The 55,553-nt window shown below is 67.2% G+C and carries 55 protein-coding genes and 4 pseudogenes (1 of these 59 running past the window's edge); 40 read left to right on the forward strand and 19 right to left on the reverse strand.

The features are described 5' to 3' along the window. Positions 1-310: 310 nt before the first annotated feature. From SB786_RS17830 to SB786_RS17845, 4 genes and pseudogenes are all read left to right on the forward strand, one after another. Positions 311-655, forward strand: coding sequence for a winged helix-turn-helix transcriptional regulator (locus SB786_RS17830; RefSeq protein ID WP_006758715.1), 345 nt, complete (start codon positions 311-313; stop codon positions 653-655). Positions 656-751: 96 nt separating this feature from the next. Then, positions 752-871, forward strand: a pseudogene (locus SB786_RS17835) (transposase); the annotation flags it as partial. 313 nt (positions 872-1,184) lie between these two features. Continuing rightward, positions 1,185-1,490 carry a hypothetical protein gene (locus tag SB786_RS17840; protein ID WP_410728730.1) on the forward strand — a complete coding sequence of 102 codons (306 nt, stop codon included), beginning with the start codon at positions 1,185-1,187 and terminating at the stop codon, positions 1,488-1,490. Next, a pseudogene (locus SB786_RS17845) lies at positions 1,382-1,672 on the forward strand (ExbD/TolR family protein); the annotation flags it as partial. The gene SB786_RS17840 and the pseudogene SB786_RS17845, both read left to right, overlap by 109 nt. A 163-nt stretch (positions 1,673-1,835) precedes the next feature. Here SB786_RS17845 and SB786_RS17850 read toward each other — a convergent pair. Further along, positions 1,836-2,006 (reverse strand): annotated as a pseudogene (locus SB786_RS17850) (IS3 family transposase); the annotation flags it as partial. Between the two features lie 253 nt (positions 2,007-2,259). Here SB786_RS17850 and SB786_RS17855 point away from each other — a divergent pair. From SB786_RS17855 to SB786_RS17895, 9 genes are all read left to right on the forward strand, one after another. After that, positions 2,260-3,531, forward strand: coding sequence for an MFS transporter (locus tag SB786_RS17855; RefSeq protein WP_410728731.1), 1,272 nt, complete (start codon positions 2,260-2,262; stop codon positions 3,529-3,531). A 75-nt stretch (positions 3,532-3,606) separates the two neighbouring features. Beyond that, positions 3,607-4,992: a NarK family nitrate/nitrite MFS transporter gene (locus tag SB786_RS17860; RefSeq protein WP_410728589.1), complete on the forward strand. Its 1,386-nt coding sequence runs from the start codon at positions 3,607-3,609 to the stop codon at positions 4,990-4,992. A gap of 198 nt (positions 4,993-5,190) precedes the next feature. Further along, entirely contained in the window at positions 5,191-8,916 is a 3,726-nt protein-coding gene (locus SB786_RS17865; protein ID WP_410728590.1) for a nitrate reductase subunit alpha, read from the forward strand. Next, positions 8,913-10,466, forward strand: coding sequence for a nitrate reductase subunit beta (gene narH / locus SB786_RS17870; protein ID WP_410728591.1), 1,554 nt, complete (start codon positions 8,913-8,915; stop codon positions 10,464-10,466). Before SB786_RS17865 ends, narH begins: the two co-directional genes overlap by 4 nt. Before the next feature lie 26 nt (positions 10,467-10,492). Then, positions 10,493-11,173 carry a nitrate reductase molybdenum cofactor assembly chaperone gene (narJ, locus tag SB786_RS17875; protein WP_410728592.1) on the forward strand — a complete coding sequence of 227 codons (681 nt, stop codon included), beginning with the start codon at positions 10,493-10,495 and terminating at the stop codon, positions 11,171-11,173. Next, the gene (gene narI, locus SB786_RS17880) at positions 11,170-11,853 is read left to right on the forward strand and encodes a respiratory nitrate reductase subunit gamma (protein WP_410728593.1); all 684 of its coding nucleotides are present in this window, start codon (positions 11,170-11,172) and stop codon (positions 11,851-11,853) included. The genes narJ and narI overlap by 4 nt, the downstream gene beginning before the upstream one ends. Positions 11,854-11,923: 70 nt before the next feature. Beyond that, positions 11,924-12,451, forward strand: coding sequence for a molybdopterin-guanine dinucleotide biosynthesis protein B (gene mobB / locus SB786_RS17885; protein WP_410728594.1), 528 nt, complete (start codon positions 11,924-11,926; stop codon positions 12,449-12,451). A gap of 28 nt (positions 12,452-12,479) precedes the next feature. After that, positions 12,480-14,429, forward strand: coding sequence for a type IV pili methyl-accepting chemotaxis transducer N-terminal domain-containing protein (locus SB786_RS17890; protein WP_410728595.1), 1,950 nt, complete (start codon positions 12,480-12,482; stop codon positions 14,427-14,429). 34 nt (positions 14,430-14,463) lie between these two features. Beyond that, on the forward strand, positions 14,464-15,141 hold the full coding sequence (locus tag SB786_RS17895; protein ID WP_410728596.1) for a response regulator: 678 nt from the start codon (positions 14,464-14,466) through the stop codon (positions 15,139-15,141). Positions 15,142-15,347: 206 nt separating this feature from the next. Here the strand turns inward: SB786_RS17895 and SB786_RS17900 are convergent. Then, a pseudogene (locus SB786_RS17900) lies at positions 15,348-15,488 on the reverse strand (DUF2946 domain-containing protein); the annotation flags it as partial. Between the two features lie 516 nt (positions 15,489-16,004). Here SB786_RS17900 and SB786_RS17905 point away from each other — a divergent pair. The 5 genes from SB786_RS17905 (at position 16,005) to SB786_RS17925 (ending at position 20,142) form a co-directional block, all read left to right on the forward strand. Beyond that, on the forward strand, positions 16,005-16,808 hold the full coding sequence (locus SB786_RS17905) for a transporter substrate-binding domain-containing protein (protein WP_410728597.1): 804 nt from the start codon (positions 16,005-16,007) through the stop codon (positions 16,806-16,808). Positions 16,809-16,812: 4 nt separating this feature from the next. After that, positions 16,813-17,547: an ABC transporter permease gene (locus SB786_RS17910; RefSeq protein ID WP_410728598.1), complete on the forward strand. Its 735-nt coding sequence runs from the start codon at positions 16,813-16,815 to the stop codon at positions 17,545-17,547. Beyond that, entirely contained in the window at positions 17,544-18,311 is a 768-nt protein-coding gene (locus tag SB786_RS17915) for an ABC transporter permease (RefSeq protein ID WP_410728599.1), read from the forward strand. Before SB786_RS17910 ends, SB786_RS17915 begins: the two co-directional genes overlap by 4 nt. Positions 18,312-18,337: 26 nt before the next feature. Next, positions 18,338-19,720 carry an LLM class flavin-dependent oxidoreductase gene (locus tag SB786_RS17920; RefSeq protein ID WP_410728600.1) on the forward strand — a complete coding sequence of 461 codons (1,383 nt, stop codon included), beginning with the start codon at positions 18,338-18,340 and terminating at the stop codon, positions 19,718-19,720. 209 nt (positions 19,721-19,929) lie between these two features. After that, a complete protein-coding gene (locus tag SB786_RS17925; RefSeq protein WP_410728601.1) occupies positions 19,930-20,142 on the forward strand; it encodes a hypothetical protein in 213 nt (70 codons plus the stop codon). 51 nt (positions 20,143-20,193) lie between these two features. Here the strand turns inward: SB786_RS17925 and SB786_RS17930 are convergent, their stop codons facing one another. From SB786_RS17930 to SB786_RS17945, 4 genes are all read right to left on the reverse strand, one after another. Further along, complete coding sequence (locus SB786_RS17930) at positions 20,194-20,496, reverse strand: hypothetical protein (RefSeq protein WP_006758228.1); 303 nt, start codon at positions 20,494-20,496, stop codon at positions 20,194-20,196. 86 nt (positions 20,497-20,582) lie between these two features. Further along, on the reverse strand, positions 20,583-21,005 hold the full coding sequence (locus SB786_RS17935) for an NUDIX hydrolase (protein WP_410728602.1): 423 nt from the start codon (positions 21,003-21,005) through the stop codon (positions 20,583-20,585). 97 nt (positions 21,006-21,102) lie between these two features. Continuing rightward, on the reverse strand, positions 21,103-22,491 hold the full coding sequence (locus tag SB786_RS17940) for a nucleobase:cation symporter-2 family protein (RefSeq protein ID WP_410728603.1): 1,389 nt from the start codon (positions 22,489-22,491) through the stop codon (positions 21,103-21,105). A 204-nt stretch (positions 22,492-22,695) separates the two neighbouring features. Beyond that, positions 22,696-23,673: a LysR family transcriptional regulator gene (locus tag SB786_RS17945; protein WP_410728732.1), complete on the reverse strand. Its 978-nt coding sequence runs from the start codon at positions 23,671-23,673 to the stop codon at positions 22,696-22,698. Positions 23,674-23,806: 133 nt separating this feature from the next. Here SB786_RS17945 and SB786_RS17950 point away from each other — a divergent pair, with 133 nt between their 5' ends. From SB786_RS17950 to SB786_RS17965, 4 genes are all read left to right on the forward strand, one after another. Next, positions 23,807-24,523: an SDR family oxidoreductase gene (locus SB786_RS17950; RefSeq protein WP_410728604.1), complete on the forward strand. Its 717-nt coding sequence runs from the start codon at positions 23,807-23,809 to the stop codon at positions 24,521-24,523. Positions 24,524-24,711: 188 nt separating this feature from the next. Then, a complete protein-coding gene (locus SB786_RS17955; RefSeq protein ID WP_006753558.1) occupies positions 24,712-25,047 on the forward strand; it encodes a putative quinol monooxygenase in 336 nt (111 codons plus the stop codon). Further along, positions 25,044-26,201, forward strand: coding sequence for an iron-containing alcohol dehydrogenase (locus SB786_RS17960; RefSeq protein WP_410728605.1), 1,158 nt, complete (start codon positions 25,044-25,046; stop codon positions 26,199-26,201). The genes SB786_RS17955 and SB786_RS17960 overlap by 4 nt, the downstream gene beginning before the upstream one ends. A 172-nt stretch (positions 26,202-26,373) precedes the next feature. Further along, positions 26,374-26,958, forward strand: coding sequence for a putative glycolipid-binding domain-containing protein (locus SB786_RS17965; RefSeq protein ID WP_410728606.1), 585 nt, complete (start codon positions 26,374-26,376; stop codon positions 26,956-26,958). Between the two features lie 20 nt (positions 26,959-26,978). On the opposite strand, the gene SB786_RS17970 is transcribed toward SB786_RS17965, so the two are convergent. Together SB786_RS17970 and SB786_RS17975 are read right to left on the reverse strand one after the other, a co-directional pair. Next, positions 26,979-27,971 carry a sulfonate ABC transporter substrate-binding protein gene (locus SB786_RS17970; protein WP_410728607.1) on the reverse strand — a complete coding sequence of 331 codons (993 nt, stop codon included), beginning with the start codon at positions 27,969-27,971 and terminating at the stop codon, positions 26,979-26,981. 208 nt (positions 27,972-28,179) lie between these two features. After that, positions 28,180-28,587: a DUF427 domain-containing protein gene (locus SB786_RS17975; RefSeq protein ID WP_006758237.1), complete on the reverse strand. Its 408-nt coding sequence runs from the start codon at positions 28,585-28,587 to the stop codon at positions 28,180-28,182. Positions 28,588-28,947: 360 nt separating this feature from the next. On the opposite strand from SB786_RS17975, the gene SB786_RS17980 reads away from it, so the two are divergent. Next, positions 28,948-30,609, forward strand: a complete 1,662-nt coding sequence (locus SB786_RS17980) for an ABC transporter substrate-binding protein (protein WP_410728608.1) — start codon at positions 28,948-28,950, stop codon at positions 30,607-30,609. Positions 30,610-30,723: 114 nt separating this feature from the next. Here the strand turns inward: SB786_RS17980 and SB786_RS17985 are convergent, their stop codons facing one another. Beyond that, positions 30,724-31,680: a TauD/TfdA dioxygenase family protein gene (locus SB786_RS17985; protein ID WP_410728609.1), complete on the reverse strand. Its 957-nt coding sequence runs from the start codon at positions 31,678-31,680 to the stop codon at positions 30,724-30,726. 82 nt (positions 31,681-31,762) lie between these two features. Then, positions 31,763-31,996 (reverse strand): hypothetical protein, encoded by a 234-nt coding sequence (locus tag SB786_RS17990; protein ID WP_410728610.1) that lies wholly within the window; start codon positions 31,994-31,996, stop codon positions 31,763-31,765. A gap of 402 nt (positions 31,997-32,398) precedes the next feature. Between SB786_RS17990 and SB786_RS17995 the strand changes: the two genes are divergently transcribed. From SB786_RS17995 to SB786_RS18050, 12 genes are all read left to right on the forward strand, one after another. Beyond that, on the forward strand, positions 32,399-32,578 hold the full coding sequence (locus tag SB786_RS17995) for a Flp family type IVb pilin (protein WP_006755398.1): 180 nt from the start codon (positions 32,399-32,401) through the stop codon (positions 32,576-32,578). Positions 32,579-32,666: 88 nt separating this feature from the next. Continuing rightward, entirely contained in the window at positions 32,667-33,146 is a 480-nt protein-coding gene (locus tag SB786_RS18000; RefSeq protein WP_410728611.1) for a prepilin peptidase, read from the forward strand. Positions 33,147-33,166: 20 nt separating this feature from the next. Then, on the forward strand, positions 33,167-34,195 hold the full coding sequence (cpaB, locus tag SB786_RS18005; RefSeq protein ID WP_410728612.1) for a Flp pilus assembly protein CpaB: 1,029 nt from the start codon (positions 33,167-33,169) through the stop codon (positions 34,193-34,195). 54 nt (positions 34,196-34,249) lie between these two features. Continuing rightward, the gene (locus tag SB786_RS18010) at positions 34,250-35,632 is read left to right on the forward strand and encodes a type II and III secretion system protein family protein (protein WP_410728613.1); all 1,383 of its coding nucleotides are present in this window, start codon (positions 34,250-34,252) and stop codon (positions 35,630-35,632) included. Between the two features lie 14 nt (positions 35,633-35,646). After that, a complete protein-coding gene (locus tag SB786_RS18015; RefSeq protein ID WP_410728614.1) occupies positions 35,647-36,027 on the forward strand; it encodes a CpaD family pilus assembly lipoprotein in 381 nt (126 codons plus the stop codon). Between the two features lie 21 nt (positions 36,028-36,048). After that, positions 36,049-37,272, forward strand: coding sequence for a CpaE family protein (locus SB786_RS18020; RefSeq protein ID WP_410728615.1), 1,224 nt, complete (start codon positions 36,049-36,051; stop codon positions 37,270-37,272). Then, the gene (locus SB786_RS18025) at positions 37,269-38,693 is read left to right on the forward strand and encodes a CpaF family protein (protein WP_410728616.1); all 1,425 of its coding nucleotides are present in this window, start codon (positions 37,269-37,271) and stop codon (positions 38,691-38,693) included. Before SB786_RS18020 ends, SB786_RS18025 begins: the two co-directional genes overlap by 4 nt. Further along, positions 38,690-39,667 carry a type II secretion system F family protein gene (locus SB786_RS18030; protein WP_410728617.1) on the forward strand — a complete coding sequence of 326 codons (978 nt, stop codon included), beginning with the start codon at positions 38,690-38,692 and terminating at the stop codon, positions 39,665-39,667. The genes SB786_RS18025 and SB786_RS18030 overlap by 4 nt, the downstream gene beginning before the upstream one ends. Next, complete coding sequence (locus tag SB786_RS18035; RefSeq protein WP_410728618.1) at positions 39,664-40,608, forward strand: type II secretion system F family protein; 945 nt, start codon at positions 39,664-39,666, stop codon at positions 40,606-40,608. The genes SB786_RS18030 and SB786_RS18035 overlap by 4 nt, the downstream gene beginning before the upstream one ends. Next, positions 40,605-41,462: a tetratricopeptide repeat protein gene (locus SB786_RS18040; protein ID WP_410728619.1), complete on the forward strand. Its 858-nt coding sequence runs from the start codon at positions 40,605-40,607 to the stop codon at positions 41,460-41,462. Before SB786_RS18035 ends, SB786_RS18040 begins: the two co-directional genes overlap by 4 nt. After that, positions 41,459-41,887, forward strand: coding sequence for a TadE/TadG family type IV pilus assembly protein (locus tag SB786_RS18045; RefSeq protein ID WP_410728620.1), 429 nt, complete (start codon positions 41,459-41,461; stop codon positions 41,885-41,887). The genes SB786_RS18040 and SB786_RS18045 overlap by 4 nt, the downstream gene beginning before the upstream one ends. Continuing rightward, positions 41,880-42,920: a TadG family pilus assembly protein gene (locus tag SB786_RS18050; protein WP_410728621.1), complete on the forward strand. Its 1,041-nt coding sequence runs from the start codon at positions 41,880-41,882 to the stop codon at positions 42,918-42,920. The genes SB786_RS18045 and SB786_RS18050 overlap by 8 nt, the downstream gene beginning before the upstream one ends. Here the strand turns inward: SB786_RS18050 and SB786_RS18055 are convergent. After that, positions 42,884-44,146 carry a glycosyltransferase family 87 protein gene (locus tag SB786_RS18055; protein WP_410728622.1) on the reverse strand — a complete coding sequence of 421 codons (1,263 nt, stop codon included), beginning with the start codon at positions 44,144-44,146 and terminating at the stop codon, positions 42,884-42,886. The genes SB786_RS18050 and SB786_RS18055 overlap by 37 nt on opposite strands. Positions 44,147-44,161: 15 nt before the next feature. After that, a complete protein-coding gene (locus SB786_RS18060) occupies positions 44,162-45,238 on the reverse strand; it encodes a glycosyltransferase family 2 protein (RefSeq protein WP_410728623.1) in 1,077 nt (358 codons plus the stop codon). 279 nt (positions 45,239-45,517) lie between these two features. On the opposite strand from SB786_RS18060, the gene SB786_RS18065 reads away from it, so the two are divergent. Beyond that, on the forward strand, positions 45,518-45,892 hold the full coding sequence (locus SB786_RS18065) for a phage protein NinX family protein (RefSeq protein ID WP_410728624.1): 375 nt from the start codon (positions 45,518-45,520) through the stop codon (positions 45,890-45,892). A gap of 16 nt (positions 45,893-45,908) precedes the next feature. On the opposite strand, the gene SB786_RS18070 is transcribed toward SB786_RS18065, so the two are convergent. Beyond that, entirely contained in the window at positions 45,909-46,898 is a 990-nt protein-coding gene (locus SB786_RS18070; RefSeq protein ID WP_410728625.1) for an ABC transporter substrate-binding protein, read from the reverse strand. A 140-nt stretch (positions 46,899-47,038) separates the two neighbouring features. Beyond that, on the reverse strand, positions 47,039-47,917 hold the full coding sequence (locus tag SB786_RS18075; RefSeq protein ID WP_410728626.1) for a LysR substrate-binding domain-containing protein: 879 nt from the start codon (positions 47,915-47,917) through the stop codon (positions 47,039-47,041). A gap of 100 nt (positions 47,918-48,017) precedes the next feature. On the opposite strand from SB786_RS18075, the gene SB786_RS18080 reads away from it, so the two are divergent. Then, complete coding sequence (locus SB786_RS18080; protein WP_410728627.1) at positions 48,018-49,574, forward strand: MFS transporter; 1,557 nt, start codon at positions 48,018-48,020, stop codon at positions 49,572-49,574. 136 nt (positions 49,575-49,710) lie between these two features. Here SB786_RS18080 and SB786_RS18085 read toward each other — a convergent pair whose 3' ends face one another. Beyond that, a complete protein-coding gene (locus tag SB786_RS18085; RefSeq protein WP_410728628.1) occupies positions 49,711-50,877 on the reverse strand; it encodes a LysR family transcriptional regulator in 1,167 nt (388 codons plus the stop codon). Positions 50,878-50,901: 24 nt separating this feature from the next. Further along, positions 50,902-51,171 carry a hypothetical protein gene (locus SB786_RS18090; RefSeq protein ID WP_410728629.1) on the reverse strand — a complete coding sequence of 90 codons (270 nt, stop codon included), beginning with the start codon at positions 51,169-51,171 and terminating at the stop codon, positions 50,902-50,904. Between the two features lie 233 nt (positions 51,172-51,404). Between SB786_RS18090 and SB786_RS18095 the strand changes: the two genes are divergently transcribed. Both SB786_RS18095 and SB786_RS18100 read left to right on the forward strand, forming a co-directional pair. After that, positions 51,405-51,674, forward strand: a complete 270-nt coding sequence (locus tag SB786_RS18095) for a hypothetical protein (protein WP_410728630.1) — start codon at positions 51,405-51,407, stop codon at positions 51,672-51,674. 177 nt (positions 51,675-51,851) lie between these two features. Next, the gene (locus SB786_RS18100; protein ID WP_410728631.1) at positions 51,852-52,400 is read left to right on the forward strand and encodes a DUF3005 domain-containing protein; all 549 of its coding nucleotides are present in this window, start codon (positions 51,852-51,854) and stop codon (positions 52,398-52,400) included. Positions 52,401-52,452: 52 nt separating this feature from the next. On the opposite strand, the gene SB786_RS18105 is transcribed toward SB786_RS18100, so the two are convergent. Continuing rightward, a complete protein-coding gene (locus tag SB786_RS18105) occupies positions 52,453-53,214 on the reverse strand; it encodes a DUF4397 domain-containing protein (protein ID WP_410728632.1) in 762 nt (253 codons plus the stop codon). 533 nt (positions 53,215-53,747) lie between these two features. Between SB786_RS18105 and SB786_RS18110 the strand changes: the two genes are divergently transcribed. Continuing rightward, a complete protein-coding gene (locus tag SB786_RS18110; RefSeq protein WP_410728633.1) occupies positions 53,748-54,080 on the forward strand; it encodes a hypothetical protein in 333 nt (110 codons plus the stop codon). Between the two features lie 89 nt (positions 54,081-54,169). Here SB786_RS18110 and mmsB read toward each other — a convergent pair whose 3' ends face one another. Both mmsB and SB786_RS18120 read right to left on the reverse strand, forming a co-directional pair. Continuing rightward, positions 54,170-55,060: a 3-hydroxyisobutyrate dehydrogenase gene (gene mmsB / locus SB786_RS18115; RefSeq protein ID WP_410728634.1), complete on the reverse strand. Its 891-nt coding sequence runs from the start codon at positions 55,058-55,060 to the stop codon at positions 54,170-54,172. A 14-nt stretch (positions 55,061-55,074) separates the two neighbouring features. Beyond that, positions 55,075-55,553 carry the end of a CoA-acylating methylmalonate-semialdehyde dehydrogenase gene (locus SB786_RS18120; RefSeq protein ID WP_410728635.1) on the reverse strand. Its footprint extends 1,048 nt past the window's final position, so 479 of the gene's 1,527 nt are visible here — the last part of the coding sequence; its start codon lies beyond the right edge, outside the window; its stop codon occupies positions 55,075-55,077.

Below are 55,553 nucleotides of genomic sequence, written 5' to 3' on the forward strand. Positions count from 1 at the left end.
ATCGCGGTGGAGAATCCAGTACGTGCCTTGACGTCGGTCGGATTTAGCCCCGAGACATGGACGCGTACCCGCACCTCGTCTGGGCCCGGTTCCGGGGTTGGCAAATCTCCGACGATCAATACATCCCGGGCGGCGCCCTGGCGTTCATAGAAGGCTGCTTTCATGCGTTGTGCTCCAATCCTTACTGCATCAAAGAGACATGCGGCCGCGGTTCAGTTCACGGTATGTCGATATATCTTGGACTCCATGGGAGTTTTCTACAACTAAGCACAAGTTTGATATATAGGTTAATTTTTTATACTATTGGTTGATGGACAAACCAGACACGCATGAATATCGATGTACGGTAGAAGCGACCGTTGCGGTCGCGGGCGGAAAATGGAAGCCGTTAATCATCTACTACCTGCTTAGAGGTACAAAGCGATTTGGTGAGCTTCGTACCCTCATCGGTGGCGTTACGCAGCGTTCACTGACACTACAGCTTCGTGAGCTGGAGGCGCATGGCATTGTATCCCGCGAGGTATTCGCCGAAGTGCCGCCTCGTGTCGAATATTCACTGACGGAATTCGGCCGCAGTCTCGCGCCGGTGCTCGACGCGATGAAGGAATGGGGAGATCGTTACGTCTCCTGGCGCGGATCACAGGGGCAGGATTGACGTGGCCTGCCCCTACAAACCGGGCCAGTCAGCGCCTCGTAAAGTTCGTTTTCGGCGAAGAAGACGAACATGAAAAAGCGCTTTACGGAAGAATAAATCATCGGGTTTCTGAAGGAAGCCGAGGCCGGTATACCGGTGAAGGAGCTGTGCAGGCAGCATGGCTTCAGTGACGCGTCGTTCTACACCTGGCGCGCGAAGTTCGGCGGCATGGGGGTCAACGCGCGGCACGACGGGCGATCGGTCGATGCCGCGCGCATCGCACACGCGCGCCGGCTGCGTGTCGTGCAGCAATCCCGGTCGGCACGTTGTTGCTTGCGCAACAGACGCGTATGTGCGGGCCGCACTGCGCAAGTCGGGCATCGTGCGCCTGCGCCGCGCCAGCCGGCCTTCGATACGCCCATCGCCCCGCTGGCACGATTGCTGCTGATTCGTTGCCGTGCGTTGCGGCGTTGCGACGCGAGCCCATCCGTTCAACCGATCAAGGAACCCTCCTCTGGGCGTATTCCGCGAGGTGCCGGAAGTCGACGTGGTGATCCATGTACACGGCCCGTATCTCGGTGCGTGGGCGAGCGCGCATCGTCCGCTGCCGATCCGTTATGCGCCGGCCGCGCGCTACACGCGCGCGCGAGAAATCCCCGTCTACATCGATCGCCGCCCCGGCGAGCCGCGCTTCATCGTCGACACGATCCGGCGCGATCCCGACGTGCCGGCGATCATCGAGGCGAACGGCGGAACCTGCCGGTCGGGAATCCGCCCGCACCGCCGCATCCGCCCCAGGTCGTGCAGATCGACATCGGCGCGGACGGGACGGTCAACTGGAACGGCGCGGCAGTGAGCGGCGCCGCCGCGCTGGACGCGAAGTTCCGTGAGGTGGCGGCGGAGACCGAGCAGGACGAGATCCGGCTGCGCCCGGACAAGTCCGCACCTTACAAGGCGGTGGCCGAAGTGCTGGCCTCCGCGCAGCGCGAAGGTGCGACGAAGATCGGGTTGATCGGCAGCGAGCAGTTCACGCAATGAGTCGCTCGAAAGCGTCGGCGATTGGTCGAGCTTCAGCGCTCGACGACTGATCGCAGTACGTCGGGCAGTCGCTATTTCAGCAATCTCGGCACCATGAAGTCGAGGTGGCGGAGGAAGCGCCTTTACATCTATATCAGTAGAACAAACGAATAAAAATCATGAGCATGGGGTGGCCCTGCCGCTCCAGAAAGATCTGGATGCGGCGGTAACCATAACGCGGATATTGCGCCGACAGGATGTTCATCGCTGCCAGCACCGGCGCATCCCGCACGGCCAGCGTCGATTCGTAATGCAGCGTCGATCAGGCGACCGACATCAGCGCGCACGCACGTCGCAAGCGCCAAGATCCTTTTTACGCGGCTCACCCGAAGCTCGATCGATATGCGGCGAAAAATACAACGCTGAAATGCCGCACCGTGCGCTCGGCTTCGCATCCCGCTTCCCGCACCCCGAAAGAAGTAAGCCAATCGGACTAGTCCATCATGCGTAGCGACCTTTCGACTCGCCGCACCATTGGCGGATAGGCATCGCCTGCGATCCTCCTTAACCTTGTCATGAAATCCTTCAAGACAAGTAAGGGGCGCACGATGAGCGTTGTCAGACTACCGACTGCCGCCGATACGGTGCACGATGCCCGGGCGTGGCGTGTACTGGGTGCGAGCACTTTTGCATTCACGATCTGCTTCGCGATCTGGATGATCTTTGCCATCCTCGGCATCCCGCTCAAGGAGCAGCTGCACCTCACAGAAACCGAGTTCGGGCTGATCGTCGCCACGCCGGTGCTCACCGGCTCGCTTGCGCGCGTACCGCTCGGCATATGGTCCGACCGTTTCGGTGGCCGTATCGTTTTCTTCGGCGCGATGATCGCCACTATCGTGCCGATATGGCTGATCTCGTATGCCACCGAGTTCTGGCAATTTCTCGTGCTCGGCCTGTTCGTCGGCTTGGCGGGGGCCACGTTTTCGGTGGGCACGCCCTATGTTGCCCGCTGGTTTCCGAGGTCGCGCCAGGGTCTGGCGATGGGCATTTTCGGCGCGGGCAATTCGGGGGCGGCACTCAACAAGTTCGTTGCCCCGGCACTGATGCTGGCCGCAGGCACGTGGACCATCGTGCCCAAGGTCTATTCGGTGGCGATGCTGCTTACCGCGCTGGGTTTCCTGCTCTTTTCCGTGTCCGATCCTTCGCATCGAAACCCCGCAAGGCAGAGCCTCGGCAGCCAGATCCGCGTGTTGACGGATCGGCGAGTGTTGCGCTACTCGCAGTACTACTCCGTCGTATTTGGCGGTTATGTCGGCCTGGCGTTGTGGATGCCGCAATACTATGTGCGCCAGTATGGCTTCGACATCCAGCATGCCGCGTTTCTCGCCGCCTGTTTTTCGTTGCCGGGCGGCGTACTGCGTGCGCTGGGCGGCTGGCTGTCGGATCGCCTCGGCGCCCACCGCACCACGCAAGCCGTGATGTGGACGACGCTCGCGTGCTTCTTCGTCCTCAGCTATCCCGACACCGACTTCGTCATTCATTCGGCCGACGGCCCGCTCGCATTCCATATCTCGACGGGGCCCGTGGCTTACACGGTGCTGATGTTCGTCGTCGGCGTGGCGATGGCCATCGGCAAGGCATCCGTCTTCAAGTACGTTTCCGACGATTTCTCCACGAACATCGGCGCGGTATCCGGCATGGTCGGCCTGGTCGGCGGGCTGGCCGGATTCATGCTGCCTGTCATGTTCGGGATGCTGAACGATATGACCGGCGTGAACAGTTCCTGTTTCATGCTGATGTTCGGCGCTACGGCCGTCAGTCTCATCTGGATGCAATTCACATTCCGCACGGGCCGCGCGCTCGAGCGCGACAAGCCGTGACGGAGCCGATCGCCGGCTGACCGAATTTTCCTGTGTATCACGCCTTCGGGCACACCTTCTTACCGAGCACATACCATGTCCAGATATCTTCTTACCCGTTGGGAGCCCGAGAATACGACCTTCTGGAACGCGGGCGGCGAAGCAGTGGCACGCCGCAACCTTTGGATTTCGATTCCGGCGCTGATGCTGGCGTTCGTCGTCTGGTCGTTATGGAGCGTCGTGGTCGTGAACCTCGACAAAGCGGGATTCCATCTGTCGAAAGACCAGCTGTTCTGGCTCACCGCGCTGCCGGCGGTGTCGGGGGCAACGCTGCGCATTTTCTACTCGTTCCTCGTGCCGATCTTCGGCGGACGGCGTTTCACCGCGATCTCGACCGCGAGCCTGCTGATTCCGGCGCTCGGGATGGGTTTTGCGTTGCGCGATCCATCCACCAGCTATTCGACGCTCCTGATACTCGCGCTGCTCTGCGGGCTGGGCGGGGCGAACTTCAGTTCGTCCATGGCCAACATCAGCTTCTTCTTTCCGAAATCGAAGAAAGGCTTCGCGACCGGGATGAATGCCGGGATCGGCAATCTCGGTGTGTCGGCGGTGCAGTTCGTCACGCCGCTCGTGGTGTCGACCGCCTTGCTCAGTGGCTTCTTCGGTGACGGTCAAACCATCGTCGACCATGGCGTGGAGCGCAGCATCTGGCTGCAGAACGCAGGCTTCGTGTGGGTGCCGTTCATCGCTGTGACCGCGCTCGTGGCCTGGTTCGGCATGAACGACATCGCGGACGCGAAGGCGTCGTTCGCGGAGCAGGCGGTGATCTTCAAGCGTCGCCACAACTGGCTGATGTGCGTGCTCTATATCGGCACCTTCGGGTCGTTCATCGGCTTCTCGGCGGGCCTTGCCTTGCTGACGAAGGCGGAGTTTCCGGCGGTCAACCCCACCGCGTACGCGTTTCTCGGGCCGCTGGCCGGCGCGCTGACGCGTCCGGTTGGCGGCTGGATCGCGGATCGGCTCGGCGGCGCACGCGTGACGCTGTGGACGTTCATCGCGATGATCGCGGCGGTCGCGGGCGTCATCGCGTTCTTGCCGAGCGGCGGGACGGGCGGCAATTTCGCCGGCTTCCTCGCGATGTTCATCGTGCTGTTCGCACTGACCGGCATCGGCAACGGCTCGACGTTCCGGATGATCCCGGTGATTTTCCTGACGCAGAAGCAGCGCGAGGCCGAAGGTCAGCCCGAACATCGCCGCACGGAGCTTCTCCGCGAGGCTGGCAAGGAATCGGCCGCGGTACTCGGATTTACCGCGGCCATCGGCGCGTACGGCGGGTTCTTCATTCCGAAAAGTTTCGGGACATCGTTGGACCAGACGGGTTCGCCGGTCATGGCGCTGTACTGCTTCATTGGTTTCTATGTCGTCTGCGCCGCGGTGACGTGGTTTTGCTACGCCCGGCGCAACGCCGGCATGCCCTGTTGACGAGAGGCGCCGACTGCGCCTTTCGGACTAGTCCATGTGGAGCGGCCGAAGTCGGCCACTAGTCCGGATGCGCCGGCCTGTCTGCTCCCTTTGAAGAATGGGTAGCCGCGCATCGCGCCCATACACTCTAACCATCGCATCGGTGGCCGTGCGAGCGCACATAAGTGCTGCACGCGGCCGCCACGCACGGAGAAACGGATGAGTCACTTTCTGGACCGGCTGAGATTCATGTCGCGCGTCAAGTCGACCTTTTCAGGTGGACATGGCGCGGTGGTGGATGAAGACCGCAAATGGGAAAACGGCTATCGCAGCCGTTGGCAACACGACAAGATCGTGCGCTCGACGCACGGCGTGAACTGCACGGGGTCGTGCTCGTGGAAGGTCTATGTCAAGAACGGCCTGATCACATGGGAAACGCAGCAGACCGATTACCCGCGCACGCGCGCCGATCTGCCCAATCACGAGCCGCGAGGCTGCCCGCGCGGCGCGTCATATAGCTGGTACGTGTATTCGGCGCAGCGCGTCAAGTATCCGATGATCCGCGGCCGTCTGATGGAAATGTGGCGCGAGGCGCGCCGCACGCTGGACCCGGTCGCGGCCTGGGCGTCGATCTGTGAAGATCCGGTCAAGGCAAAGCGGTACAAGAGCGTGCGCGGCCTGGGCGGCTTCGTGCGAGCGGACTGGGACACCGCCACGGAAATCATCGCCGCGGCCAATGCCCACACGATCGATAAATACGGCCCCGACCGCGTGATCGGCTTCTCGCCGATTCCGGCGATGTCGATGGTGTCGTATGCGGCCGGCGCGCGATACCTGAGCCTCATTGGCGGGGCCTGCCTGTCGTTCTACGATTGGTACTGCGACCTGCCGCCCGCCTCGCCGCAGGTGTGGGGCGAGCAGACCGACGTGCCGGAATCGGCGGACTGGTACAACTCCACCTACCTGATGGTGTGGGGCTCGAACGTGCCGCAAACCCGCACGCCGGACGCGCATTTCTACACCGAGGTGCGCTACAAGGGCACGAAGACCGTGGCGGTTTCGTCGGACTTCGGCGAAATGGTCAAGTTCGGCGACATCTGGCTCGCGCCGAAGCAGGGTACCGATGCCGCGCTCGCGATGGCGATGGGGCACGTGGTGCTCAAGGAATTCCACGCGACCGGAAAATCGACGTACTTCCGCGATTACGTCAAGCAGTACACCGATATGCCCATGCTGGTCACGCTGCGCGACAACGACGGCGCGTGGGTTCCCGATCAATTCCTGCGCGCATCGCAGCTCGCCGGCAATCTCGACGAGGCGAACCATCCGCAATGGAAGACGCTCGTGTTCGACGCGACGAGCGGCGACATCGTGGCGCCGAACGGCTCGATCGGTTTCCGCTGGGGTGAAGGCGCACATAACGGCGGCGAGAAAGTGGGTCGCTGGAACCTTGAACTCAAGGACGGCGGCAGCGCACGCGCGATCGACCCGCGGCTCTCGCTCGTCGACGCGCACGACGACGTCATCGAGGTGAGCTTTCCCTATTTCGGCGGCGAACACGATGCGTTGCTCGCGCGGCGCGTGCCGGTGAGGCGCGTGGCGCTGGCCGACGGCACGCACGCGCTCGTGGCGACGGTGTACGACCTGCAGATGGCGAACTATGGGGTCGACCAGGGTTTGGGCGGCCCGAACGTGGCCGCATCGTACGACGACGACGTGCCGTATACGCCGGCATGGCAGGAAAAGCACACCACGGTGCCACGCAAGCTGGTGATCCAGGTCGCGCGCGAGTTTGCCGACAACGCCGATCGCACGCACGGCCGCAGCATGGTGATCGTCGGCGCGGCGCTCAATCACTGGTACCACAACGACATGATCTATCGCGGCATCATCAACCTGTTGATGATGTGCGGCTGCATCGGGCAGAGCGGCGGCGGCTGGGCGCACTATGTCGGCCAGGAGAAGCTGCGTCCGCAGTTCGGCTGGGCGCCGCTCGCGTTCGCGCTCGACTGGTCGCGCCCGCCGCGGCAGATGAACGGTACATCGTTCTTCTACAACCATACGAGCCAATGGCGCCACGAGAAGGTGGGACTCGACGAAATCCTGTCGCCTACGGCCGACCGTGGGCGCTACGGCAAGCTGTCCATGCTGGACCTGAACGCGAAGTCGGAACGCATGGGGTGGCTGCCGTCGGCGCCGCAGCTCGGCGCCAATCCGCTCGATGTCGTCGACGCCGCGAAGCGCGCGGGGCGCGAGCCGATCGATTATGCAGTGGAGCAGCTCAAATCCGGCGCGCTGAATTTCGCGTGCGACGACCCGGACAATCCGGCGAACTTTCCGCGCAACATGTTCGTATGGCGCTCGAACATCCTGGGCAGTTCGGGCAAGGGCCACGAATATTTCCTCAAGTATCTGCTGGGCACCCAGAACGCGCTGTTCGGCGACGAGGCCGACGCGATCAAGCCTGCCGAAGTGAAGGTTCGCGATGCTGCGGAAGGGAAGCTGGATCTGCTGACGGTGCTCGATTTCCGCATGAGCACCACATGCCTGTACGGCGATATCGTGCTGCCGAGCGCGACCTTCTACGAGAAGGACGATCTCAATACGTCGGACATGCACCCTTTCATTCACCCGCTGTCCGAAGCCGTGCAGCCGCTGTGGGAAAGCCGCAGCGATTGGGAAATCTACAAGGCCATCGCAGAGAAGTTCTCGGCGATCGGGGGCAAGCATCTGGGCACGCGTACCGATCTCGTCTGCACGCCGCTCATGCACGACACGCCGGGTGAGCTCGGCCAGGCATTCGAGCCGAAGGACTGGCGTCACGGCGAATGCGATCTGGTACCCGGCAAGACGGCGCCTTCGATGACGCTCGTCGAGCGCGATTATCGCGAGATCTACAACAAGTTCACCTCCGTTGGGCCGCTGCTCGACAAGCTCGGCAACGGCGGCAAGGGCATCAACTGGAATACGGCGCACGAGGTCGATGAACTTGCTCATCTTACCGGCCGCGCCAACCGAGAGGGTGTGAGCGGAGGCCGCCCGCGGCTTGAAACGGCGATCGATGCCGCCGAAATGATCCTGACGTTCGCGCCGGAAACCAACGGCCACGTTGCCGTCAAGGCGTGGGAGGCGCTGTCGAAGATCACCGGGCGCGCGCATACGCACCTGGCCAACGGCCGGGAGCACGACAAGATCCGCTTCCGCGACGTGCAGGCCCAGCCGCGCAAGATCATTTCCGCGCCGACGTGGTCGGGGCTCGAATCGGAAGAGGTCAGCTACAACGCGGGCTATACGAACGTGCACGAGCTGATTCCATGGCGCACGCTGACGGGCCGGCAGCAGTTCTATCAGGACCACCGATGGATGCTTGACTTCGGCGAAAGCTCGTGCGTGTACAAGCCGGCGATCGACACCAAGACGATCTCGCCGATGCTCGGCGCGAAACCGAACGGCGAGCATGAACTGGTGCTGAACTGGATCACGCCGCACCAGAAGTGGGGCATTCACTCCACGTACACGGACAACCTGCGCATGCTCACGCTGTCGCGCGGCGGGCCGCACGTATGGGTGTCGGAGTCCGAAGCAAAGGAGGCCGGCATCCGGGACAACGACTGGGTCGAGGTGTTCAACGTGAACGGTACGCTCACGGCGCGCGTGGTGGTCAGTCAGCGGGTGCCGCGCGGGATGTGCCTGATGTATCACGCGCAGGAAAAGATCATCAACGTGCCGGGCGCCGAGATGAGCGGCATGCGCGGCGGCATCCACAACTCGGTCACGCGCACGGTGCTCAAGCCCACGCACATGATCGGCGGGTACGCGCAGCAGGCTTATGGTTTCAACTATTACGGGACCGTGGGCAGCAACCGGGACGAATACGTGATCGTGCGAAAGATGAAAAAGGTCGAGTGGCTCGAAGGGCCGCTTAACGAAGGAGCAGCATCATGAAGATCCGTGCACAGGTAGCGATGGTCCTGAATCTGGACAAGTGTATCGGCTGCCATACATGTTCCGTGACGTGCAAGAACGTGTGGACTTCCCGCGACGGCGTCGAGTACGCGTGGTTCAACAACGTCGAGACGAAGCCGGGTATTGGTTATCCGAAGGAATGGGAGAACCAGGACAAATGGCAGGGCGGTTGGGTGCGCAAGGGCGAAGGGCGCATCGAACCGCGTCAGGGCGCGAAGCTGAAGGTGCTCGCCAATCTCTTCGCGAACCCGAATCTGCCGGCGATCGACGATTATTACGAGCCGTTCACGTTCGATTACGAGCATCTGCAGAAGGCGCCGCTCTCGCAAACGCCGCCCACGGCGCGCCCGGTGTCGGTGCTGACCGGCAAGAAAATGGACAAGATCCATTGGGGGCCGAACTGGGAAGACGATCTGGGCGGGGAATTCGATTCGCGCAGCCGGGATCAGCTGTTCGAGAACGTGCAGAAGGAGATGTACTCGAGCTTCGAGAACACCTTCATGATGTACCTGCCGCGCCTGTGCGAGCACTGCCTGAACCCGGCGTGCGTTGCGTCGTGCCCGTCGGGCTCGGTGTACAAGCGCGAGGATGACGGCATTGTGCTCGTCGACCAGGACAAGTGCCGCGGCTGGCGGATGTGCATTTCCGGTTGTCCGTACAAGAAGATGTACTTCAACTGGAAGTCGGGCAAGGCGGAAAAATGCATATTCTGTTTTCCGCGACTGGAGGCCGGCCAGCCGACCGTGTGCTCGGAAACCTGCGTGGGGCGCATTCGCTACCTGGGCGTGATGCTCTATGACGCCGACCGCATTTCAGACGCCGCGGCGGTCGAGGCGCCCACGGATCTCTATCAGGCCCAACTCGATTTGTTCCTCGATCCGTCCGATCCGGAGGTGCGTGCCGAGGCGTTGCGCCAGGGCATCTCGCAAAGCTGGCTGGACGCGGCCGCACGCTCGCCGGTCTACCGCATGGCTTGCGAATGGAAAGTCGCGTTCCCGCTGCATCCGGAGTATCGGACATTGCCGATGGTGTGGTACGTGCCGCCGCTGTCGCCCATCCAGTCGGCCGCGGACGCAGGCCATATCGGCATGAACGGCGTGATTCCGGACGTGCAGAGCCTGCGCATCCCGATGCGCTACCTGGCGAACCTGCTGACGGCGGGGGACGAGGCGCCTGTCGTCGCCGCGCTGAACCGGATGCTCACGATGCGCGCATACAAGCGTGCGGAGACCGTGCACGGCGTCGCCGACGAGCTGCTGCTTCGCAAGGCAGGACTGACGGCGGAGCAGGTCGAGCAGATGTATCAGGTCATGGCGATCGCGAACTACGAGGATCGCTTCGTCGTGCCGTCGTCGCACAAGGAGATGGTGGAGGACAGCTTCAACGAAAAGGGCAGCTGCGGATTCTCGTTTGGCAACGGCTGCTCGGGGGGCGCCACCGAGGGCTCGCTTTTCGGCGCGCGGACGGAGGGCGGAACGGTATTCGCCGACATGCCGAAGTCGCGCAGGAAGTCCACCTCGAACGGCTGACGGCCGGTTGATCCACGGAGATTATGATGACGCTTTATCCCATTCTTTCAGCGTTGCTCGACTATCCTGGCGAGGAACTGCTCGAGGCATTGCCGGAGATCAAGGACGCACTGCGCACGTCATCGCAAGCGCAGCGCGAACTGGCGCCGCTGCTTGCGGCGCTCGAAAGCCGTTCGTTGATCGAATCGCAGCAGGCGTATGTCGCGACGTTCGATCGCAATCCTTCGCATTCGCTGCACTTGTTCGAGCATGTGCACGGCGAAAGCCGCGAGCGCGGGCAGGCCATGGTGAATCTGCTGGACGAGTATCGGCTTCACGATCTGGACGTGACGGCAAACGAGTTGCCCGATTACGTGCCGCTGTTTCTCGAAGTGCTGGGCCTCGTCGAACCTTCGACGGCCCAGGCCCTGCTCGACGAGGCCATCCACATCCTGGCCGCGGTTGGCGAACGACTCGCGCGCAGCGAAAGCCCTTATGCGGGCGTGTTTGCGGTGCTTCGCCAACACAGCGAGGTCGAGCCGAAACCGATGATGAAGCCGCCCGTACGCGACATGGATGAGGCGCTCGAAGTGTTCGGCGTCGGTCCGGACGGGGTTGAGCCGCTGCTCACGCCGGACAAGATGCAGACCATCCACTTCCATCCGCGCAAATCGACGCCCGCTTCGGGCCGGGCCGCCCATGCGCACATCGAGAAGGACGCGAGATGAATACTTTCAACCAGTTCCTCTTCGGCATCTACCCGTATATCGCCGCCAGCATTTTTCTGTTCGGCAGTCTCTTGCGCTTCGAGCGCGAGCAGTACACGTGGAAGGCGGACAGTACCCAGCTGGTTCACCGGGGCAACCTGCGGCTGGGGAACATCCTGTTTCATGTGGGAATCCTGGGGTTGTTCTTCGGCCATCTGGTCGGCTTGCTCACGCCCGTCGCGGTATGGGACTGGCTCGGCGTGCCGCATCACGTCAAGCAGATGGTGGCAATGATCGCCGGCGGCACGATGGGCTCGATATGCCTGGCCGGCCTCGTGATCCTGCTGCATCGCCGCATGACGAATGCGCGGCTTTCGGCGCTCACGAGCGTGGGTGACCGGCTGCTGCTGCTCTGGATCCTCGCCACACTGCTGCTGGGCTTGTGGACCATCGGTGAATCGACCAGCCACATGGACGGGGCGATGATGGTGCGATTGATGACGTGGGCGCAGCATATCGTGACGTTCCAGGGCGATGCCGCGACGTATGTCGCCGGCGCACCGATCGTGTTCCGCCTTCACCTGTTCATGGGGATGACGCTGTTCGTGATCTTTCCTTTCACGCGGCTGGTGCACATATGGAGCGGATTCGCTTCGGTCACCTATCTGTCGCGTGCGTGGCAGCTCGTGCGCAGCCGATGAAAAACGGGGCGCGGCGCAGCGATGGTAATCTTCGCCGCGCATCCCTATCGAACCGCCACTCGGAAAGACGATGACTCGACTGTTCGGAATCGCCGGGCGTTCCGGCCAGGGCAAGACCACGTTGATCGAGGCGATGTTGCCGTGGTTCAACGCACACGGCCTCGACGTCAGCGTCGTCAAGCATAGCCACCATGCGCTCGAGCTCGAGCCGCCGCACAAGGACAGTGCGCGCTTCCGGGCGGCGGGCGCGCGCGAAGTGCTCGTTGCTTCGCCGGCGCGCTACGCGATCGTGTGCGAACTACGCGGCGACGCGGAACCATCGTTCGAATCGTTGATCGCGCGCCTGGCCCCGGCGGATCTCGTGCTGGTCGAAGGTTACTCGCGAGTCGATATGCCGTGCATCGAGGTGGTAAGGCCTTCGACGGGCTGTGAGCCGCTCTTTCCGACTGACGCCCGCATCGTCGCGGTCGCCTCGGATCTCCCTGTCGATGCGGCGGTGTGCTGCCTGCCGCTGAACGACCCGTCACGCGTCGCGGCGTACATCTGCCGGAGCTTGGATATCGACGTGGCGGATGGAAAACAGGGGGATAATCGCTGAATTATTCCTTGTGCCATTGACTTTCCCCATGCCTAACGACGCCGAAGGTGAAATATCCCGAGGACCATTGCTGCGCCAGCGGCTGACGACGCGCATCGTCGTGCTTTCCGTCGTCACACTTGCCCTGGTGCTGACCATGATCGGCGGCACGCTGTACCTGTCGTGGCAACTCCAGGGCGCCGGTGCGGCCATCAACGACGCGGGTAGCCTGCGCATGCGTGCAGAAGCGGTTGCCGTGGCGCTGATGGATGCCCGCCCGGGAGAGCCGTCGAGCCTGCAGGCGGAGCTGAGCCGGCTTGACGCCACGCTCGACCGGTTGCAGCGCGGCGATCCCGATCGTCCCCTGTTCTTGCCGAACGATGCGCCGATCCAGCGTCAGTTCGAGGCCGTCGTCAACGCGTGGCGTCTGCATCTCGAACCGGCCGCGCTGGCCGACCTGCGCGGCAAGCCGGTGGCCGCCGGTACTTCGTATCGCGCGTTGCTGCCGCGGTTCGTGGAAGAGGCCGACTCGCTGGTGCGGCTGATCGAGCAGGAAAATGCGCGCAAGACCGAATGGCTGCGCATCTCGCAGATCTCACTCGCGGCGCTCTCATGCGTCGGAACGGTCGCGATCATGTATCTGCTGTATCTGTGGTTCGTCGTTCCGGTCCAGCGGTTGCAGGAAGGGCTGGCGCATATCGAGGCGCGCCGGTTCGACATTCGCCTGCCGGTCGATACGCGCGATGAATTCGGCCATCTCGCGATGTCCTTCAACCGGATGACGACAGAGCTTCAGGCGCTTTACCGCGATCTCGAACAGCGGGTCGACGAAAAGACCGCGACGCTGGCCGCACAGAACCGCGAGCTGACGGCGCTTTATGAAATGGCTGCGTTTCTGAACCAGCCCGATGATGTCGATGTACTGTGCCGCGGCTTTCTTGCGCGTCTGATGGGCCAGTTCGACGCCGATGGCGGAACCCTGAGGATCGTTTCCGGAGAGGACAACCGTTTGCATCTTGTCGCATCGGAGGGGGTCCCGGCGGAATTGGCCGATGCCGAACGCTGTATTTTCGCGGACGACTGCCTGTGCGGGACGGTGACGAAGCAAGGTGCGTCGGTGGTTCAGATGCTGCGCGACGGGGATGGCGGCGCGGACGCATTTGCCGGGCATTGCCGCCGGGCGGGATTTGTCGACGTTGCGGCCTTCAGAATCGCTTCGCAAGGCGAAATGCTCGGATCGTTCTCGTTGCATTTTCGTCATGAACGCCCCATTCCCGCGTCCGAAGCGAAACTGCTCGAGACGCTCGGCAAGCATCTGGGGACCGCGCTCAAGAGCCGGCGACTGGCCACCGTCGCACGCCAGCTTGCCGTTTCCGAAGAGCGCAACCTGGTCGCGCAGGGATTGCACGACAGCATTGCCCAGGGGCTCAACTTCCTGAAGATGCAGGTGCATCTGCTCGATCGCGCGACGCGCGAGCAGCGGCTGGACGAAATTCGCGAGCTTGTGCCCTTGCTGGAGGGCGGCATCAAGGAAAGCTATGACGACGTGCGCGAGCTGCTGCTGAACTTCCGCTCGAAGCTGGATGCCGGTGAACTGCGGAACGCCGTCGACGATACGATCGAGCGCTTTCGTCGACAGACCGGCATACCGGTCACGCTCGACTATCGCGAGGAGGGCGGCCCACTGCTTCCGGCGGACCAGCAACTGCAGGTGCTGTTCATCCTTCAGGAAGCGCTCTCGAACGTGCGCAAGCACGCGGAAGCGCAACACGTTCGCGTGACGATCATCAACGCGCGCGATTTTCGCCTGCAGGTCGAGGATGACGGCCTCGGCTTCGATCCGGACGAGATTGCTGCGGCGGGCGAGGCCCATGTAGGCTTGCGGATCATGCGGGAGCGTGCGAGCAGGCTGGCGGCAACGTTGCGCCTGTTATCCTCGCCGGGGCGCGGCGCGTGCGTCGAGCTCGTGTTGCCGGCCGACATACGGCAGGCCGCCTGAGACAATCAGACTGACTCCATTCCCCGATTGATACATGACTATTCGCATCCTCCTGATCGACGATCACACGCTATTCCGCTCGGGTGTTCATGCCCTGTTGCAGCGCGACGCGGACTTCGAGGTCGTGGGCGAAGCCGCCGACGGTCTTGAAGGACTCAAGCGCGCGAAGCAATTCTTGCCTGACGTGATCCTGCTCGACCTGAACATGCCGGGATTGTCCGGCCTGGAGACGCTCAAGCTGCTGGTGCAGGACCTGCCGGACACGGCCGTGGTGGTGCTGACCGTCTCGGAAGAAGTGGAGGAACTGACGGTCGCGCTGCGCGAAGGCGCGTGCGGCTATCTGTTGAAGAACATCGAGGCCGATACGCTGGCGGCGTCGATTCGCAAGGCGGCAGCCGGGCAACCGGTGATCGCCGACGACATGACGGCAAAACTCGTGGCGCAATTGCGCGCGCCGGTATCGGCGCCGGCGCCGGTTGGCGACAACGCCGAGGCACTCACCACGCGCGAGAACGACATCATGCGTGAACTGGCACGCGGCGCCAGCAACAAGGAAATCGCGCGGGCGCTGGATGTGGCCGAAAGCACGGTCAAGATTCATGTCCGCAACATTCTGCGCAAGCTCAAGCTGACGAGCCGCGTCCAAGTGGCGATCTATGCGGCCGGGCGAGACTCCGGAGCGGCGGATGCCGATGGTGGACCGAATACGTAACGGAAGGCGATGTCGCCGGCGGTATTCAACTGCGAACGACGGCGCGGATGATGCACTTGCGTTCTTGCCGCGCGACCGCCGTCGAAATCGATTCATTCATCATCGTCGCGGCAATGGATGCGATGGGGCGGTTCGACGCGAGTGCAGGAAACCGTGCGCCTGGTAAAAAGATCGTACTGCCAGATGATCGATACCGCTTCCGATTGGGCGGTGCAGTGGGTCGACAGGAGCGCGCCGATGCGGTTTTGCGTGGTCAATGCGTGCGAGATCGTCGGCGCGAGCGATGTCATCAGGATTGCGAGCAATCCCAGAAGACTACCGATCTTCCGGAAACGAAGGCGCAGCATACGGGCGCAATGGCGAGGCTTGGACGGTGCAGGATTATGCCATGTGCCCGCTCGGTTGAATATCGGCAGCTCGCAGGGGCAATGCACGTGGAAAGCCGATTCGAATTCAACCTTCAACGACACGCGCAAAAGCCGCTCGCAGATTGGCGATTGCATGCCGCTCGTGCTCGGACGTCGCTGCAGCGATCTCGTCGAATTCCGTTAGCCGGTTGGCATATGCGGCCAAGGCAGCGTTGAGCGGCGCCGGAGCACGGCCCCCGAAACGATCACGAACCGCGATGAAATGCTCGGGGGATACGATCTCCCGGAACATCGGCGCGTCGATGCCAGGCGCGCGAACACGACGGCAGAGCGCGCGGTCGGACGTTTCCGATGCGAAAACGGTCGGTATATCGTTCGATCAGATATCGATCTCGAAAATAACCATTTGGTACACGCATCGGCAGGCACTAAAGTCACGCATCCCGCTGCCGGTGCGACACCGGCGATTTCCACGTTATCCCGGAAGCCTGCCACATGAATCGTTTGATGTACTCAGCGGTCCGCCGCGCCGCGGCCGCGCTGTTCGTACTCGGTCTCGTGCCGGCCGTCCATGCGGCCCAGCCGACACTGCGCGTCGGCATCGACGCCGAGTCGTATCCGCCATTCTTCTCGAAGGATGCAACCGGCAAGTGGAAAGGCTGGGAGATCGATCTGCTCGACGCCGCGTGCGGCAAGCTCGATGTGCGCTGCGAACTCACCGATATCGCGTGGGACGGGCTGATCCCGGCGCTGCAGAACCGCAAGATCGACGTGATCTGGTCGTCGATGACGATCACCGGCGAACGGCAGAAAGCGATCGACTTCAGCCGCGCGTATTACGAATCGCCGACGGTGTTCGTCGGCGCGAAAAGCGACCGACGCCGCGTCGACTGCGCGGTGCCCAAGAGCTTCAACGGCCGCGTGATCGGCGTCGAGGCCGGCACGAACTTCTCGGCGTTCGTCGATTCCCGCTTCAGGCAGGACGCGCAGATCAAGGCGTTCGACAAGTTCGACAATGCGCTCGCGGATCTCGTTTCCGGCCGTGTCGACTACGTGCAGGAAGGCAAGGGGCTGTTCACGGCGTTCCTCGCGTCGCGCGACGGCAAGGACTTCGAGGTCAAAGCCACGTGCGCGGACAACCCCGTGCTGGGTCTCGGCATCGGCGCGGGCGTGCGGCAAGGCGATGCATTGCGCGGCCGGCTGTCGACCGTGATCGCGCAACTGCAGCAGGACGGCACGTGGGATGCGATCACCGCGCGCTATCCGAACCTGAAGGGCACGATCGAGAAGGGCCGCTGAACCGATGGCCGCGGACGATTCGCTGCTCGCATTGCTCGCGTTCGGCGACGGCGGTTACGGCCGCATCTTCGCGAGCGCGTTCGCGTTGACGCTTGGCGTCGCGGCCGCGTCGTTCTGCGTCGGGGTGCTGCTCGGCATCGCCGGCGCGCTCGGCAAGCTGTCGCGGCACGCGCCGCTCGCTTGGCTGGCGCGGCTTTACACGACACTCGTGCGCGCGTTGCCCGAACTGTTGTGCCTGCTGCTCGCATTCTATGCGGTCGCACCGGCCGTCGAGTCCGTGTTGCACCGGAGCGGTGTCGTGTCCGACGGTTTCGCATTCGATCCGTTCGTCGTGGCCGCCTTGTCGCTCGGCTTCATCCAGGGCGCTTATCTGACCGACATCTTCCGCGCGGCGCTCGTCAACGTGCCGGTCGGGCAGATCGAGGCCGCGCACGCGTACGGAATGAGCCCGTGGCAAACCTTGACACGCGTCCGGCTGCCGATCGCGGCGCGGCTCGCGCTGCCCGGCGTCGGCAATGTGTGGCTGAACGCGACCAAGGATGCGTCGTTCATCAGCGTGCTCGGCTCGTTTACGGATCTGCTGAAGGCGAGCCAGCTCGCCGCCGGCGCGACGCGGCATTACGTGTTCTTTTACCTGGTCACGGCGGCGCTGTTCCTGTTGTTGAGCATGACGTCGACGGGTCTTTTCGCCACGCTCGAGCGGTATGCGAATCGCGGCACGAGGCCCGCATCCGCATGAGCTTCTCGCTGACGTTTCTGCTCGACACGGTGATGCCGAAGCTGCTCGCGGCGGTGCCGACCACCCTGGCACTGTTGCTGTTGTCCGGCATCGCCAGCGTGGTGATCGGCATTCCGCTCGCGCTTGCGGCAAGCTCGCGTCACGCACCGTACCGCTGGTCCGCACGCGGCTGGATCATGCTGATTCGCGGTACACCGCTGCTGGTGCAACTCTATCTGCTGTATTACGGCTTCGGCCAGATCGTCCCGCGCGAATGGATGCGCGACAGCTGGGCGTCGCCGCTGTTGCGGGACGCGTTCTGGTACGCCGTCGTCGCGTTGAGCGTGAACGAGGGCGCGTATGTCGCGACGATCCTGCGCGGTGCGATTGCCGGGGTGCCGGCCGGCGAGATCGAGGCCGGCTATGCATACGGAATGACGTGGGCGGGTGTACTGCGCCGGATCGTCGGTCCCCGTGCGTGGCGACTCGCGCTGCCCGCGCTCACCGGCGAAGCGATCCTGCTGCTGAAATCGACCGTCCTCGCGTCGACCGTCACGGTGTTCGACGTGATGGGGACGGCCAACACGCTGCGCTTCGAGACGTTGCGCGTGTACGAACCGCTCGCCGGCGCGGCGATCGTCTATGTCGTGCTGGTCGCGCTGCTGACGATTCCCGCCGCCCGTCTCGAGAAACACCTCAACCGCTACCTCACGCGCGAGCCCGACGATTGCATGCCCGCACGGCGCCGCGGCGCATCGTCCAGCGCGTGGGCGGCACCCAATTGATTCCTGCTTTTGCACTGAACACGACGATGTCCGATCCTCGCCCCTTGCTGTTTTCCCTGTATGAACAAGCCAGCGTCGGCTGCGGCGGTGCGCCGAGCCTCTGGACCCATCCCGCCGACGAACGGCTGCGCGCGAATACGCTCGCGTACTGGTCGGATCTCGCGCGCAAGGCCGAGCAGGCCGATCTCGACATGCTGTTCTTCGCGGACGTGCTCGGTCTGTATGACGTTTATGGCGGGTCTGCCGACGCGGCGCTGCGGTGGGCGGTGGAGTCGCCCGCGAACGATCCGATGATGCTGATCCCGGCGCTCGTCGCGCAGACCGAGCGGCTCGCGTTCGGCGTGACCGCGAGCACGACGTATGAACATCCGTTCGCGCTCGCGCGGCGCTTCAGCACGCTCGATCACCTGAGCAACGGCCGGATCGGCTGGAACATCGTGACGTCCTACCTGGCGAGCGCGGCGCGCAATTTCGGGCTCGACCGGATGATCGGCCACGACGAGCGCTACGCGCGCGCGGAGGAGTTTCTCGACGTCGTGTACAAGCTGTGGGAAGGGAGCTGGGCGGACGACGCGGTGGTCGCCGACAAGCTCGCGCCGCGCTATGCGCGCGGCGATCGTGTGCGGCCGATCGCGCACGAGGGCACGCATTATCGCGTGCATGGCCCCCACGTCTGCGCGCCGTCGCCGCAGCGTTCACCGGTGCTGATCCAGGCTGGCTGGTCCGGGCGAGGGCGCGAATTCGCGGCAAAGCACGCCGAAGTGGTGTTCGTCGCGAAGTCGAATCCACACGAGATCCGCACCGGCCTCGATGAAATCCGGCGGCTGGCGGTCGAAAATGGCCGCGCGGCGGACGACGTGAAGGCGCTCACGGTGCTGCGCATCGTGACGGCGCGTTCGTCGGCCGACGCGAAGGAGAAGTACCACGCGCTGCAGCAGCACTATCACCTGCAAGCTCAACTCGTCAGCTATGCGGGCGATACTGGAATCGACATCGATCGCTATGCGGACGACGAGCCGCTGACGACGCAAACGGAAGGGCTGACATCTTATGTGGTGCGACCGGACGGCAGCGGCAAGCCGCTGACCGCGGGTGACGTGCGGCGCAAGTTCGCGAGCGTCACGCGCGGCACCGACCTGATCCTCGTCGGCTCGCCGGACGAAGTCGCGGACCAGCTCGCCGAACATGCGCGGCAATCGACGACGAGCGGCTACATGCTCAATCCGCTGATCAGCCCGGGTACGCTCGACGATTTTGCCGAACTGATTGTGCCGGAACTGAAAAAGCGCGGCTTGTATCGGACGACGCCGTCGGCCGGCACCTTCCGCTCGCGACTCGGCGGCGGCGATTATCTGCCGGACAGCGCCTATGGTGCGTCATTCAGGCAATTTGAGGCGACTCGGCGTTGACGGCGGCAGCATTTCGTTGAAGCGCGGCGATCTATTCATCTGACGAATCCGAGCGGGCCGCGACACCCCCAATCGCGGTCGCAAAAAACTTGATGGGTAAAAGCACCGAACCCGTTTTAATTTTTTCCTCGCTATAGTCGACGCACGGACGGTAAGCGCATGTGCGATGCGCCGACACCGTTCAGGCAATAACCGTAGACGGGTGCTGTATGAAAAACACAATCGAAAAGACCACCGGACCGGTGTGGGGCGTGGCGGCAGGGGTGCTCCTGGCTGCCGCAGGACTGAGTCTCGGCATCTTCCCGAAATCGCTGAACAGCGCGGGAACTGCAAACGACTTCTTTGCATCCGGCGTTGCGATGCTGGGTATCTTCCTCGTCGTCTATTCCACGCACGAACTGCGAAGAAAACGCCTGCACTGAGCGCCGGCATGCCGGCCGATCCGCACGGCACGTTCGAGGCCGACCAGCGGCTCAGGAATGCGCGCGCCCGTCGGCAGAGCCGCGATCGACCAACAGATCGTCGACGATGATTTCGCCGGCCGCGCGGCCTGCGCGCAACGCATTGAGCGTGTTGTCGAACAGGCGGCCGCCATCGTCCGCGAGCCGGACCGGCGCGAGCAGCCGCGGCGCGCTGCCGGCCGTGCGCACCTGCACGACCGCGACGAATCCGAACCGGAGCGTGTCGGGCGGCGGCGCGTGGTCGCGCGGTTCGTCGAGCCGGAATTCGCAGCGGACGTCGATGGTGTATCCGCGGTAGGTGTACGCACTGTTCATCTGCAGCTCGCTCGGAAGGGAACGCGACGACGGACCGTGGGCGCATCATATCGGCTCGTGCGAGCCGTTGGGGGTGGGGTGTCTACCTACTTGAGCAGTTCGTGCCGGTAGACGAGCTCGACGATGCGCTTCGTCGGGATGCTCGCGCGCACGCCATCGACGCTGTCGATGCGAAACCACTTGCACTTCTGGATCTCGTTGCTCGCTTGCGGCGTCTGGTCCGGGCCGACTTCGGCGAAGAACACGTGATGCACCTTCGCGAGCCCGGTGAACTGCATCGAGTAGACGAGATCCTGGCCGGTGATGCCGGTCTCTTCCCGCAGTTCCCGATGCGCGGCTTCGAGCGGCGTTTCTCCGCGCTTGATCGTGCCGCCTGGCAGCGCCCAGCGCGACGTCGCGCGCGCCACGAGCAGGACCTGTTGTTCGCGGTAGCAGACGATCGTCGCCCGTTCCTTGATCGGGACGGCACTGCTTTCCGGCGGCTTCGTGGAGACGGGAGTTTGGGGCATGGACCGATTCTAGCGAGTGTCGGGCACCCGGCCAAGCCGGGGCGTCGAGCGCGACGCGGCCGGCCCGCCGGGTCGCGTCGTCATGGCGTCGCCGGCGTTACTTCTGTTCCGGCAAGAACCAGTTCATCACGAGCGCACAGATGCCGCCCGTGGCGACGCCCGATTCCAGCACGTTCTTCAGTGCATGCGGCAGGCTGTTCAGGATGTCCGGCACTTGCGACACGCCGAGGCCGAGCGCGAGCGACACCGCGATGATCAGCAGCGCGCGGCGATCGAGCTGGATGCCGGACAGGATGTTGATGCCTGACGCGGCCACCGCGCCGAACATCACCATCGCCGCACCGCCGAGCACGGGCTCCGGCACGGCCTGCAGCGCGCCCGCGACCACCGGGAACAGGCCGAGCACCACGAGCATGCCCGCGATCCAGATGCCGACGTGGCGGCTCGCGACGCCGGTGATCTGGATCACGCCGTTGTTCTGTGCGAACACGGAGCTGGGGAACGTGTTGAACACGCCGGCCAGCAGCGAGTTCGCGCCGTTCACGAGCACGCCGCCCTTGATCCGCCGCATCCACACGGGCCCTTCGACCGGCTCTTTCGAGATCTTGCTGGTGGCGGTGACGTCGCCGATCGCTTCGAGCGACGTGACGAGATAGATGATCAGCATCGGCACGAACAGCGACCACGAGAAGCCGATGCCGAAATGCAGCGGCGTCGGGACCTGGAACAGCGCGGCCTGATGCACGCCGGTGAAGTCGAGGCGGCCGAGCACGGCGGCCGCGGCATAGCCGATCACGAGGGCGATCACGAGCGCGGTGCTGCGCACCCACACGATCGGCACGCGGTTCAGCAGGATGATCGTGCCGAGGACGACGCACGACAGCGTCAGGTTCGGCGCGCTCGCGAACGTGCCGTTGGCCATCGCGCCGTAGCCGCCGCCCATGCTGATGAGGCCGACCTTGATCAGCGTGAGGCCGATGAGCAGCACGACGATGCCGGTGACGAGCGGCGTGATCAGGCGCTTCACGAACGGCAGGATGCGCGACACGGCCATCTCGACGAACGAACCGGCGATCACGACGCCGAAGATCGCGGCCATCACGGTCTCGACCGGCGTGCCCTGCTTGACCATCACGCTGCCGCCGGCGATCAGCGGGCCGACGAAGTTGAAGCTGGTGCCCTGCACGATCAGCAGGCCGGCGCCGAGCGGGCCGAAGCGCTTGCACTGCACGAAGGTGGCGATGCCGGAAATCACGAGCGACATCGACACGATAAGCGTGGTATCCCGGCTCGATACGCCGAGCGCCTGGCAGATCAGCAGGCCGGGCGTGACGATCGGCACGATGATCGCCAGCAGGTGCTGCAGCGCGGCGACGAAGGCGACCATCGGCGCGGGCCGGTCATTGGGGCCATACACGAGGTCGTGCGACGGATCTGTGTCGGCGGCGCCGTGGGAGGCGGATCGGGCGGGGGAAGCGGGTTGCATGGCGAGCGGGCCGGACAAGGTGGAAAGTGCGGCATTTTAGCCGATGGGCCCTGCGGCGCAGCCTGCGCGCGATGCAATGATCGGGAGGCGGGAAAGCGGCGCCGGATGCATGCCGCCGAGCACGCGGCGGCGAGCTTGCTGATCGTCGGCTGGCCGGTGCCTGCCTGGCGCGCGTATCGGGCGTATCGCGCGGATCGCGGCGCTTCAGCCGGCGCTGCGCGCTGTCGTGCCGCGCGCCGGTGCGCGCGGCGCGCGGGCCGCCGGATACGCGCGCCGGCACACGTCGATGACGGCATCGCGCAGACGGCGATGGACGGGGTCGCCGTGCATGCGCGGATGCCATAGCGCGGAGATCAGGATTTCGGGCAGCCGCACCGGTATCGCGAAGCTGCGCAGCCCGAGTGCGTCCATGAGCCCCGGCGTGAATGCGTTGCCGAGGCTCGAGCGCGGCACGAGCGCAATGAGGTCGGTGCCGGCCGCGACGCGCATCGCATCGGGATAGCCGGGAACCACGACCTGCACGGTGTGGGCGGGTGCGGGCGTGCCGGCCGCATCGTTCGTCGGGCCGCCGAAGTCGCCGAGCTGCGCTGCGATCACATGACGGCAGGCCGCGTAGCGCGCGGGCGTGATTCTGGCCGCCGCGAACAGCGGATGCCCGGCGCGCGCCACCGCGACGTGCGAGTCGTGAAAAAGCTCGCGCGTGTGCAGTTCGGGGGCATCGTCGCCGCGCTTGCCGATTTCCAGGTCGACCGTGCCGTCGCGCAGCGGCCCCGGATCGCGGTCGGGCTTGGGGACGAAACGCACGCGCACGCCGGGGGCGATGTCGCCGATCGCGGCGACCACCGGGCCGGCGAGCATGTCCATGAACGATGCCGCCGCGCGCAGGGTGAACGTGGACGAGAGCGTCGTCATGTCGATGTCGGCCGTGGCCGGCCGCAGCACGGCACGCGCATCGACCGCGATGGCATGCACGCGATCGCGCAGTGCCGCCGCGTGCGGCGTCGGCACCAGCTTGCGCCCGGCGCGCACGAGCAGTGGATCGCCGGTCGCGGTGCGCAGCCGCGTGAGCGTGCGGCTCATCGCGGAGGTGCTCAATCCGAGCCGGCGCGCGGCCCCGGTCACGCTCCCTTCGGTCAGCAGCACGTCGAGCGCGGTGACGAGGTTCAGGTCGATGTCTTCCATCCGGACAGCATACGACATCGCACGCAGTGACATGGCGTTCAATGCAACTATCGATTGAATCTGGTGCGTCTGGTGCATCTGATGGTGCGCGCCTATAGTGGCCGGATCACGGACTTCGGCAAAGGTGAAACCCATGCAATCGACTGTATCGAACGCGAGCACACCCTCGATCCTGCTCGTCGCGGCCTCGCGCGGTCTCGGGCTCGCGATGGCGGAGCAATTCCTGAACAAGGGCTGGCATGTCACCGGCACCGTGCGCGCCGGATCGGGGCGCACGAAGCTGCATGAGCTCGCCGAGCGCTTCGGCGAACGGCTCGAGATCGACACGCTCGACATCTGCGAGCCGGAACAACTGGCTGCGTTGCGCGCGCGCCTGTCGGGCCGGCGCTTCGACATGCTGTTCGTGAATGCCGGCACGACCAACGATCCGAACGAAACGATCGGCGAAGTCGCGACCGACGAGTTCGTGCGCGTGATGATCACGAACGCGCTGGCGCCGATGCGTGTGATCGAGGCGTTGCACGATCTCGTGAGCGCGGACGGCCTGATCGGCGCGATGTCGTCGGGGCAGGGCAGTGTCGCGAACAACGTCAGCGGCATGCGCGAGGTCTACCGCGGCAGCAAGGCCGCACTGAACCAGTTCATGCGCAGCTTCGCGGCGCGCCAGGCCGCGACGCCGCGCGCGATGGTGCTGATGGCGCCGGGCTGGGTCCGCACGGAACTCGGCGGCCCCGATGCGCGGTTGACGATCGACGAAAGCGTGCCGAGCCTCGTGAACGTGCTGCTCGCAAAGCAGCGGCGCGCTGGGCTCGAATACCTCGATTACCAGGGGCGCACGGTGCCGTGGTAGTGGCCGGCGCAGCGGGGCGCGTGACGACGCGCTGCGCACGCCGCGCCGATTCAATACAATGCGACGTCGAGGTGCTGGCGCCGTGTCGGGCAGCCGGGCGCCCCGTTCGATGAGCGGTATCGACCGGCGCCGCGCATTGTGGAATGACGTCCCGTCCCGACGGGCCGCTGGCGAATACGGAGCGCAGCATGAACGAACCCTACCTGCAGGTCATCGCCCATTTCTTCGCGAAACCCGGCAACGGCGACCGCGTGATCGAACTGCTCGCGGAACTCGCGCCGCTCACGCGCGCCGAGCCGAAAAACCTCGACTACGCGTACTTCCGCTCGCCGGTCGAGCCCGACCACATCGTGATCCTCGAGCGTTACCGCGAAGCCGACGGCCTCGACGTGCATCGGGAAACGCCGCATTTCCAGCGGATCGGTGTCGGCGCGATCATTCCGTTGCTCGATCGCCGCGACGTGACGTGCTACATGGTGCAGCCGGACACCGGCACGGCGACGCCACCGGGAGGCACCCGATGAACCCGTTTCAATTCCGTACCGTTCCGACGCAGATCGTCGAATTCGGCGCCGCGCGCCGGCTCGGCGCGTTGTTGCGCGAACGCTTTCCGACGCTCGCGCGACTGTGCGTCGTCACCGACGCGTTCCTGCATCGCAGCGGCGTGCTCGCGCCCGCGCTGGCGAGCCTCGCCGCGCACGGCTGGCAGGTGACGGTGATCGACGACGTGATCGCCGATCCGCCCGAGCACGTGGTGCTCGACGCGACCGCACGGGCGGTGGCGGCCGACGCCGAGATCGTGCTCGGCCTCGGCGGCGGTTCGTCGATGGACGTCGCGAAGCTGATCGCCGCGCTCGTGCCGGGGCGGCAGGCGCTGGCCGACATGTACGGCGTCGACAAGGTTGCAACGTCGCGGCTGCCGCTCGTGCAGATGCCGACCACGGCCGGCACCGGCTCCGAAGTGACGGCCGTGTCGATCGTCACGGTCGGCGAGGCGCGCAAGATGGGCGTCGTGTCGCCGCACCTGTTCGCGGACGTCGCGATCCTCGACGCCGAGCTGACGCTCGGGCTGCCGCGCGCGGGAACGGCTGCGACGGGCATCGACGCGATGGTGCATGCGATCGAGGCCTATACGTCGTCGCGGCTGAAGAATCCGGTGTCCGACATGCTGGCCGTGCAGACATTGACGCTGCTGTCGCGCAACCTGCTGAAGGCGTGCGACGACGGCCGCGATCGCCACGCGCGCGAAGCGATGCTGGTCGGCGCGATGTTCGCCGGCCAGGCATTCGCGAACGCGCCGGTCGCGGCCGTGCATGCGCTGGCCTATCCGGTCGGCGGCATTTTCCATGTGCCGCACGGGTTGTCGAACGCGCTCGTGCTGCCGCATGTGCTGCGCTTCAACGCACCGGCCGCCGCGCCGCTGTATGCGGAGCTCGCGGCGATCGTCGCGCCGTCGGCGACGGGCAGCGACGAAACGAGGACGCAGGCGCTGATCGACGAGATCGATCGGCTGATTGTCGCGACGGGCATCCCGCGCACGCTGCGCGAGGTCGGCATCGGCGAGGGCGACCTGCCGCGCATGGCGTCGGATGCGATGTTGCAGACGCGCCTGCTCGTGAACAATCCGCGCGAAGTGACGGAAGCCGACGCGCTGGCGATCTATCGGCACGCGTGGTGATGCGGCGCGCGTGACTGCGCGATGGCCGGCGGCGTAACGCCACCGGTCGCTGCTATTTCCGACCGTGATCCTTGCACGCCGATTCGAGTTTGCCGTCGGGCTTGCGACGTGGCACGTGCGCGCACCGGCGCCGTGAGTGAACATCGCCTTCGCTCGATCGACAGGAGACGACATGACGCAACGGGACGAAGCGGCGCGCACACGATGCGTCGCATGGCAGATCGCGCAGACGTGGCAGGCGGCCGAATGGTGCCGCCTCGTCGAGACGCGTCAGGGCATCGATCTGTCGGGGGCGGTCGCGGGCGCGATCGACGGCACGCCGTTTCGCGTCGACTATGCGATCGTGTGCGGCGCCGACTGGCTGACGCGTGCCGTGCGCGTGACGCACTGGCTCGGCGCGGCGCCGCCAACGCAACTCGAGATCGAATGCGACGCGGGGCGCTGGACGGTCGACGGCGCCGACGCGCCGGCACTCGCGGGCGCGACCGACATCGATCTCGGCTTCAGTCCATCGACCAATACGCTGCCGATCCGGCGTCTCGGGCTGGCGGTCGGCGCGTCGGCCGTCATTCACACCGCGTGGCTGCGCTTCCCGGCGTTCGAGATCGTGCGCGGCGAGCAGCGCTATGCGCGCACGGCGGAATGCGTTTACCGCTACGAGAGCGGCGCGTACGCGGCCGACATCGCGGTGGACGATGCGGGCGTCGTGACCGATTACGACGAATGGCGGCGGATCGGCGCGACGCGTTCGCCGTAACGCGTCGCAGCGGCGGGGCGTCAGCGCGCGTTGGCGACCGTCACCTTGGCCGGAATCAGCTTCACCGTGCTGAACGCGTCGGCGATCTTCTGCTGATACGCGAGCGTCGCATCGGTGATGGGCTGCACGCCGTAGCCGGCCCGCTTGAGCGCGATTTCGAGCGTCGGCGCGTCGAGGCCGACGAGCGGCGACAGTTGCGCGGCGACTTCCGGAATATGGTCGCGTCCCCAGCGGTCGACCGCGTCGACTTCGTCGAGCAGCGTGCGCAGCACCTGCGGCTGCGCGGCCGCATACTTGCGTGCGGCGAGGTAGTACTGCGTGTTGCGCACGAGCCCGTCGCCGTTCGCGACCACGCGCGCGCCGAGCTGCCGTTCGGCGGCCGCCAGATACGGATCCCAGATCACCCACGCGTCGACGCTGCGCTGCACGAACGCGGCGCGCGCATCGGCGGGTGTCAGGTAGACCGGCTGGATGTCGGCATACGTGAGGCCCGCGTGTTCGAGCGCCTTCACGAGCAGGTAGTGAACGTTCGAACCCTTGTTGAACGCGACCTTCTTGCCGCGCAGCTGCGCGACGGTGCGGATCGGTGAATCGGGCAGCACCACGATCGCCTCGCCGTGCGGCGCGGGCGGTTCGTTGCCGATATAGACGAAATCCACACCGGCGGCCTGCGCGAAGATCGGCGGCGTCTCGCCGACCGTGCCGACGTCGATCGCGCCGGCGTTCAGCCCCTCGAGCAATTGCGGGCCGGCCGGGAACTCGAGCCACTGCACCGCCACGCCCTGGCTCGCGAGCCGTTTCTCGAGCGTGCCGCGCGCCTTCAGCACGACGAAGTTGCCGTATTTCTGGAAGCCGATGCGCAGCCGCTTGTCGCTGCCTTGGGCCCATGCGGGCAGGCCGGCGAGCGGGCCGAGCGCGAGCCCGGCCAGCCCGGCGGCGGCGCCGTGCAGCCAGTGGCGTCGGCGCGGGTTGGCCGGGCTCGTTTCAACGTCGGCGTGCGGTGTGTCGTTCATCGAGGCGTCCTGCTGGCGGGTTCACGGGGCGCGCGGGCTGGCGGCGCGATTGGCGGGACGCAGCCGTTTGCAGGCGATGCGCACGGCCGGCCCGCGCCGGATTCAGGACGATACGGCCGCGCGGGCCGGCGGCCAACCAACGAATCCGCATATGCAAATCAGCGGCCGGGCGATACGTGAACGACGGGGCGGCCGCGCGCCGCCGCGCTCAATCGGTGCCGAGCGTGCTTTCCTCGATCGCGTCGACGCGGTCCGGGTAGAACGCGAGGTGCGCGCGAATCGATTCGACGGCCGGATTTGGATGCTCGTACGTCCACACCGCGTTGGTCGCGCGTTCGCCGCCGGCGGGGATCGAGTAGTACGCGCAATCGCCCTTGTACGGGCAGTACGTCGCATGGTCGGTACGTTGCAGCAGCGACATGTCGGCATCCTCGCGCGGAATGTAGAGCACGGCCGGATAGCTGGCCTCGCGCAGCGCCAGCGCGCGGCGCGTGTCGGCGACGGTCTTGCCCGCCACCTTGACCACGACGCGCGACGGATGCGGCTCGATCGTGATCGGATGATCGGGGCCCGGCGACTTCACGGGACGAGAGGGCGTATCGGGGCTGATCGACATCGTGGGTCCTCCTGGAAGGGGCGGCGCGCCGGTAGCGCGCCGTGCCGGAGCTTGCGCGCCGGGCGAATCCCCGCGCGCCGGTGCCGGCGTCGGCCAACCGATACGATGCGCCAATTCCGGAGAACCTGCAGGGGGCCGGAAGGCGGCGCGTGGCGATGCACGAACCGCGTCGAAGCGCGGCGCGGGCCGTTGCGACGATGTTCGTGGGCATCTCCGCGACGCTCGCTTGGGCAAACCGATGCAGGGGCAGCGGGATGCATCCGCTGCGATAAGCAACGCGGAATTAATTGGTAAGCGATCGGCGGGCGGCGCGCGAAGATCGGCGGTCGTCATTCGCATGACCGTCCTGTCCGAGCCACCATGAAGATTCCATTCGATTCATCCGCCGCGCATCGTGCGCGGCGCACGTCCGTTGCCGTCGTGGCGTTGCGCGCCATGGCCGCGTCGCTGCTGCTCGCCGGCGGCTTCACGCACGCGTTCGCCGCGCCGGCCGGCAAGACGCTCGTGTACTGCAGCGAAGGCAGCCCGGCCGGCTTCGATCCGGGCCAGCACACGACCAGCACCGATTTCGACGCGAGCACGTACACGATCTACAACGGGCTCGTGCAGTTCAAGCGCGGCACGCTCGATCTCGTCCCGTCGCTCGCGACGAGCTGGGACGTGTCGTCCGACCAGCGCGTCTACACGTTCCACCTGCGGCGCGGCGTGAAGTTCCAGACGACCGCGTGGTTCAAGCCGACGCGTCCGTTCCAGGCCGACGACGTCGTGTTCACGTTCGGCCGGATGCTCGACGCCGACAGTCCGTTCCGCAAGGCCTACCCGGTCAGCTTCCCGTACTTCAGCGATCTCGGTTTCGACCGCAACATCGAGCGCATCGAAAAGGTTGACGACGACACGGTGCGCTTCGTGCTGAAGTCGCCGGATGTCGTGTTCGTGCGCAATCTCGCGATGGCGTTCGCGTCGATCCTGTCGGCCGAATATGCGTCGCAACTGGCGGCACGCCACCGCGAGGCCGACATCAACCAGCTTCCGGTCGGCACCGGGCCGTTCCAGCTGCGTGCGTATCAGAAGGACGCGGTGATCCGCTACGACGCGAACCCCGACTACTGGAAACCGGACGACGTGAAGCTCGCGCATCTCGTGTTCGCGATCACGCCCGATCCGGCCGCGCGCCTGCAGAAGCTCACGACCGGCGAGTGCCAGGTGTCGGTGTTCCCGCGGCCGGCCGATCTCGAGACGGTGCGGCGCGATCCGAAGCTGACGCTGTTTTCGGGGACGGGTTTCAACGTCGGCTTCGTCGCGTACAACACGCAGCATCCGCCGCTCGATCGCGTCGACGTGCGGCGCGCGCTCGACATCGCGATCGACAAGACGGCGATCATCAAGACGGTGTTCAACGGCGACGCGACGATCGCGACGAACCCGATGCCGCCCGCGCAATGGTCGTACAACCCGCGCCTGAAGGACGCGCCGCGCGATCCGGCGGCCGCGAAGGCGCTCCTCGCGCAGGCGGGATTCCCGAACGGCTTCGACCTGACGCTGTGGGCGATGCCGGTGCAGCGCCCGTACAACCCGAACGCGCAGCTGATGGCGCAACTGATTCAGCAGGACTGGGCGAAGATCGGCGTGCGCGCGAAGATCGTCAGCTACGAATGGGGCGAATACAACCGCCGCGCGAAACACGACGGGCAGCACGACGCGATCCTGTACGGCTGGTCGGGCGACAACGGCGACCCCGACAACTGGCTCGGCACGCTGCTCGGTTGCGATGCGGTGCACGGCAGCAATCTCGCGAAGTGGTGCAATGCGGATTTCGAGCGGCTCGTCAGCGCGGCGCGCGCGAACGCGGACGTCGCGAAACGCACGTCGCTTTACGAGCAGGCGCAGGTGGTGTTCAAGGATCAGGTGCCGTTCACGCCGATCGCGACGTCGATCGTGTCGCTGCCGATTTCGAAGCGTGTGCACGGGGTGACGTTCTCGCCGCTCGGCGGGCACCGGTTCGACGGCGTGTGGCTGGATTGAAGCGGGGCAGCCGGCGCGTGCGGGGCGCGCCGGCGGTCGATGCGATGTTTAGCGCAGCGCGTGCGCAGCGCGAGCGCGGCTGCTGTCTCGACCGCGCACCGTGCGCGGCGCACGTCATTGCAGTGTCGCCCCCGGCCCCTTCAGCAAGACGCTGCGGCGGCCGTCGATGCCGACCGGCACGTCGCCGTGAATGGTCGCGCGGCGCACGACGCGGCGCGCATCGCCGTAATCGTTGATTGCATAGTGCTGCGTCGCGCGGTTGTCCCAGATCGCGACGTCGCCTTGCTGCCAGCGCCAGCGCACGGTGTTCTCGAGGCGCGTCACGTGTTCGTGCAGCACCTGCAGCAGATGCGCGGAATCCTGCGACGACAGCCCCTTGATCTTCTGCACGAAATGCCCGAGCACGAGCGTGCGCTCGCCGGTCTCCGGATGCACGCGCACCACCGGGTGTTCGGTTTCGTAGACGGTCGACGTGAATACTTCCCGGTAGCGTTTCAGTTGCGTGTCGTCGGCGTGCACGTGGGTCGACGCATAGTCGTAGGCGTTCGTGTGCAGCGCCCACAGCGTGTCGGCGAGCGCGCGCAGCGATTCCGGCAGGTGCGCATACGCGGCCGCCGTGTTGGCCCACACCGTGTCGCCGCCGAACGGCGGAATCACGACCGCGCGCAGGATCGACACCTTCGGGTACGCGTCGACGAACGTCACGTCGGTGTGCCACGAGTTGGCGCGCGCACCGTGCGCGGAATCGAGTTCGAGCAGGTGCGCGCTGCCGTCGACGGGCGGCACGGTCGGATGCGCGACGGTGTCGCCGAAGCGACGCGCGAATGCTTCCTGCGCGGTGTCGTCCAGATGCTCCTGGTTGCGGAAGAACAGCACCTTGTGGCGCAGCAGCGCGGCGTGGATGGCGTCGAACGTCGCGTCGTCGAGCGCGCTCGACAGCCGGACGCCGGTGATCTCGGCGCCGATCCGGCCGGCGACCTGGCGCAACTGAAGCGGGGCGGCGGCCGTGTGCGGCGCAGTGGCGTGCGAAGCATGCGATGACGGGTGAGCGGCGTGCTGGACTTCGGACATCGGGCGTCTCCTGGGTCGGGTCGGTCGGGCCTCCATTCAAGCAGGGGCCGCGCGAAACCGGAACCGATGAATCGTCACAACCTTAGCGGCCGCCGTGACGATCGATATGTGTCGTCATGCTGAGCGACGCGTGCGCGGTGTCGGGCAATCCGATCGGGATACGAAATATTTTCCCTGTCGAATCGGCAGGCGCGAAAAGATTTCCGGAAAGCGAGCGCGAACGGCCGCTTTTAAAGTTGCCGATGCGAATCCGGTGAATTGCGAAAAGCCAGGTAAAAAATATCGAATCATGCGCCAACGCAATGATGCGTGTCATCGTTGACATTCTTACGCCGCGCCCCCGACAGGCCTTGCGTGGCGGGGCGGGAAGGCGGTAAGCGGTGTGCCTGTATTTCATCGTTGAAGGGTGGCTTCCATAAATACACTCCGACGCTAAATAATTTGAAATCCCCGAAAAAATTGTCTATACCCTAGACGAATCGCGTGATCCGCATCGTGTCAAATGCGGCCCGCGCAACAAAACGCGCGAAGTACGGCAGATGCGTTGCCGTACCCCCGCGCGTCGCAGCGATCGAAAGGATTCCGGGGGATGCGAACGGCTCGATGCCCGGGCCGCCGCATGAGTCGTGAATGGGCGAACGCCATGCACCGCCATAGAAGCAACGCAGCGTCTTTACATTCAACGGTCGATCAACGGCCCCGTCACACGGAGGGAGTCATGCTGCAATACGTCAAATCCTTGTTGCGCGATGAACGGGGCGTCAGTTCGCTCGAATACGCGGTGCTGGCCGGCATCATCGTGGTCGCACTCGCGGCGGTCGGCACGTACCTCAGCGGTACTACCGGCCTGCAGGCCATATTCACGCAGCTGGTCAACAAGGTCACCTCGCTGATCTGATCTCCTGAACCCGCGCGCCGCCGACGAACACACGGATCCGCAGCGGTACGACGTATCCAGCCGGGGCGCACCGACGGACGGCTCTCCGATGCTCTATCTCGTACAGCTGGCGGCAACGTTCGTGCTGGTGTCGATCGCGGCGCAGGACCTGCGCGAGCGGCGCGTGTCCAATCGCGCCGTGCTGGCGTTCGCGATGCTGTATCTGGTCGCGGCGGCGCTCGTGCGCGAAGGGCTTGCGCCATTTGCCGGCCACGTCGCGACCGCCGCGGCGATGCTGGCGGTGTTCGGCGGGCTGCGGCACGCGGGCTGGCTCGGCGGCGGCGACGTGAAGCTGGCGGCGGCGGTATTCCTGTGGGCCGGCCCGACGCTCGCGTTGCCGGTGCTGACGATCGTCGGCGCGAGCGGCGCCGCGTGCGGCCTCGCCATGCTCGCTGGCGTCGCACGCCAGCGTCGCATCGCGCCCGCGCACACGATGGCGACGCGCGGCGTGCCGTACGGCGTCGCGCTTGCGCTCGGCGGCGTGCTGGCCGTCTGGGCGTCGTTGCCTCACGCACTTTCGCTTACCTAGCCAGGGGGACGCGCGCTGCCATGCCCAAACCCCTGAGAATGGCCGTGCTGATCATCGCTGCCGGCATCGGTGCGTTCATCCTGCGCCAGCTTTATGTTTCCGCGTCGACACCTGCGCCGCCCGGCGACCCGGCCGAGGTACGCGTGCGGGTCGCGGCGGCGGACCTGCCCGAAGGGCTGCTGCTGCGCGACAACGATCTCGCGTGGAAGCCCATGCCGCGCCCGCAGGTGCCGGCCGGCGCATTCGTCGAATCGCAACCGGGCGCGGACCTGAAGGGCGCGCTGCTGCGCAGCCGTGTCGACGCGGGCGCGCCGATCCGCGCGGACAACGTGATTTCGGCGGGCGCGCCGGATTTTCTCGCGGCCGCGCTGCAGCCCGGCATGCGCGCGATCTCGGTGCCCGTCGACGACGTGTCGGGCAACGCGGGGCTGATCCAGCCGGGCGACTTCGTCGACGTGGTGCTCACGCAGCAGATCGGCGGCTCCGCGACGACGCCCGGCACGTTCGAAGCGGAGACGGTCGTGCGGCGCGCGCGCGTGCTCGCGGTCGGCTCGGAATTCCAGCGCGCGAAGGGGCCCGCGAGCGCGCCGGACGCGCCGGTCCGCGCGCGCACGGTCACGCTCGAGGTCGCGCCGCGCACCGCGCAGGTCGTGCTGGTCGCGACGCGCCTCGGTTCGCTGTCGCTCGCGCTGCGCAGCTTCGCGACGAGCGACCGCCGCCAGGCGGCGGGCGGCGACGAACAGGAGCCCGATACGCCGCCGGTTTGGGCCGGCGACGTATCGCGCGCGGCCCGCGAAGCGGCGCGCGCGCCGTCCGCGAGGACGGACGCCGGCACGCGGCCGGTGCAGAGCAACACGGTCGTGATCTATCGCGGCTCGTCGGTCGATGATGGATCGCGCGCCGGCGGCACCGGCACGCCGGGCGTGCCGCCGCTGCCGTCCGGTTGGCCCGGCACGCCGGTTGCACCGGTTGCGCCAGCCGCGCCCGCGGGCGGCAATGCCGCAGCGGACGCGACGACGCAAGCGCCGCGGGCCACGATGGTGCAGTGACGCAGTGAAGAATCGGGCCGGCCGCCCGGCGGCCGGCAACTGACGGGAAAACGCATGGTGCGCATGGTTCGTTGGATCGCTATCGGGTGGCTGGCCTGCATCGTCGCGCCGGGCGTCGCGCTCGCGCAGCGCGCGCACGCGGCGGACGCCGGCGCGGCGTTGTCGATCGCGACCGGCAAGGGCGAGATGCTGTCGCTGTCCGAACCCGCGACCGCGATGTTCGTCGCGGACCCGAGCATCGCCGACATCCAGGTGCCGTCGCCCCGCACCGTGTTCGTGTTCGGCAAGAAGGCCGGCACCACCACGCTGATCGCGCTCGGCGCGAACCATCGGCCGATCCTGCGCCGGACGGTGATCGTGCAGGTCGATACCGCGTCGCTGCAGGCGGTGCTCGACAGCCGCTTTCCGCAATTGAAGCTGGCGGTGTCCGGCGCGCCGGGCTCGCTGATGGTGTCGGGCAAGGTGCCGAGCGCGGCCGACGCGGACGCCGTGATGCAGTCGCTCACGCCCTACCTGAACGACAAGGAAAGGATCGTCAACCGGCTCACCCTGTCGCGCCCGATTCAGGTGAACCTGCGCGTGCGCGTGACCGAGGTGAGCCGCAACGTCACGCAGCAGCTCGGCATCAACTGGAGCTCGCTCGGCGCGGCCGGCAATTTCATCGGCGGGCTGTTCAACGGGCGCACGTTGATGGATCCGACGACCAAGCTGTTCAACCTGTCGCCGACGGGCGCGTACTCGGTGCTCGGCGGCTTTCACGCGGGGCGCTGGTCGATCGACGTCGTGCTCGACGCGCTCGACCAGGAAGGCCTGATCACGATGCTCGCGGAGCCGAACCTTACCGCGATGTCCGGCCAGACCGCGAGCTTCCTCGCGGGTGGCGAGATTCCGATTCCGGTCGCGCAGGCCGGCAGCACGACCGGCGCGATCACGGTGGAGTTCAAGCCGTTCGGCGTGTCGCTCGATTTCACGCCGACCGTGCTCGCCGACAACCGGATCAGCCTGAAGGTGCGCCCGGAAGTGAGCGAGGTCGACGCGAACAACAGCGTGACGACCGGCGGCGTCACGGTGCCGGGGCTCACCGTGCGGCGCGTCGAGACGACCGTCGAGCTGTCGAGCGGGCAGAGCTTCGCGATCGGCGGGCTGCTGCAGAGCCAGACGGCCGACACCGTGTCGCAGATTCCGGGGCTCGGCCGGCTGCCGATCATCGGCCGGCTGTTTTCATCGAAGAACTTCCAGGACAACAAGACCGAGGTCGTCGTGATCGTGACGCCGTACATCGTGCAGCCGACCGGCCCCGGCCAGCTCGAACAGGCGCTCGACACCGTCGCGCGGCCGAGCAGCGATCTCGAGTTCGCGGTGCAGCGCAATCTCGGGCTCGACCTGTTGTCGGGCGAAACGCCGCGCCTCGTCGGCGCCGCGGGCTTCGTGTATTGACCGGAGGAGCGCGCATGCGGGTTCGAACCATCGTCTTCGCTCTGCTGGCGCCGGCGCTTGCGGGCTGCCTGTCGGCGCCGCCGCCGATCAACCTGCCGGACGCACGCGCGATCGGCTTCGACGGCGTGCGCGCGGTGCCGCCCGACTGCGCGACGCTGATGCAGCCGTCGCATCTCGTCGACGCGGGGTTCGGGCGGCCCGGCGTGCCGTTCGGCTGCGCGACCTACACGAATCTCGCGACGATGCTCGCGCGACCGGAAGATCTCGTCGCGCCCGTGCCGTACGGCGGCGCGGACGCGCAAGTCGCGGCCGACGCGGTGCGCCGCTACGTCGAGGATCGCGTGAAGCAGCCGACCCCCGGCAAGACGCTGACGACCGGCTCGCCCGGCCATTGACCCGCACACGAGGCCATCGCGATGCCGCCCATGAACGTCCTCGACCGCCAGAACGCCAAGCGTGCCGCCGCCGCCGGAGCGGCCGATCTCATCGCGGTCGTGTCGGACGCGGGCAGCGAAGACGTGATTCGCCGCGTCGCGCAGGATCTGTCGATCACGCGCGCCCACGTGCAGCCGGGCAACTGCGACGACGCGATCCGCCTGCTGCAGCAGCATGAGCGTTCGCCGCGCCAGCTGATCGTCGACGTGTCGGATTCGGTGCTGCCGGTGTCCGACCTGATGCGGCTCGCCGAGATGTGCGATCCGTCCGTGCGGGTCATCGCGATCGGCACGCAGAACGACGTCGGGCTGTTCCGCAACTTGCTTGGCATCGGCGTGCAGGACTACATCGTGAAGCCGCTGACCGTCGAGTTGATGCGGCGCGCGCTGACCGCGACGGAATCGATCGTGCACGCGCGTACCGGCAAGATCGTCAGCTTCGTCGGCGCGCGCGGCGGCGTGGGCGCCACGACGGTCGCGGTGAGTCTCGCGCGCTGCCTGGCGGGCGAGAAGCGCCGCCGTGTCGCGTATGCCGACCTGAACCTTCATGGCGGCGGCGCGAACTCGATGCTCGGGCTGTCGAGCAACAACGGGCTGATCGAATTGCTGAACATGGAGCAGCGCCCCGACGACGCGTTGTTCGACCGCATGTTCGTCACGAAGGGCGACCGCCTGCACGTGCTGTCGGCCGAACTGGCGTACGGCGAAGACGCGCCGCTGCGCGACGCTGCGGTCGCGCAGCTCGTCGACATGCTGAAGGACCGCTTCCATTACGTGCTGTTCGACGTGGGCAACCGCGCCGGCAAACTGTTCGAGGACGCACTGGCGGCGTCCGATCTCGTCTATATCGTCGCCGACCGCTCGGTGCACGCCGCGTACGAAGCCGCGCGGCTTGCGCGCTTCGTGAAGGAGTTGCCCGGCGAGCGGCTGCTGTCGATGGTGCTGAACAATCCGCTGGAACCGGTCAAGGGGCGCGTCGCGCAGACCGATTTCGAGGACGCGTTCGGCGGCGTGAAGCTGCGCGAGCTGCCGCACGAGCCGCAGCCGCTCGCGGTCGCCGAGAATCTCGGCGAGCCGATCGAAGGCGCGAAGCGTCATGGTTTCCTGGACGAGATCCGGCGGCTCGCGAACGGCATCACCGGTGAATCGATGGCCGTCGCCGAGCCGTGGTATGCGCGCTTCGTCAAGTGGAGGAAAGGATCGTGACGTTCGGTACCCGCAAACGGTCGAGGCCGGAGCCTGCGCCGGCCGTATCCCCGGCCGCGCCGCGCGACGACGAGCCCGCGCCCGCGCCGGCGCCGGGGCCGATCGCGAGCCACACGCCGCCGCCCGTGCGCGGTGCGGCGGCGGCCGACACGCAGGAGGCGCTGATCCGCTCCGGCAAGTTCGATGCGATTCGCACCGCGGTGTTCTCGTCGATGAACATGTCGGCGGCATTGATGAAGACGCGCGACGAAGTGCGGGCGGGCATCGAGCAGGTGGCCGCGCACACCGTCGAGCGCGAGCGCCTGAAGATCACGGCGGGCGAGCAGGTGCTGATCGTCGACGCGATCCTGAACGACATGTTCGGCGTCGGGCCGATCGAGCCGCTGCTCGCCGACGACACCGTGTCCGACATCCTCGTGAACGGCCCCGACCAGGTGTACGTCGAGCGCGCGGGGCGGCTCGAACTCACGCCACTGAAGTTTCGCGACAACGCGCACGTGACGAGCGTCGCGCAGCGGATCGCGGCGGCGGTCGGGCGCCGTGTCGACGAGAGCAGCCCGATGGTAGACGCGCGTCTTGCCGATGGCAGCCGCGTGAACGTGGTGCTGCCGCCGATCGCGATGCGCGGCGCGTCGATCTCGATCCGCAAGTTCGCGAAGCGCGACATCACGCTCGCGCGGATGGCGCATCAGGGCAACATCTCGCACGGGATGCTGCAGGTGCTGAAGATCGCCTGCGCATGCCGGCTGAACATCGTGATCTCGGGCGGTACCGGTTCGGGCAAGACGACGCTGTTGAACGCGCTGTCGCAACACATCGAGGAGCACGAGCGGATCGTGACGATCGAGGATGCGGCCGAGCTGCAACTGCTGCAGCCGCATGTCGTCAGTCTCGAGACGCGGCCGGAGAATACCGAAGGGCTCGGCGGGATCTCGCAGCGCGACCTCGTGCGCAACGCGCTGCGGATGCGGCCCGATCGCATCATCCTCGGCGAAATCCGCGGCGCGGAGGCATTCGACGTGCTGCAGGCGATGAACACGGGCCACGACGGCTCGATGACGACGATCCATGCGAACACGCCGCGCGACGCGATCAGCCGGCTCGAAAGCATGGTCATGATGGCGAACGCGAACCTGCAGCTGCTGTCGATCCGGCGCCAGATCGCGAGCGCCGTGCACCTGTTCGTGCAGGTCGAGCGGATGCGCGACGGCGTGCGCCGCGTGACCCGGATCACCGAGATCGTCGGGATGGAAGGCGAGGTCGTGATCACACAGGACCTGTTCGCGTTCCGCCAGGAAAGCGACACGACGCGCGATGTGGTGAAGGGGGTGTTCGAGGCGTCGTCGCTGCGTCCCGCGTTCGCCGCGCGTGCCGCGTACTACGGCGTGGAGGACACGCTCTCCGAGGTATTCCGGCAATGAGGCCCGCCGACCTGTTCGCGCTCGGCGCGTTCGTCGTGATCCTCGTGATCGGCCTCATGCTGTCCGCACTGCTCGATCGCGCGCGGCAGGCGCCGGAGCAGCGCATTCGCGAGCGGATGCGGCGCCTCGCGCCGTCGCTGGCGGGCCGCGAGGCCGGTGCGGCCGCCGCGCCCGGCGTCGCGCTGTTCAACCTGCCGCGCCGGCAGGGCCGCGTGCGTGCGTGGCTGCAGCGCTACGTGACGCGCGTGCGCGCGGTCGGCGGCGAGCGCGGGATGCGGATCGTCGTCGCGAGCGCGATCGTCGGCGCGATCGCGGCGATCGTCGCGATGAGGCTCGTCGCGCTGCCGGGCGTCCTGCATCCGGTGATCTACGTCGGGTTGCCGCTGCTTGCGATGCGCGCCAGCTATCGCGCGCTGGTCGAGCGCTTCCGGCTGCGCTTTCTCGAAGCGTTCCCGGACGCGATCGACCTGATCGTGCGCGCGGTGCGCGCGGGCATCCCGGTCACGCAGGCGATCAGCACGGTCGGCGACAGCGCGGCGGAGCCGGTGCGCTCGACCTTCCGCACGATGGGCGACAGCCTGCGCGTGGGTGTGGATCTGAAGGACGTGCTGACGCAGGCGTCGGACCGGCTGATGATCGCGGACTTCTCGTTCTTCACCGTCTACCTCCTGCTGCAGCGCGAGACCGGCGGCAGCCTCGGCGAAACGCTCGACGAGTTGTCGAGCATCATCCGCACGCGCCGCGACATCCGCCTGAAGACGCGCGCGTTGACCGCCGAAGGGCGGATCACGACGAAGATCATCTCGGCCGTGCCGTTCGCGATGATCGGCGCGCTGTTCCTCGTGAACCGCTCTTACGTGATGCTGCTGTTCGATACGCACGCCGGACACGTGATGCTGACGATCGCCGCCGTGCTGCTGACGATCGGACTGCTGACGATCAACAAGATCTCGAAACTGGATACCGCGCGATGACGATGTCGATGCTGGCCGCCCGTGGCCTTGAACTGCTGCTGTTGCTCGCGTGCGTCGCCGCGGCGCTCGCGACGCCCGGCGGCGGCACGCGCCGGCGCATCGCCGCGCGCGTGCAGCAGGCGGCCGGACAGCGCTCGCTGTCGCTGGCGGCGGGGCGGCTGCAGCCGGGCGAGGTGCGTCAGGACCTGACGCGGCGGCTCGCGCAGCTCGGCGAGCGGCTACCCGTGCTCGACCCGATGCAGCGTGTGAAGCTCGGGCTGCAGCTCACGCGCGCCGGTTTTCGCGAGCGCCGCGCGGTGTCGACGATGATCGGCATCAAGCTGAGCTGCGGCGTGCTGTTCGCGGGCCTCGCGATGGTGTTCAGCCCGTACATTCCGCGTCTCGGCGAATTCTTCGTGATCCGTGCGGTAGCGATGGTCGGCGCGTTCGTGATCGGCGTGATCGTGCCCGAGTACGTGCTCGGCGCGGTGATCCGGCGGCGCCGGCGCATCATCGCCGCGTGCTTTCCGGATGCGCTCGACCTGCTCGTGATCTGCACGATGGCCGGCAACAGTCTCGCATCGGGCGTGCGGCGCGTCGCCCGCGAGCTCGAGCGCATCTGCCCGCCGCTCGCCGACGAGCTGACGGTGTGCGCGGACGAGCTGACGCTGAGCGGCAACGTCTCCGAGGCGCTCGCGCATTTCGCACTGCGCGTCAATTTTTCGTCGGCGCGCTCGCTGGCCACGACGCTCACGCAATCGCAGCGATTCGGCACGCCGATCACGCAGGCGCTGCGGACCCTGTCGCGCAGCGAGCGCACCGAGCAGGTCGTCGCGCTCGAGGAGAAGGCCGCGAAGCTCGCGCCGAAGATCACGGTGCCGATGATGCTGTTCATCCTGCCGACGGTCGGCCTGATCGCGGCGGGCCCGGCGGCGATCCGCCTGATCGAGGTATTCAAATGACACGATCCGTCATCCGCACGCTGGCGTCCGCGGCCGTGCTGTCGGTGCTGGCCGGCGGCTGCGCGCCGGGCATCCAGACGAGACCGGCGCTGTCGCACAAGAGCGACGACCCGCAGGCCGAATTGCGCATTGCCGACAGCGCGCTTGCCGGCGGCAACGTCGAACTCGCGTCGACGCTGTACGGGAAGGTGCTCGCGCGGCATCCCGATTCGCTCGCGGCGCAGCTGGGGCTCGGCGACGTGAACTACCGGGCCGGCGATCTGGAGCGCGCGCGGATTCTCTATGAGCAGGCGCGGCAACAGGCGCCGGCGGATCTCGGGCCGCAGCTCGGGCTCGCGCGCGTCGCGTTGCGGCAGCGCCGGCTCGACGAGGCCGCGCAGCGCTACCGCGACCTGCTGGCCGCGCAGCCGAACCTGCCGCTCGCGGCGCAAGGGCTCGGCACGGTGCTCGACCTGCAGGGGCGACACGCCGACGCGCAAGCCGTGTATCGCGACGCGCTGAGCGCGCATCCGGACGCGCAAGGGCTGCGCGTCGACCTCGGGCTGTCGCTCGTGCTGAGCAACCGGCCGCGCGAAGGCGTGAACGTGCTGCTCGACGTGGCCGGCTTGCCCGACGCGCCATGGCAGGCGCGCCAGAACCTCGCGTTCGCGTACGGGGTGCTCGGCAACACCGATTCGGCGAAGAAGCTGCTGTCCGCCGACCTGCCTGCGTCGGCGGTGGCCGACAACCTGCGCTTCTACCAGGCGGTGCGCGCGCAGCTCGCAGCGCGCCCGGCTGCTGCCGCCGCGCGGCCGTTGACGGGCGCGGCGCTCGAGCCGCACGTCGTGCCAAGTGCCGCGGGGGCCGCAAAATGACACGCGGGGCGATGGGCGCGCGCCACGCGCGCGGCGTCGTATCCCTCGAATTCGCGCTGATGCTGCCGTTCCTGTTGATGGTGCTGATCGGCATCATCGACGTGAGCCTGCTGCTGTGCGACAAGGCCGTCATCACGAACGCGAGCCGGGAAGCCGCGCGGGCCGGCGTCGTGCTGCGCGTGCCGATGCTGACCACGACGCAGATCGCCAACGTCGCGTTGAGCTACACGCAGAACAGCCTGGTCAGCGGCGGCAGCGCGACGGCCCCGACCGTGGCCGTGACGCAGGCGAACGGCACGACCGCGGGCACCGCGCTGACGGTGACGGTGACCTACACGTATTCCGGGCTGGTGCTGGGTACGGCATTGAGCGTGCTGACCGGCCCGTTGACGATCTCGGCCAGCTCGGTGATGCTCTATGAATGACGCCGCCGGCACGCGATGCACCGGCCGCGCCTCAGAGCGAGGCTCCGTCGCGCTGTTCTTCGTGATGTTCCTGATTCCGCTGCTGTCGTTCGGCGCGCTGGCGATCGACATCGCCTGGGTCGCCACCGTGCGCAACCAGCTTCAGAACGCCGCCGACGCGGCCGCGCTCGCTGCGGCCGATGCGATGATGTCGTCGACCGGCGGCGCGCTGAACTGGTCACAGGCCGCGCCGGCGGCGAACGGCGTGATCGCGCAGAATTCGGCGGCGGGCGCGGCACTGTCGACGGGCACGGTGACGACCGGCTACTGGAACGTGACGCGCACCCCGGCGTCGATGCAGCCGACCACCATCACGCCCGGCGCGTACGACGTGCCGGCGGTGCAGGTGACGGTGTCGCGCGCGCCGGGCATCAACGGCGGCTCGATTCCGTTGTTGCTCGGCGGGCTGCTGGGCGTGCCCGGCACGTCCGGCAGCGCAACCGCGATCGCGGTGCTGGCCGCGCCCGGCGGAGTGGCGGCGGGCGGCCTGTTTCCGGTCGCGATCGATCAGTGCGTGTACAACCAGTACTGGAATGCGGCGACCAACCAGCCGCTGATCAATCCGCTGACGGGCCAGCCGTACGAGTTCTCGATCACCAACGGCCAGACCTATGGCGCGCTGTGCATGGGCGGTCAGTGGACGTCGTTCCAGTCGACCGCGACCGACACGACGACGATGGGCGGGCTGATGGTGACCGGCAACCCGACGACGCTCAATATCGGCGACACCATCAATCTCGCCACCGGCGTGAAGGCGACGCTCTACACGTCGGTGCCGGTCGGTGCGACGGTCGTGCTGCCGGTCGTCACGCAGACGTCGAGCAGCACCACCGTGCCGATCGTCGCGTTCGCCGCGTTCCACATCGACGTGTCGCTCGGCGGCACGTACAAGTACATCCAGGGGCACTTCGTTGCCGGCGTGAAGATGACGGGTGTCGCGACGGGCGTCGGGCCGTACTACGGCGTGTACGTGCCGCCGCGGCTCGCGTTGTGAGCGTCGTGCCGCGCGCGCCGCAGCAGCACGAGCAGCGCGAAGAGGGTCACGGCCGGGCCGATCTGCGGCCACTGCAGCCACGGGTTCAGGTATTCGACGATCGGCAGCGCCCACATCAGCGCGATCGCGGTCTGCTCGCCACGCATCCAGCCGTCGCGCCAGCCGATCGCCAGCATGCACGCGATCGCGACGGCGAGCCACGCGAGTTCGTAGTGCCACACGTACGGGTTGGCCGCGAGCGTCGCGACCGTCAGCACGGCCGCGCGCACGCGGGTATCGTGTGACCGCGCCCACGCGATGCAGGCGGCCGCGATCGCGATCGCGGCGATACACGCGTGGGCGGCATAAGCGGCGCCGAGCGGCACGCCCGCGAGGCGGAACGCCGCGAACGGCGTCGGCGACGCGAGCCAGAACACGACCCCATGTTCGAGGACGATCGAGCGCGCGAGCCCGGTGCTGGCGACGAACAGGCGCAGCGACTCGACCCCGCAGACCAGGACGCTCAGCGCGACGAACGTTCCCGTGGCGAGCGCGGCCCATGCGATCGTGCGCCACGCGCGCGCCGCGACCAGCACGAACGGGAACAGCAACGCCATCTGCGGCTTGACCGACAGCAGGCCGATGCAGAGGCCGGCCCACATCGGCCGCCGAGCGGCCCAATGGACGGCCAGCGCCGCGCAGGATGCGGTCAGGAACGCGTTCTGCCCGAGCGTCGCGGTGACGAACACGCACGGTGCGGCGGCCAGTGCGAGCGTAGCGGCGCGCCCGGCGCCGGCCATCGTTCGGAGGCCGGATACGCGCGACGCCGCGAGGCCGAGCACGACGACGCCGACCGCGACGAACAGCGGATACCCGAGCGCAAAGGGCAGCAGCGCGAGCGGCGTCACGAGCAGCAGATAGGTGGGCGGGTACAGCCACGGCGCGAAGCTGTCGCGACGAAAGTGGGTGAACAGCTCGGCCGTCAGCCGCGAGAACGACGAGAAATCGTACGCCTGCGACGGCGAACCGTGCAGCATCACGTACGAGGCGGACCAGAACACCGAGAAGTCGGCGCCGGGGCGCGACCCGGCGTCGCCATGCGCGTGCTGAACGACGCTCGTCCAGATCGCGATGAACAGCGCGTAGAACACCAGCATCAGCGCGCTGTACAGGACGAGGCGCCGCGGGGTGAGCCACTCGCCGACCGGGCGCTGCGCCGAGCGCATCGATTGGCTGGAAATGTCCAATTGCCGCGGCCCGGCTTACTTGAACGACGCCTTGCGGGCGGCAAGGCCGGCGGCGGCCGGGTTCGTCGTCCGGCGGCGGGCCGCGTGCGTGCGCTTGAGCGGGAACTGCAGCAGCTTCGATGCGGGCTGCGCGGCGGCATCCCGCTCGGCCCGGTAGCGCCGCCTGACGAGATAGACGGGACGCTGCTTGGACTCGTGATAGATCCGGCCGAGGTATTCGCCGATCACGCCGATGCCGATCAGCTGGATGCCGCCGACGAACAGCACGACCGAAATCAGCGACGGGTAGCCGTGCACCGGATTGCCGAACAACAGCGTTCGTACGACGATGAACGCGCCGTACACGAGCGACAGCATCGCGAACGTGAGGCCGACGTAGGTCCACACGCGCAGCGGCACCGTGCTGAAGCTCGTGATGCCCTCGAGCGCGAAATTCCAGCGCCGCCATCCGGAGAACTTCGAGCGGCCGCCGCTGCGCGGCGCCCGCGTGTATTCGACGATCGCGGTGCGAAAGCCGACCCACGCGAACAGCCCCTTCATGAACCGTCGCCGCTCCGGCAGCGCGCGCAGCGCGTCGACCACCTCGCGATCCATCAGGCGGAAATCGCCGACGTTTTCCGGCATTTCCACCTCGGACAGCGCGTTGTGCACGCGATAGTAGAGCGCCGCCGCCGCGCGCTGCAGGTAGGGATCGCACATCCGGTCGGTGCGTTTCGCGGCGACGACCTCGGCGCCGCCGCGCCAGTGTTCGATCATCGCGGGAATCAGCGCCGGAGGGTCCTGCAGGTCGGCGTCGATCAGGATCACCGCGGCGCCGGCCGCCTCGTCGAGGCCCGCGGTGAGCGCCGCTTCCTTGCCGAAGCGGCGCGTGAGATCCACGACGTGCACGCGCGCGTCGCCGGCGGCGATCGCGAGCAGCCGGTCGAGCGTGCGATCGCGGCTGCCGTCGTTGATGCAGACGATCTCGAAGCGGACCGCGGCGACCGACTCGAGAATGGGCAGCGTTTCGGCAAAGAACGCGTCGATCGTTTCCTCTTCGTCATGAAACGGCACGACGAGCGAGATCAGCGGCTTCCTGGCTTGCGTGGACATGCTGTGGACCCCCGAGCGATCCGGCCTGCGCTGCACCGTGTGGTTCCGGTTGTTGTCTGCCGAACGGGCGTGGCCCGGTTCGGCGCGAAGTCGGTTCCGGCCTGCTTGTCCACCGCGGACCGGACGTAGGTGTTGTGTCCATTGTATGCAGGGAATCGCCGATTCGTAACACGTATCGGCGGATTTGCACGGCCTGCCGGGGAAACACCAGTCGGCGGCTGGCGGCGGACCGTGCGCGACGGCGCTAGGATGGCGTTTTCAATGCCGAAGGAGCGCGCGGTGCAAGTTCACGATCTGACAGGTGCGCCGCTCGATTTCTGGGTGGCGATGGCGGAAGACCTCGGCGCGCCGCGCGTCGACGCCGACGGCTGCACGGTCATTCGCGAGCCGGGCGGCACGCCGGTGCGATACGCGCCGTCGTCTTCATGGTTGGACGGCGGCCCGCTCATCGAGCGTTTGCCGTTCGGCGCGTTCGAACGCGACGGCGGGCGCGGCGCGTGGCGCGCGGTGCTGCATCGGGCTGTGCCGGCGGCGGGCGAGCGCTGCACGTTCAACCAGTCGGGGTCGACGCTGCTGGTCGCCGCGATGCGCACGCTGGTCGCGTCGACGTTCGGCGACGACGTGCCCGATCTCGACATGTTGAAGCCGCGCTGAGTGTGCGCGCAACCGGTTACGTGGCCGACAGGTTGCGCACCGCGATCGAGGCGACGTCGACGCGCTTCGGCAGGATCGCGTCCGCGGCCGCGCGGTCGGCGACGCGTTGCAGCACGTCGATGTCCGCGCCGGTGACGCCGCGCTGTGCGAGCGCCGCCCGGCGGGCGATATCGGCGGCCGCATCGCGCGGCAGGCGCGTGAGCGACGCATAGACGGTCGCGTAGTCGGCCGGATGCGCGAGCGCCCACTGGCCGGCACGGGTGAGCCGCCCGAGCACGTCCGACAGCGCCGCGCGCTTCGATCGATCGTCGAGCGTGTCGACTGGCGACGTGAGGAACGCAAGCCCCGAATTGATCCCGCTGCCGTCGCGCACGATGCGCGCGCCGCGCCGCACCACGTTGCCGTAGTAAGGATCGAAGGTCGCCCAGATGCCGATCTGCTTCGCCTCGAACGCGGCGAATGCGTCGACCGGCAGCACGAAGCGCACGTCGACGTCGCCCGGTGCGAGGCCGTGTTCGCGCAGCGCGCCGTACAACTGGTATTGCGAGATGCTGCCGCGCGCCGACGACACGACGACGGTGCGCCCCTTCAGGTCGGCGACCGTGCGCACCGGCGAATCGGGCTGCACGACGATGCCGAGCGACGTGGGCGAGCCCACGCGCGTCGCGACGATCCGCAGCGCCGGATCGCCGAGCGCGGCCGTCAGCACGGGCAGGTCGCCGGCCGGCGCGAGATCGATCGCGCCCGCGCGCTGCGCTTCGAACAGCGGCGCGGCGCCCTGGAAATTCGCCCAGCGAAACCGGTACGGCACGCCGTCGAGCACGCGCGCGGCCTCGGCCAGCGCACGCAGGCCGCCGGCCTGGTCGCCGAGCACCAGCGTGACGTTCGACAGGTCGGGGCCGGCCGCGCGGGCAGGCAGTGAGGCGGCGCCCGCAAGCGGTGCGGCGGCCAGGGCGGCCACACGCAGCAACGCGCGGCGGCGGGCAGGGGCGGGGGGCGAAGTCATCGGCGGCGGGTCCTCGGTGATCCGCGCGCGGGCCGCGCGGCTGCCGGGCAGATTACGGAATCGGTTTCGCGCCGGCAAACATCGAATCGCGCAATGCTTATTCGTGCGAGGACGGAATGGCGGCGGCGGAAGATCAGGCGCTAGCCTGCCGCGAGGACGGTGCGCAGGAACGCGCGCACCGCTGGCGCCTTCTCGAAGCGCCGGTGCGCGAGCGCGAGTTCGGACATGATCGGCTTGCCGGCGATCGGCCGGTACACGACGCCCGGCAACGACACGCAGCCGGCGAGCGCGTCCGGAATCACGGCGACCCAGCCGTTGACCGACACGCACGCGAGCACCGCGAGCAAGCCGCCCGGCCGCGCGGCGATCACGGGCGCGAAGCGGCCGCGGCGCGCGACTTCGAGCGTGCCGCGCTCCTGCTCGGGCACCGCGAAGCGTGCGTCGGCGAGATCGGCGGCGCGCACGGTGGGCATCGACGCGTAGCGCGAATCGGCCGGCACGGCCGCGACGAACACGTCGCGCTGCAGCGTGACGATCCGCAGCGCGCCCGGTAGCGGCAACGGCGGGCGCACGTACGCGAGATCGAGCCGGCCCATGTCGAGCTGCTTCGCGACATCGTCCATCGGCACTTCCCGCAGGTTCAGTTCGATGCGCGGATGCGCGGCGCGGAACGCGCCGACCGTGCGCTGCAGCGCGCCCGAATAGACGGCCGACGACACGTAGCCGATTTCGATACGGCCGAGTTCGCCGCGCTCGGCCAGCATCGCAAGTTCGCGGCCGCGCTGCAGATGCTCGAACGCGGCGCTCGCCTCGGCGAGAAACGCGACGCCTGCCGCCGTCAGCGTGACCGCGCGGCGCGAGCGCTGGAACAGCCGCACGCCGAGCAGCCGCTCGGCCTCCTGGATCTGCCGCGTGAGCGCGGGCGGCGCCATGTCGAGCGCGTCGGCCGCGCGGGCGAAATGCAGATGCTGCGCGACGCTCAGGAACGCGCGCACATGACGGAATTCGAGCGGATTCATGATTACAATTTTCGTCAATAAAACTGCGCGGACGTATCAATGACAGGCAATACGAGCCCAGCCTAGCATACGGCTCGTTCCTCTTGCTCCGGAGCTGTCGATGTCCCAGCCTTCCCCCGCCTCGCGCGCCGCCGCGCCCGCGAACGCCCGTCTGCCGGCCGGCGCGACGCTCGCGGTCGCGTCGGCGACGTGCTCGCTGATCGTGCTCGACACGAACGTCGTCGCCGTGTCGCTGCCGAGCATCGCGCGCGGCTTCCATGCGAGCTTCGCCGACATCGAATGGGTCGTGAGCGCCTACATGACCGCGTTCGCCGCCTGCCTGCTGCCGGCCGGCGGGCTCGCGGACCGCTTCGGGCGCAAGCGCATGCTCGGCGCGGGGCTCGCGCTCTTTTCGCTCGCGTCGCTCGGTTGCGGACTCGCGCCGTCGGCCGGCTGGCTGATCGCCGCGCGCGCGCTGAAGGGCGGCGGGGCCGCGCTGCTGCTGACGGCCGCGCTCGCGGTGATCGCGAACCGCTTTCCGGACGGGCGCGAACGGGCCCGCGCGTGGGCGACCTGGGGGATGTGCATGGGGATCGCGACCGCCGTCGCGCCGCTCGTCGGCGGCGCGATCACGCAGTGGATCGGCTGGCGCTGGGTGTTCCTGCTGAACCTGCCGGTGTGTGCGCTGCTCGCGGCCGGCGCGCGCGTCGCGATCGACGAGTCGCGCGATCCGCACGCGAAACGGGTGGACGCCGCCGGCAGCGTGCTGTTCGGCGCGGCGCTCGCGTGCGCGATCGCCGCGCTGATCGCCGCGCCGTCGCACGGCTTGCTGTCGGGCGCGACGCTCGGCCAGTTCGCGCTCGCCGCCGCGCTGCTGGCCGCGTTCATCGGCGCGGAGCGCTGGCAGGCGCGGCCGATGATCGATCTCGCACTGTTTCGCCAGCCGCGCTTCGTCGGCGCCGTGCTCGCGATGTTCGGCTATGCGGCGTGCGCGCAGGTGATGATGACGTTTCTGCCGCTGTACCTGCAGAACGCGTTCGGGATGTCGGCGATCGACGCGGGGCTCGGGATGCTGCCGTTCGCGGTCGCGATGATCGGCGGGCCGTCGCTCGGCGGCATGCTCGCCGCGCGCGTGTCGCCTGGCGGCGTGCTGGCGGGCGGGCTCGCGCTGATCGGCGCGGGCAATCTCGCGACCGCGCTGACGGCCGGCGGCGACTATCGGCTCGTCGCGCTCGGCATGTTCGTGACGGGCTGCGGCGCGGGCATCATGAACGGCGACACGCAGAAGGCGATCATGGCGTGCGTGCCGCCGAACCGCACCGGGATGGCGTCGGGCATCAGCACGACCACCCGCTTCTCGGCGATCGTGACGGCCGTCGGCGTGCTCGGCGCGGTGCTGGCCGCCAGTACGCACGCGCAACTCGACCGGCTGCTGTCCGCCGCACCGGGCGTGCGGGCATTCGTCGATGCGCCGTTCATGTCGAGCCTGCTGGCCGGTGACCTCGCACAGGCGCTCGCGCACGTGCCGCCGTCGGCCGCGCGCACGCTCGCGCAAGCGGCGCCCGCGGCGTTCGCGAGCGGCTTCGCCGCCGCGCTGACGGTGAGCGGCGTGCTCGCGCTCATCGTTGCCATCGTTGCATACAAGTTGCTTGCGCAACCGATGCCGGCTGAGTTCTAAGGACGCGAAGCGAATGTGACGTCGCGCACGATCCTGTTGTCGACGTTCGGGGCGATCGCATCGCTGTCGGTGCGGCTCGCGATCGCACCGCAAGTGCGACACCGCGCCCGGCGCGGCGCGCGCGATTCAGCGGGACTCAGTGCGATTTCGTCGCGATGCGATGGACGCGCGCTGCGCGCGAAGGCCATGGCCGCTGCGAGGTGCCGCAATGCGTCGCCTGCCGGTGGCGAGTGCGTCGCGCGGGCTCTGGCGGGTCGTCGGCCACCGGCGCAGCCGTTCGCGCGTTCGCGTTCGCGGCAACCGCCGTGACGTCCGGCAGCGCAGCCTCCGCATCGAGCCAGTTGCGCGTCGCTTCGGCGATCAGCGTGCGCAGCCAGCGCACGCCGTCGACGCACGGCCCCGAATCGTTCCACGTCATCCGGTACACGATGTCGGGCGGCTCGGCCGGCAGCGCGACCGCGCCGAGCGGCAGCAGCTTCGCGTAGTGGCGCGCGAGCCGATACGTGGTGGTCAGGATCAGGTCGGAGCGCACGAGCGCATGCGCGGCGAGCTCGAAATGAGGGAGCGTGACGACGATCCGCCGCTGCAGGCCGACGCGTTCGAGTTGCAGGTCGATCGCGCCGGACGCTTCGAGCCACGACGGCGTCGGGCACAGCTGCGCCGCCTGCGCGAATTCGGCGGCCGTCATCGCGCCGCGCCGCGCGAGCGGATGCGTCGCGCGCATCAGGCACACGACGCGATCGTCGAACAGGTCGTCCTGCCGGAACCGCGACGAACGGGCAGGGCGATTGTCGATCACGACGTCGAGCTCGCCGTCGGCGAGCGCACGTTCGTCGTCGTAGCCGTCGCCGAGCGGATGGAACACGAGCTGCGCGTTCGGCGCGCGTTCGCGGAACAGCGCGACGAGCTTCGGCACGAACAGCACGTTCAGGTAATCGGGGCAGCCGATCCGGTAGGTGCGCACGGAGGTGCGTGCGTCGAAGGTCGGCTGCTGGATGCGGATGAAGTCGATCACGCGCAGCGCATTGCGCAGCGGCTCGATCAGCCGCGCGCCGAACTCGGTCGGCACCATGCCGTAGCGGCTGCGCACCAGCAGCGGATCGCCGAGCAGCGTGCGCAGCCGCTTGAGCGCGGCGCTCGTCGCCGGCTGCGACATGTTCAGCCGCACGGCCGCGCGCGACACGGTGCGCTCGGTGAGCAGCACGAGCAGGATGCGCATCAGCCGCGCGTCCAGTACGTCGAGCGCGCCCGTGGCGTCGGATGCGTCGAGGGGCAGGCCGTTCGGCTCCGGTGCGTCCCGCATGTCGCTACGCGTGCCCGCGGCCCGTCATTTGACGAAAATGCCGGGCCAGCCGACGATCCGCTTCGGACGCGGCGGCGCATAGGTGCGAACCTTCGACGTCCTTAGCTCACCGGCAGTCCCCGGAAGTTGTCGGCCCGCACCGTCTTCGCGCTCGGCGACGAGCGCGCGAAATCGCAGAAGTGGATTGTGCAGCCGCGGACTGAACGCGGAATCGCGCGCGGCCGTATCGGTTCGATGCAATGCGTCGTCCGCGCCGAGCACGATGCCGGGCCGGTGGATGGCTTCCAGTTGCACGCGTTGTCTCCTTCCATGTACGGGGCGCGAAGCGGCAGCGTGTGCACGCAGCGCGGGCCCGGCCGCCGTGGACGTTATGTCCGGGATTTGTTGGCGAGTATGGGTGGGCGCCGCGACGATGGGAAATTAAATATTCGGCTGGGCGTCAGTTGGAAAATGAATGAGGCGCCGGCGTGCGGCACGTGAATTGCGCGCCCCCGACTTCCATTCACATCGACATCAGCGGAGGTGTCATGCAGCGATATTCCATTCGTTACGTATCGCGGGCCGTCTTCGCCGGCATCCTGATCGCCGGCTTGGCGGCGGGTGCGGGCTGTCAGAAGAAGAGCGAGACCGACACCGGCACCGGTGCGAGTTCGAGCGCCCCGAGCGGCATGGCGCCGGCGCCGTCCACCGCGCCGTCGGGCATGCCTGGCAGCGGCACGGCCGGCAGCGGCGTCGAGGGCGGCGCGGCGAGCATGCCGGGCGCGGCATCCGCGCCGGCCGGCGCGAGCGGCGGCTGACACGCGGCAGCGAGCGTCGCCCGCTAGCCGCGGTGACGTGCCGACACGGCGCGTGCGTCGCAGGGCGCACGCGTGCGACGCGCTGCGCGTGAAAGATTTGCAAGGACCGTTGTAGTGATTCCCGGACCGGCGCCCGCCGGATCACGCTGGCGCACGCCGTCCGGAACAGGAGGTGCGATGCAGAACGCGGAATCGAATTCAACCCCCGAACAGCAGCGCGAACAGATCGAGAAGAGCCCGGTGAAGACGCCGGCGGCCGGCGACATGCCCGATGCGGCGACCCAGGCGTCCGAGGTCGCGAAGCGGCCGCTGACGCCGGAGACGGTCGCGGCGAAAATGCCGACCGGCCTGCCGCCGATCGACGTCGACGCGCATGCGGTCGACAGCGGCGACCCCGTGCGTCGCGCCGCCGGCCGGATCGTCACGCTCGACAACGCGAACATGGCGAGGACCGATAACACGGTCGACGTGGACGGCAAGGGCATGGACGCGGCCGCCGGCGCGACCGAGTGGCACGACAACGTGATTTACTCGAATGCGTCGCTCGACGACGCTGTCATGACGCCCGACGAAGGGCTGGGCGGCATCGAGAGCCGGCCGGGCGGCAATGTGCCGCTGATCGGGACGCGGCCGGGCTGGCGCGTCCGGTATGTCGGCGACGTCGACGTCGAACATGGCGTCGGCGCGCGGGCCGAACATGTGATCCGTTTCGAGCGGATCGGCTGACGTCGCGATTGTCGCTCCGGCGGACCGCCAGGCGGCGGTCCGCCGCGAGCCCTTACTGCGGGCCGAGTTCCTGCGCGGCCGCGTCCGCGTTGTTGCCTTGCGCGACGAGCACGTGAACGTCGTTCGGTATCACGTCGCTGATGCCGCCGGCTGGAATCGTCAACAGCAGCCAGTCGGCGTTGTTGTTGAGGGCGACTGGCGGTGTCTTGAGGATCGGCGTCTTGCTGCCGGCCGTCGTGACGATCACCTGGTAGGTGCCGCCGTTCAGATAGACCGAATCCTGTCCGGATCCCGGCACCGCATTCTGGTAGGCCGCACCGGCCAGCGTCGGGCTTTGCGCCGCGATGTCGGTGCCTGGAGGGACCACGTAGACGTCGACGTTCTGGGCATTCGGCGACGCATTGAAACTACGCACGCGCGCCTTGTCGGACAGCAGTTTCTTGTCGAATGGATCGTCGATCACCGAGATTGCCGACGACGTGCTCGGCAATGCAATGGTCGTGTAGTGATGACCGTTCGCCGCGCTGAACGACTGCGACGCGACGGTCGTGGTCGTTCCCGATACGTCGTAGCTGGCGGTCTGCGTGCCGGAGTCGATGTCGTGATAGCGGGTCACGCCCTTGTATGCGATGCCCGATGCGTCGACCTTCGCATTCAGGTAGTAGTCGAGATTCGGACCGGCGGGCACCGCGTTGATGAAGCGCGCCTGCGGTTTCGAGATGCCGAGTTCGGTGCCGACGTCGTCGCCGCCGCCGCATGCCGTGAGTACGGAAATGACCGAGCACAGGGCCACTATCGTTCGAATGGATTTCATTATCGTCCTCTCGTTCAGGGAATCTGCTTGCGATGCAGCGCCGCCGCACGAAGCGAGCCGTACGGGGCGCAGCGCCGGTTGAGGAAGGATCGCCTTCCGCCGGGGCGGCGGGCGCGTTGATGTCGCAAGGGATGTGCCTGCACGGCTCCGAACGCGCTGGCGTCGGTGCGGTGGCGGTGCGGCGGTTGTGCGGCGTGCTGATGCGCTTGCATGCCGGGAGTGGTTGCGCGAGCGGGGCGGCGCCGTGCTTGTAAAAAACGGCAGCTCGGCGGCGCAACGTGCCGACGCCGGCGCACGGCGTTTGCCGCAACGCGGTTCGAGCGGTTTGGCCGCAAATCGCGCGGCAACCGGGAAAAACGACCCACCGGCCACCGCCGCACCCACCGCCCGCCGTAAATCTTGCCGGCAGCGGCGCATAGTTTAACCATTCGAAACAATGTGTTCACTCAAAAGGGCATGATCTCCGGCGATCGGGCAGGCATACTGTCGCCTATGTTGCTCAATGCCGTCGAATCGACGTGCGCCTGCCCCCCATGCCCATTTCCGTACCTTTTCGATCCTTGCGATGGTTGACCATCGCGGCTGCCGTATGCTTGCTCGCCGCGTGCTCGACCGCTTCCGACGTGACCGCGACGTCGAACCCGAATGTCTTCACCGTGACGACGCGCACGCTCGGCGTGTCGACGACGTGGGCCGACGCCCATGAAAAAGCGCTCAGCGAAGCGGCCAGCTACTGCACGCAGCGCGGCATGCGCGCGAGCCCGAAGCAGGAGTTGGTGAGCGCCGGCCGCCGCGTCGACGCGCGCTCCGAACTCGCGTTCGAGTGCCATCCGACCTTCGAGACCGCGTCGAACCCGCGCGGGTAAGCGCCGCACTGCCTATGCTGCTCCCGATGTGAAACGACCCGCGATGCCGTTGACGGGCATCGCGGGCCGGCGCACGTCCGTCGATCGCGTTACGCGGGTTGTGCCTCGTACAGCTTCACGCACGCGGAGAAGTCGAGCGCGCCGAGCCCCTGCTGGCTCATCGACTGGTAGAGCTGCTGCGCGAGCGCGCCCATCCACACTGGTTGCCGTGCGCTGCGCGCGGCTTCGGTCGCGAGCCCGAGATCCTTCAGCATCAGGTTCGCGGCGAACCCGCCGGCATAGCCGCGCGCGGCGGGCGCCGCGTCGTTTACGCCCGGGTACGGGTTGTACGTATCCGAGCTCCAGCAGCGGCCGGTCGACGTGTTGATGATGCCGGCCAGCACGGCCGGATCGATGCCGAGCGCGGCGCCGAGCGCCATCGCTTCGGACACGCCCATCATCGAGATCCCGAGCAGCAGGTTGTTGCAGATCTTCGCGATCTGCCCGGTGCCCGTGCCGCCGCAGTGCACGACGTTCTTCCCCATGTCGAGCAGCACCGGGCGGATGCGCTCGAACAGCGCGGCTTGCGCGCCGACCATGAAGGTCAGCGTGCCGGCCTGCGCGCCGCCGGTGCCGCCCGACACCGGTGCATCGGCGAGCGGAAAGTCGCGCTGCGCGGCGGCATCGGCGATCGCGCGCACGGTGTCCGGGTCGATCGTGCTGCAGTCGACAAAAGTTGCGCCGGCGCGCGCGCCGGCCAGCACGCCGTCGTCGCCGAGATAGACCGCGCGCACGTGCTGCGCGGCCGGCAGCATCGTGATGACCAGCGACGCGCGCGCGGCCGCGTCACGCGGCGACGCGGCCGCCGTCGCGCCCGCGCGCACCGCGGCGTCGAGCGCGTGCGCGTCGAGGTCGAACACCGTCAGCGCGTGGCCGGCCTTGAGCAGGTTGGCGGCCATCGGGCCGCCCATGTTGCCGAGTCCGATGAATGCGATTTCCATGTGCGGACTCCTGCTCAGCGCAGTGCGATCGTCGTGTTCACGCCGCCGGCCGTCGCGTCGTCGTCGAACCAGCGCGCGGTGACCGTCTTCGTCTGCGTGTAGAACTGCACGACCTGCTTGCCGTACGGGCCGAGATCGCCGAGCTTCGAGCCGCGCGAGCCGGTGAAGCTGAAGTACGGGACCGGCACCGGAATCGGAATGTTGATGCCGACCTGGCCGACGTCGATCTCGCTCTGGAACTTGCGCGCGGCCGCGCCGCTCTGCGTGAACAGGCCGACGCCATTGCCCATCGGGTTCGCGTTGACGAGCGCGATCGCGTCGTCGAGCGTGTCGGCTTCCAGCACGACCACCACCGGCCCGAAGATTTCTTCCTGATAGATCGACATGTCGGTCGTCACGCCCGCGAAGATCGTCGGGCCGACGAAGTTGCCCTGCTCGTAGCCCGGCACCTTCACGTCGCGGCCGTCGAGCAACAGCGTCGCGCCTTCCTTCA

Origin of the sequence: Burkholderia sp. SIMBA_062 (assembly GCF_046534765.1) — a bacterium.
Lineage (GTDB): Bacteria > Pseudomonadota > Gammaproteobacteria > Burkholderiales > Burkholderiaceae > Burkholderia > Burkholderia ambifaria.

Excerpts from the sequence above, each read along its gene's own strand:
- SB786_RS18000 (WP_410728611.1), top strand. The coding sequence starts at position 32,667 with ATGCTCTATCTCGTACAGCTGGCGGCAACGTTCGTGCTGGTGTCGATC.
- SB786_RS17955 (WP_006753558.1), top strand. The coding sequence starts at position 24,712 with ATGAACGAACCCTACCTGCAGGTCATCGCCCATTTCTTCGCGAAACCC.
- SB786_RS18070 (WP_410728625.1), bottom strand. The coding sequence starts at position 46,898 with ATGACTTCGCCCCCCGCCCCTGCCCGCCGCCGCGCGTTGCTGCGTGTG.
- SB786_RS17860 (WP_410728589.1), top strand. The coding sequence starts at position 3,607 with ATGTCCAGATATCTTCTTACCCGTTGGGAGCCCGAGAATACGACCTTC.
- SB786_RS17855 (WP_410728731.1), top strand. The coding sequence starts at position 2,260 with ATGAGCGTTGTCAGACTACCGACTGCCGCCGATACGGTGCACGATGCC.
- SB786_RS18100 (WP_410728631.1), top strand. The coding sequence starts at position 51,852 with ATGCAGAACGCGGAATCGAATTCAACCCCCGAACAGCAGCGCGAACAG.
- SB786_RS17975 (WP_006758237.1), bottom strand. The coding sequence starts at position 28,587 with ATGTCGATCAGCCCCGATACGCCCTCTCGTCCCGTGAAGTCGCCGGGC.
- SB786_RS17930 (WP_006758228.1), bottom strand. The coding sequence starts at position 20,496 with ATGAACAGTGCGTACACCTACCGCGGATACACCATCGACGTCCGCTGC.
- narI (WP_410728593.1), top strand. The coding sequence starts at position 11,170 with ATGAATACTTTCAACCAGTTCCTCTTCGGCATCTACCCGTATATCGCC.
- SB786_RS17865 (WP_410728590.1), top strand. The coding sequence starts at position 5,191 with ATGAGTCACTTTCTGGACCGGCTGAGATTCATGTCGCGCGTCAAGTCG.
- SB786_RS17925 (WP_410728601.1), top strand. The coding sequence starts at position 19,930 with ATGAAAAACACAATCGAAAAGACCACCGGACCGGTGTGGGGCGTGGCG.
- SB786_RS18105 (WP_410728632.1), bottom strand. The coding sequence starts at position 53,214 with ATGAAATCCATTCGAACGATAGTGGCCCTGTGCTCGGTCATTTCCGTA.
- SB786_RS18060 (WP_410728623.1), bottom strand. The coding sequence starts at position 45,238 with ATGTCCACGCAAGCCAGGAAGCCGCTGATCTCGCTCGTCGTGCCGTTT.
- SB786_RS17960 (WP_410728605.1), top strand. The coding sequence starts at position 25,044 with ATGAACCCGTTTCAATTCCGTACCGTTCCGACGCAGATCGTCGAATTC.
- SB786_RS18020 (WP_410728615.1), top strand. The coding sequence starts at position 36,049 with ATGCCGCCCATGAACGTCCTCGACCGCCAGAACGCCAAGCGTGCCGCC.
- SB786_RS17965 (WP_410728606.1), top strand. The coding sequence starts at position 26,374 with ATGACGCAACGGGACGAAGCGGCGCGCACACGATGCGTCGCATGGCAG.
- SB786_RS17830 (WP_006758715.1), top strand. The coding sequence starts at position 311 with ATGGACAAACCAGACACGCATGAATATCGATGTACGGTAGAAGCGACC.
- SB786_RS18045 (WP_410728620.1), top strand. The coding sequence starts at position 41,459 with ATGACACGCGGGGCGATGGGCGCGCGCCACGCGCGCGGCGTCGTATCC.
- SB786_RS17940 (WP_410728603.1), bottom strand. The coding sequence starts at position 22,491 with ATGCAACCCGCTTCCCCCGCCCGATCCGCCTCCCACGGCGCCGCCGAC.
- SB786_RS18075 (WP_410728626.1), bottom strand. The coding sequence starts at position 47,917 with ATGAATCCGCTCGAATTCCGTCATGTGCGCGCGTTCCTGAGCGTCGCG.
- SB786_RS17985 (WP_410728609.1), bottom strand. The coding sequence starts at position 31,680 with ATGTCCGAAGTCCAGCACGCCGCTCACCCGTCATCGCATGCTTCGCAC.
- SB786_RS18035 (WP_410728618.1), top strand. The coding sequence starts at position 39,664 with ATGACGATGTCGATGCTGGCCGCCCGTGGCCTTGAACTGCTGCTGTTG.
- SB786_RS17895 (WP_410728596.1), top strand. The coding sequence starts at position 14,464 with ATGACTATTCGCATCCTCCTGATCGACGATCACACGCTATTCCGCTCG.
- SB786_RS17970 (WP_410728607.1), bottom strand. The coding sequence starts at position 27,971 with ATGAACGACACACCGCACGCCGACGTTGAAACGAGCCCGGCCAACCCG.
- SB786_RS18050 (WP_410728621.1), top strand. The coding sequence starts at position 41,880 with ATGAATGACGCCGCCGGCACGCGATGCACCGGCCGCGCCTCAGAGCGA.
- SB786_RS17915 (WP_410728599.1), top strand. The coding sequence starts at position 17,544 with ATGAGCTTCTCGCTGACGTTTCTGCTCGACACGGTGATGCCGAAGCTG.
- SB786_RS18030 (WP_410728617.1), top strand. The coding sequence starts at position 38,690 with ATGAGGCCCGCCGACCTGTTCGCGCTCGGCGCGTTCGTCGTGATCCTC.
- SB786_RS17980 (WP_410728608.1), top strand. The coding sequence starts at position 28,948 with ATGAAGATTCCATTCGATTCATCCGCCGCGCATCGTGCGCGGCGCACG.
- SB786_RS18040 (WP_410728619.1), top strand. The coding sequence starts at position 40,605 with ATGACACGATCCGTCATCCGCACGCTGGCGTCCGCGGCCGTGCTGTCG.
- SB786_RS17995 (WP_006755398.1), top strand. The coding sequence starts at position 32,399 with ATGCTGCAATACGTCAAATCCTTGTTGCGCGATGAACGGGGCGTCAGT.
- SB786_RS18080 (WP_410728627.1), top strand. The coding sequence starts at position 48,018 with ATGTCCCAGCCTTCCCCCGCCTCGCGCGCCGCCGCGCCCGCGAACGCC.
- narH (WP_410728591.1), top strand. The coding sequence starts at position 8,913 with ATGAAGATCCGTGCACAGGTAGCGATGGTCCTGAATCTGGACAAGTGT.
- mmsB (WP_410728634.1), bottom strand. The coding sequence starts at position 55,060 with ATGGAAATCGCATTCATCGGACTCGGCAACATGGGCGGCCCGATGGCC.
- SB786_RS18010 (WP_410728613.1), top strand. The coding sequence starts at position 34,250 with ATGGTGCGCATGGTTCGTTGGATCGCTATCGGGTGGCTGGCCTGCATC.
- narJ (WP_410728592.1), top strand. The coding sequence starts at position 10,493 with ATGACGCTTTATCCCATTCTTTCAGCGTTGCTCGACTATCCTGGCGAG.
- cpaB (WP_410728612.1), top strand. The coding sequence starts at position 33,167 with ATGCCCAAACCCCTGAGAATGGCCGTGCTGATCATCGCTGCCGGCATC.
- SB786_RS17945 (WP_410728732.1), bottom strand. The coding sequence starts at position 23,673 with ATGGAAGACATCGACCTGAACCTCGTCACCGCGCTCGACGTGCTGCTG.
- SB786_RS17910 (WP_410728598.1), top strand. The coding sequence starts at position 16,813 with ATGGCCGCGGACGATTCGCTGCTCGCATTGCTCGCGTTCGGCGACGGC.
- SB786_RS18095 (WP_410728630.1), top strand. The coding sequence starts at position 51,405 with ATGCAGCGATATTCCATTCGTTACGTATCGCGGGCCGTCTTCGCCGGC.
- SB786_RS17905 (WP_410728597.1), top strand. The coding sequence starts at position 16,005 with ATGAATCGTTTGATGTACTCAGCGGTCCGCCGCGCCGCGGCCGCGCTG.
- SB786_RS17890 (WP_410728595.1), top strand. The coding sequence starts at position 12,480 with ATGCCTAACGACGCCGAAGGTGAAATATCCCGAGGACCATTGCTGCGC.
- SB786_RS18015 (WP_410728614.1), top strand. The coding sequence starts at position 35,647 with ATGCGGGTTCGAACCATCGTCTTCGCTCTGCTGGCGCCGGCGCTTGCG.
- SB786_RS17950 (WP_410728604.1), top strand. The coding sequence starts at position 23,807 with ATGCAATCGACTGTATCGAACGCGAGCACACCCTCGATCCTGCTCGTC.
- SB786_RS18085 (WP_410728628.1), bottom strand. The coding sequence starts at position 50,877 with ATGCGGGACGCACCGGAGCCGAACGGCCTGCCCCTCGACGCATCCGAC.
- SB786_RS17935 (WP_410728602.1), bottom strand. The coding sequence starts at position 21,005 with ATGCCCCAAACTCCCGTCTCCACGAAGCCGCCGGAAAGCAGTGCCGTC.
- SB786_RS17990 (WP_410728610.1), bottom strand. The coding sequence starts at position 31,996 with ATGACACGCATCATTGCGTTGGCGCATGATTCGATATTTTTTACCTGG.
- SB786_RS17920 (WP_410728600.1), top strand. The coding sequence starts at position 18,338 with ATGTCCGATCCTCGCCCCTTGCTGTTTTCCCTGTATGAACAAGCCAGC.
- SB786_RS18110 (WP_410728633.1), top strand. The coding sequence starts at position 53,748 with ATGCCCATTTCCGTACCTTTTCGATCCTTGCGATGGTTGACCATCGCG.
- mobB (WP_410728594.1), top strand. The coding sequence starts at position 11,924 with ATGACTCGACTGTTCGGAATCGCCGGGCGTTCCGGCCAGGGCAAGACC.